This is a genomic window from Mesorhizobium sp. LSJC285A00 (genome assembly GCF_000503155.1).
Lineage (GTDB): Bacteria > Pseudomonadota > Alphaproteobacteria > Rhizobiales > Rhizobiaceae > Mesorhizobium.
The window spans coordinates 1-57671 of record NZ_AYVK01000001.1 but is presented as its reverse complement, the minus strand read 5'-3'; the positions used below and the strand labels follow the sequence as shown (position 1 = coordinate 57671).

The following is a 57671-nucleotide window of genomic DNA, read 5'->3' as shown; positions in this document are numbered from 1 at the left end:
CAGAAGAACGAAGGGTCGGAAGGCGCCTACACGTTGCGCCAGGTGCCGGAAGTGGAGGGCGGCCTGATCGCCATGGATCCACATACCGGCCGCGTGCTGGCCATGGTCGGCGGCTTCTCCTATGCGCAGTCGGAGTTCAACCGCGCCACGCAGGCGATGCGCCAGCCGGGATCGTCCTTCAAGCCGATCGTCTATTCGGCCGCGCTCGACAATGGCTATACGCCGGCCTCGGTGATCATGGACGGACCGATCACCATCCAGAGCGGCACCACGACCTGGACGCCGAAGAACTATGACGGCACGGTGGCCGGTCCCGCGACCTTGCGTTCCGGCATCGAAAAGTCGCGGAATTTGATGACGGTGCGGCTCGCCAACGACATGGGCATGAAGCTGGTGGTGGAATATGCCGAGAGGTTCGGCGTCTACGACCATCTGGCGCCGTATCTGCCGATGGCGCTGGGTTCCGGCGAGACGACGGTGATGCGCATGGTGTCGGCCTATTCGATCATGGCCAATGGCGGCAAGTCGATCAAACCCTCGCTCATCGACCGCATCCAGGACCGCTACGGCAAGACCGTGTTCAAGCAGGACGAGCGCGGCTGCGAAGGTTGCAATGCGCCCGAATGGAACAACCAGCCCGAACCGGAACTGGTCGACAATTCCGAGCAGGTGCTCGATCCGATGACCGCCTACCAGATCACCTCGATGATGGAAGGCGTCGTCCAGCGCGGCACCGGCGCCACCATCGCCGAGCTTGGCCGCCACATCGCCGGCAAGACCGGAACGACCAATGACGAGAAAGACGCCTGGTTCATCGGCTATACGCCGAACCTCGTCGTCGGCCTCTACATGGGTTACGACACGCCACGCGGTCTCGGCCATGGCGCCACCGGCGGTGGTCTGGCGGCGCCTATCTTCAAGGACTTCATGCGCGTTGCGCTGGACGGCACGCCCAATGTCGACTTCAAGGTGCCGGAAGGCATGAACCTGGTCGCGATCAACCGCAAGACCGGCATGCGTGCCGCGTCGGGCGATCCCGGCACCATCATCGAAGCCTTCAAGCCCGGCACCGGCCCAGCCGACAGCTATTGGGTGATCGGCATGGGCGCCGACGGGTCCAACGGCGCCGGCGGACCGCTATCGCCGCAGGCTACGGAAGCCATCCAGGCACCCGGCGGCGGACTCTACTGACGACCTGATTTTTTACGTCGAGTGGGCTGGCTTGTTGAGCCGGCCCATTTCGCTTTACAGGCAGCAATGCCGTGCCTATGTATCGCGCCGACCCAAGCGCCACTTCAAAAACAGGACAGAACAACCAGCCATGCGCGCGGAAACGCAGAATATTGTCGACGAGATCAGGCAGGCGATCACCCTGCTGAGGAGGCATCTTTGACTGGGATCAGGCTATAAAGCGGCTTGAATACCTGAACGTGCGCGCCGAGGATTCCAGCCTCTGGAATGATCCGCTGGAAGCGCAAAAGCTGATGCGCGAGCGCCAGGGCCTCGAAGACGGGATCGCCGGCGTCAAAAGCCTGACTCAGGCGCTGGAAGACAATATCGGCCTGATCGAACTGGGTGAGGAAGAGGGCGACCAGAGCGTGATCGCCGAGGCGGAAGCAGCCCTCCGCTCGATGCAGGGCGAGGCCAAGGCCCGCCAGGTCGAGACGCTGCTGTCGGGCGAGGCCGACGCCAACGACACCTATCTCGAAGTCCATGCCGGCGCCGGCGGCACCGAGAGCCAGGACTGGGCCTCGATGCTTCTGCGCATGTACACGCGCTGGGCCGAGCGTCGCCGTTTCAAGGTCGAAGTGCTGGAAGTCCATGACGGCGAAGAGGCCGGCATCAAGTCCGCCACGCTCCTGATCAAGGGCCACAATGCCTATGGCTGGCTGAAGACCGAGTCGGGCGTTCATCGCCTGGTCCGCATTTCACCCTATGACAGCAATGCGCGCCGCCACACGTCCTTCTCCAGCGTCTGGGTCTACCCGGTCGTCGATGACAGGATCGAGATCGACGTCTCGGAATCCGATGTACGCATCGACACCTACCGCTCATCCGGTTCGGGCGGCCAGCACGTCAACACCACGGACTCGGCGGTTCGCATCACCCATATCGCCACCGGCATCGCGGTTGCCTGCCAGGCCGAACGCTCGCAGCACAAGAACAAGGCGAAGGCCTGGGAAATGCTGCGCTCGCGCCTTTACGAGGAAGAGCTGAAGAAGCGCGAAGCGGTGGCCAATGCCACAGAAGCGTCGAAGAGCGACATCGGCTGGGGTCACCAGATTCGTTCCTATGTGCTGCAGCCCTACCAGTTGGTGAAGGACCTGCGCACCGGCGTCGAGAGCACCAGCCCGTCGAGCGTGCTCGACGGCGACCTCGACGACTTCATGGAAGCCTCGTTGTCGCAGCGCATCGAGGGCGGTGCCGGTGAAGCCGTGGCCGACCTCGACTAGGATATGTTCATATTCAGCTGAGGCCGGCCTGCGAATGGATGATACCTGCGCTTCCGCCACTTTCTTGAATAAGAACATCCCTTGGCGGGGGAGCGAAGGAGGAACCATGACTCGCAGGCTCACCGGCAAATGCTTTTGCGGCACGGTTCAGTATGAAGTGGCGGACGAGTTCGTCTATGCCGCGATCTGCCATTGTTCGAACTGCCGGCGCACCACAGGTTCCGCCTTCAAGCCCTTCGCCGGCATCGAGCGCGAGAAACTTGCCCTTGCCGAAGGGCATCACGGGCTCATCCATTTCGGCGATGACAGCGGCCACGATGCGCATTGCAGCCGCTGCGGCTCGTTGCTGTATTCGCTGGTCCGCGACGGCGCCTATGTCCATGTCGCCATGGGCACGCTGGTCGACGATCCGACGATCCGGCCGACCGCGCACATCTTCGTCGGCTCCAAAGCGCCATGGTTCACCATCGCCGACGACTTGCCGCAATATGAAGGGCATGTGGTCGCCGGTCCAGGCGAAGTATAGGCTGGAACCACATTCGGCCAATCCCGTTGTTTCGATGCCCGTCTGCCGGGAGTTGAGCCTGGCCTTGGATCTCGTCAGCGGTTGCAGATAGCGGCGTAGATGTGGCGGCCTCGCGCAGCAACTTCTTGCGCCAGCCTAGGAATCAGCCCAGCATCCGAGGGCTGGAAGAGAAAAAGCATTTATGGCCGGACGCGGCATATCTGCGACCTGACGATCCGGCCACTGGGAAGACACGTTCCGGGAACGGGCAAGCGAAACGCTTGATGCTCGTTTGAAAGGAACGCTTCCATGTCTGCTGCCACTCTCCGATCGGCCAGAGCCGTTCAACCGGCTGGCCGACTCCTATTTTCCTTGTTCGTGACCCCGATCTTTGCAATCGCGATGCTTGCTGCGGTGCTGACCGCACCCGCCTTCGCCCATGACGCCAAGCCTACGGCGGCGAAGCCGCAAGGCTGGAGTTATCCCTTCGCCTGCTGCGCAAACTACGACTGCCGTACCACCCATACCGGCGAGGTGCTGGAAAAGCCGGAGGGCTATGTCATCGCCGGAACGGGGGAGGTCGTGCCGATGAGCGACAAGCGGGTCAAGGACTCACCCGACGGCGATTTCCACTGGTGCGCGCACCAGGCCGGCCTCGACGCAGGCAAGACGATCTGCCTGTTCGTGCCACCGCGTTCCTACTGAGTTCTGTTGGCAGTTCTCATCGGAAGGCCGGCCTTGGTGCTGAAGGCGCTTGCGTCAGACGGAAGCAGCGAGTGCTGAGGCGAAGTCGCGATACGGCCGCAGTGGGCGACCCAGAAGTGCCGTCAGGCGCTCGACGTCGCCGGTCTCGGGCAGCATCCCGTCGGTAAAGAAACGCTCGCCCATCAGGCGCATGTCGTAGGCCATCCAGGCGGGCAGGAACTGCTTGAGATTTTGCTCAAAACCCTCCGTATTGTCGCCGCTGTAGCTGATCGGGCGGGCGAGTACGTCTGACCAGATTGCGGCAATGTCCGTCCCGGTCAGTGTCTGCGGACCGACGAGGTTGATCCTCTCGAACGCAAGCGGCTCCTTGGACCGTTCGCGACGCAGCAGCTCAAGAGCGGCGATCTCGGCGATATCGCGGGCATCGATCATGGCGAGACCCTTGGGGCCGATCGGCATTGGGTAGGTGCCGTAGCCGGTGATGACGTCTTCGACCGTCAGATCGTTCTGGATGAAGTAGGCCGGGCGCAAGATCGTAGCTTTGAAGTCCATCTGTTCGATCATTCGCTCCACGCCGAACTTGCCCGCGAAATGCGGCACGTTCACATAGACGTCAGCGTGGATCACCGAGAGATAGACGATCCGCTCGATGCCGGCCGATCGGGCGACATTCAAGGCGATCAAAGCCTGGGTGAATTCGTCCGGCACCACGGCGTTCAAGAGGAACAGCGTGGAAACGCCAGACATGGCTTTGCGCAGCGAATCGACATCGAGAAAGTCGCCTTGCACGACGGATACGCCTGCCGGAAAACTGGTTTTCGACGGATCGCGCACGAGAGCACGCACATCGGCGCCGCGCTTGGCGAGCTGTTCGACGACTTGGCGGCCGATATTGCCGGTGGCGCCGGTAACGAGAATGGTCATGGAATTTCTCCTGTTGGGTTGCTTGACAGCCCCAATATGTGTGGCTCACAAAGAGCCCAGTAGACGGCAATTTTAGACACGTCGTCTCACTGGTGGGACAGTCATGGATCTTTTAGCCCTTGCCGATTTTAACCTCGTGGCTCGCCATGGCGGCTTCGGCAAAGCGGCAAGGTCCACCGGCCGGCCCAAGGCAACATTGTCCCGGCGCGTTGGCGAATTGGAAAGCAGTCTCGATCTGCGTCTGTTCGAACGGGGTGCGCGTAACCTGAAGCTGACCGAAGAAGGACGGGCGCTCTTCGAGCGGACGGGGGCGTTGCTTGCCGAGCTGGACGAGACGGCATCGGCGATTGCCTCGGGCGGCCAGAGATCCAAGGGCAGATTGCGGATCAGCGCGCCTTTGCATTTTTCGCAGACTGCAATGGGGAGGATCGCCGCGGGATTTGCCCTGAGGTATCCTGAGGTGAGGCTTGAAGTGACCACCGAAGACCGGCATGTCGACATGATCGAGGAAGGCTACGATCTGGTAATCCGGGTCAATCCGGATCCCGATGAAAGCCTGGTCGGACGGGCGTTTCTCCGCGACCGCCTGGTCGTTGTGGCGAGCCCGGACCTTCCTCGCCCGGCCGATGGGCTCGCCGCTCCTGGCGTTGCGCGCGGGACAGGCGAGCGGCAAACATGGCAGGTGAAGACACCAGGTGGCCGGGCAACACTTAGAATCGAGCCGGTCCTCGCCTTGTCGACGCTGATCATGGTCCGCGATGCGGTGCGAGCCGGCGTCGGCGCAGGACGGCTTCCCATTTCGTTGGTGGCCCACGACCTGGCTGGCGGCACACTGGTGAATTGGGGGGATATTGACGGCCCCGAAATTTCTCTATGGACGCTCTACCCGTCGCGGCGGCTGCTCAGCGCGCGCGTGTCGGCGTTCCTGGATTTTCTGAAACAGGCTTTCCCAAACGGGACGCCGGACGAACTGGCCGCCTATATCGGCAGGTGACGACGATTGGGAGGTGACGACGGGTCCGCTTCGGCCAGAGCGCCGCTCGGCTCGATCGATCGGAGCCTGCTGACAGACAGTTGTCAGGAGCCTTCCTTTATGGTGCCTTGCCGCATAGGTGGCGGCAACGGAGAGGAAAGCTTTTCATGACCATCAAGGCCAGCTGTCATTGCAAGGCGACGACGTTCGAGGTTTCGCAGGCGCCCGAGACGGTAACACAATGCACCTGCTCGTTCTGCTCCAAGCGCGGTTCGCTGTGGGCTTACTACGTTCCGTCGCAATTCAAGCTCACCAGCTCGCCGGAAAACGTTTCCTTCTATCAATGGGGATCGAAGACCGTCAAACACGGGTTTTGCGCCATTTGCGGCTGCGGCACCTTCACCGAAACGCCGGACTGGTCAACCGGCAAACCGGACTTCGACAATCCCAAGATATCAGTCAATTCGCGGCTGTTCGACGATTTCGACCTCGACAAGGTCGAGGTGGTCGTCATTGACGGCAAGAACCTCTGGTAGGCCAGCACCAGCCACCGAAGCGGAAGAGTGGCGCGAGCGGGGAAAAGCCGCTTTCGCCGCTCGGTTTTTCGCCGCATTTCATGTTACAAGACCGGAGAAGGGCTTATATGCGCGAGCCGCAAAGGCCGCGCTTTGGAGAGGGACGATTCTATGAAAAAGACTGTGCTCGTCGCCGTTGCGACGGCTGTGCTGGTGAGCGCCTGCACCACGACCGATCCGTACACCGGCGAACAGAAGGTTTCGAACACCGCAGCCGGCGCCGGCCTTGGCGCCCTGGCGGGTGCGGGCCTCGGCCTGCTTGCCGGCGGCAATGACCGCCGCAACGCGCTGATCGGTGCCGGTATCGGCGCGCTGGCCGGCGGCGCCATCGGCGCGACCATGGACCAGAACGAGGCTGAACTGCGCCGCCAGCTCGAAGGCACCGGCGTCAGCGTCACCCGCACCGGCGACCAGATCATCCTCAACATGCCGTCCGACATTACTTTCAACGTCGACCAGGATGCGGTGAAGCCCGGCTTCTACCAGGTGCTGAACTCGGTTGCGCTGGTGCTGAAGAAGTTCAAGCAGACCACGGTCGACGTGTTCGGCCATACCGATTCGACCGGTGGCGACGAACACAATTTCGATCTGTCGCAGCGCCGCGCATTGGCGGTCGCCAACTATCTCTCAGGCCAAGGTGTCGATTCGCGCCGCTTCGCCGTCACCGGATTCGGCAAGACCCGTCCGATCGCGTCCAACGGAACGGCGGCCGGCCGTGCGCAGAACCGGCGCGTCGAGATCCAGCTTTCGCCGCTGACCTGAATTGTTCGGCATCGAAATGCGAAGGCGGCCCCCGCAAGGGGCCGCTTTCTTTTTGGGCTCCTGTGGTCCGTCAAAAGGTCTAACGCATTAGAGATTTCTAATAATTCCTTTCCGGAGGCCTTGGAAGGGATTAGCATTGGTGCGGTTCCAGAGGGGATGGGGCGATACAAACGGCCGCGCAGTCACTTAGTCGGCCCCGGTCCTGCACGGCCAGATAGGAAATCTGGGAGGAATGCATGACAAGAACAGCTCGTCTTGGGCGTTGCGGCGTCCTCATTTTGACAGGTCTGGTCTCTGCTTGGTGCGCAGCGGCCACGGCTCGAGCCGAGGACGCCAACAAAGCCGACATCGAAGCGTTGAAGAAATCGCTCGCCAAATATGAAGACTACACGGTCGCCGTCCGCGACCTTTATCTGTCGACTGTCGGGTGCGTCTATTACAGCGGGGACAGGATCGAGGGCGCAATGGACTATCCGAAGGGCGCTATGGGCATCCATTTCGTCAACGTCCCGAGTGTCGGTCAGAAACTCGATCCGATGCGCCCCAATGTGCTGATCTACGAGCCGACCAAGAAAGGCTTGAAATTGGTTGGCGTGGAATGGCTGATGCCCCTGACGCCAGACACCAAGGAACCTCCAAAACTATTTGGCCAGACCTTCATGGGACCGATGGAAGGGCACTATCCGCTCATTCCGAGGGAGTTCGTCCACTACGACCTTCATGCCTGGCTGTTCAGAGACAATCCGAACGGCATGTTCAGTCCGACCAACCCGAACGTGAAATGCAGCAAGGCAGAGTTTCCGATGCTGGAAAAACCGACCAAGATGATGCCCGGCCCGATGTGACGGACGGGCCAGGATAGAAGCTTGCCAAGGGTGCAAGCTGGCCGGCTGCATTTGAGAGCGCTCGGGATCAGGCTCGGACGACGATCGGCATGAGGGCCGGCGCGCATGAAGGCTGCCCGCATGATGTCGTCGCGGAAGCCGACAATGGCGCTGCGAGCCGTCAGTCGAAGGTAAAAGCGGCCCGCAAGGGCCGTTTTTTGTTTGGCATGTCGGACCCTGTAATAAGGCCTACGAGGTCGGCTGATCGACAATTGCCGCAACGATACGGCGCACGATCGGCAAGACCAGCAGCAGACTTGGAAAGCCCACTAGCCATGATGCTCCCCATGCATACGGCCAGGTCGCCACGAAACCGGTTGTCCAGCCCGCATTGATCAGCGTCGCTACCGCGGAAACAATGCACGACATCAGGATGGAAAGAACGAATGGCATCACCAGCGCATTGTAAGAGGCCGGTAGCTTTCTCGATTTCAAAACCTTGTGGGATGACGGTCGCATCTCCCATCTCCTTCTCGAAAAGTGAAAGTATGCGCGGCTGAGCGCAGTCAGGCGGCCTGCGCCATTTGCTGGGCCAGGTTCCGAATAAAGCCGCGCAACGAACGCGGTTCGCGGCCCAGGGCGGCGCGCAATGTCAGACTGTTTCCGCCAAGGCCATAGTGGGCATAGTGGGCGTATATTTTGGCCAGCACCTGCATTTGGCGGTCATTGTAGGGAAGGCGTGCCTCGGCCGCCCACTCGCCAAATGTCGGCTCACCAGAAGAGATGGGTCTGCCAAGTTCCTCACTCATCATCGCAACGATGTCTTCCCGGCGGTGCATACCGTCAGCGCACAGATCGAGGGTCGCGTAGGACAATCGCGCTTCGGTTAGGGCGATCGCCGCCACCTCAGCGACATCGCGGTAGTCGACGCGGGCCAGCTTCGCCGTCTTTGGAAACGGTTCCGAGAAAACACCATGTTCAACGACGGACGGCCAGGCCGCTGCGAGGTTCTGCATGAAATTGGCAGGGTGCAGAATCGTATATTCCATCGTTGTCGAGTAGAGAGCAGCCTCGACAGGCACCTTGCTGGCATGGTTCTTCAGTCGCGTATTGGTAGGCTGGATCACCGACGAGAAGACGAACTTTCGAACTCCTGCTCGCGTGGCGGCCTCAACCATGGCAACGCCCATGGCTGCTTCATCGGGAGCAAAAGCCGGCCCAATGTGAAAGACGCCGTCGACGCCCTCGACCGCCCTTTCGAGGCTCTGACGATTTCGCAAATCTCCTGTCGCTACCTCGGATGCCCCCAGCTTCCGGGCCTTTTCGGCATTCGCAGGGTCGCGAACGAGCGCTCGAACATTGGCATTGCGGCGGACAAGTTCAGGCACGACAAGTCCCGCAACTCGGCCTGTGGCACCAACAACCAGAACAGTTGGATTGGCTACTTGCATGACGATTCCCTTCCATCAAGCCTGTCCTCGCGGGACAACTTGCAGAGAGGTACGACGTCGCAATTGTTGTTACAATTACCCGTTTTTGCGATATATTATGTCGAAGATCGGGAGAATACATGAGCCGGATGGACGATTTCGAGGCTTTCATCGCGATCGTCGAGCATGGAAGTCTGACGACTGCCGCACATCGGCTGAACCGCTCGCTACAGTCAGTCAGCCGGTCCCTGGCAGCACTGGAGCAATCAGTCGGCGTCGAGCTGATCCACAGGACAACGCGTCGCTCGACACCGAGTGAAGTCGGAGCAGCCTTTTTCAACCGGATCAAACCCGCGGTCGACGAAATAAACGACGCAAGACTTCAGGCGATCAATCAACGATCGGAGCCGGCAGGCGTCCTGCGCATCGGGGCGCCGGTTCTGTTTGGCCCAAGCGTCCTGATGCCTGTCATCGCGGAATACATGCAGACATTTCCCCGGGTCGAGGTCGATCTTCAACTTTCCGATGGATTTGCCGATCTTGGCGCCGAAGGTCTCGACCTGGCAATACGCATCGGCGATTTGCCGGATTCCAACTTGAAAGCCAAACGCCTAGGGGCGTTGCGGCGCGTTGTGTTCGGCGCGCCTTCCTATTACGCGCGGTGCGGCCGGCCGGCCCATCCCTTCCAGCTGAGTGAGCACAGTTGCATCATCAGAACCGCTAACGAGCGTCCAGGTGAATGGACGTTTCAGATCGACGGGAAACCCCGGACCGTGAAGGTCGCAGGCGCTTTTCGCTCCAATCTGATGACCTCGGTCTATGCCGCCGCAATCCACGGACTGGGTTTGGGCTTCTCGCCTCTGTGGCAGATAAGACATTTGGTCGACGACGGTCTCGTCGAACTGGTTTTGACGGAATTCGAGCCGGCACCGGTGCCGATCCATGCCTTGTGGCAGGAAGGCCGGTCATCTTCGGCCAAGGTTCGGGCGTTTCTGGATTTATTGGCATCCCGCCTGGAACTCAAAAGCCTGTAGCATCGACGGGCTATTTAAGCCCTCCAGGCCGGAAGCGATCGGGTACATCGAGCCTGTTTTGCGGTTACCGCGCATGGCGCCGATCCTGGAGCGGGCTCCAGATCTCACATCCCCGTCGCGTCCAGGCAAGCCGCGCGTCCTCGGGACGCCGCGGCTCATGGGATCAGACCTTGGCGACGATCTTCATGAAGGCCGGCATGTCGTCGCCGAAGCCGACGGTGCCGTCATTGTCTTCACCGCGGTTGTTGCCGCGGGCAGGGCGGCTGTTGCTGGCGCGCTGCGGCCTTGTGTCGCCGCGTTCCGGGGCGCGGTTCTCGTTGTTGCGATCGGAGACCTTGCGGTCGCTGTTTTCGGAGCGAATCGCTTCCTTGCGCTGATGCCGTTCGCCGATGCCGGCGACCGCGGCCTCGGCTACCGCCGGCTGTTCCTCGCGTGCGGCATCTGCCGCCGGCGCGTCGTCGCTGCGCTTGGCATGGCGTTCGCGCGGCTTGCGCTCGCCACCGTCCTTGCGATCATGGACCTTGCGGTCCTCGTCCTTGCGGCCGGCGCGGCGCGGAGCGCCACGGCCACGGCGGGGCGCTTCGTCCTCGCCGCCTTCACTGGCGACCACGGTCGACAGGTCGCCGTCATGCCACTCTATCTTGTTGCCGATCAGCCGCTCGATGGCGTCGATGTATTTGGTGTCGGACTTGGTGGCGATGGTGAAGGATTTGCCCGAGCGGCCGGCGCGGCCGGTGCGGCCGATGCGGTGGACATAGTCTTCGGCGTGGATCGGCACGTCGTAGTTGAAGACGTGGCTGACGTCGGGAATGTCGAGGCCGCGCGCGGCGACGTCGGACGCCACGAGATAGCGCAATTTGCCATCGCGGAAATTGGCCAGCATCTGCATGCGGGCGCGCTGGTCCATGTCGCCATGCAGGGCGCCGGCGTCGAAGTCATACTTCAACAGCGAGCGGAACAGCTCCGCGACCTCGACCTTGCGGTTGCAGAAAATGATAGCGTTCTTCAGCTCGGCGTCTTCGGCCTTTATCAGATTGCGTAGCGTCTCGCGCTTGTCCCACGGCTTGGAGCCGGACTTGACCAGGCGCTGGATGATGTTGGTGGCAGCGGATGCCGCCTTGGACACCTCGACGCGCACCGGCGCATGCAGGAATTTCTCGGTGAGCTTGGTGATCTCCGGCGGCATGGTCGCTGAGAAGAACAGCGTCTGCCTGGTGAACGGGATCATCTCGCAGATGCGCTCGATGTCGGGGATGAAGCCCATGTCCAGCATGCGGTCGGCCTCGTCGATGACGAGGATCTCGACGCCGTTGAGCAACAGCTTGCCGCGCTCGCGGTGATCGAGCAGACGGCCGGGCGTGGCGATCAGCACGTCGGCGCCGCGCTCCAGCTTCTTGTCCTGCTCGTCGAAGGAGACGCCGCCGATCAGCAGCGCGATGTTGAGCTTGTGGTTCTTGCCGTATCTGATGAAATTCTCTTCGACCTGCGCGGCGAGCTCGCGCGTCGGCTCGAGGATCAGCGTGCGCGGCATGCGCGCGCGGGCCCGGCCTTTTTCGAGGCGGGTCAGCATCGGCAGCACGAAGGAGGCCGTCTTGCCGGTGCCGGTCTGTGCTATGCCCAGAATATCCTTGCCGAGCAAGGCATGCGGGATGGCGCCAGCCTGGATCGGCGTCGGCACGGTGTAGCCGGCATCGGTGACTGCGGAAAGGACCTTCGGCGACAGGCCGAGGTCTGAAAAGGTCAACGCTTCTGGAGCGGTCGTGGTGTCTGAGGACAAGAGTTGCTGTCTTTGGCTGGTTCGGGGAAGCGCAACGGCATCCGTCGCGGCAAGCACAGCGTGCCTGCAAGATTGGTATTGCGATTAGGCGCAAGCCCACGATTTGTCAACAGAAACGGGCGGGATTGGCACGATTGTGAAAACGTAAGCTTAATCGCGATGCTTAATTAGGTAGTCACTCTTTGCGCCGGCTCAATAGCGAAATTGCTCGGCGAGAATGCGTTCGTTCCACGAATGGTTGGGATCAAACAGCAGCGTCGCCGTCGCAGTCGGCGATTCCCGGACCGTCACGGAAGCCACCGCCTTGACCTCGGTATGGTCGGCGGCGGTGTTCACCGGGCGCTTTTCCGACTCCAGAATATCGAAACGTACGGTCGCCTTGTTGGACAACAGGGCACCCCGCCAACGGCGTGGCCGGAACGGGCTTACCGGGGTCAGCGCGAGCAGCGGCGCATCCAGCGGCAGGATCGGACCGTGCGCCGACAGATTGTAGGCAGTCGAGCCGGCCGGCGTCGCGATCATCACGCCGTCGCAGTTCAGTTCCTCGATTCGAACCTGCTCATCGACGGTGATGCGGATCTTTGCCGTCTGGTAGGACTGACGCCACAGCGCCACCTCGTTGATGGCGAGTGCCGAAACCGTCTCGCCCTCATGCGTCACCGCTAGCATCTCCAGCGGGCGGATCGTTTCGGCGACCGCGGCCGCGATGCGCTCGGTGAGGCCGCCGACGCGGTACTCGTTCATCAGGAAGCCGATGGTGCCACGGTTCATGCCGTAGACCTTCTTTCCCGTGCTCATCGTGTCGCGCAAGGTCTGCAGCAGGAAGCCGTCGCCACCCAGCGCCACCACCACCTGGGCGTCGTCGAAGGATGCCTGGCCATAGCGGGCCGACAGGCTCTCCATCGCCGCCTTGGCATCGGCAGTGTCGGAGGAGACGAAGGCGAGATTGGCTTTGCTCATGACATTCCGATGGCAGTCGGCCGATGGCGGTCGGCGGCGGTTGCGTGGGGTAGCATGGGCAAGCGCATCTGCAAAGGGAGGCATCGTCCGGCGCAGTTGCGGCCGCGGCGAAACGAAATCGGCGGCTCGCGCTTCATGTCGCCGGAACGGCGAATGTGATGGTTAAGTGCGAGCTTAAGCACTCGTAAAGCCTGATCGATCATGTTAGCCGACAGAGGATGGGTGGCTGGGGGGCTAGCCAGTCGAGACCTGTCTATTGCCGGTGACACGCCTGATTATCGTCTTCCTTGTGATGGGAAGTTTCGCCCTTCTCTTTGCGGAGCTTGTGCGGCAGTCCGAAGACATGAGCTCCAGGCCGATGGCCTCACGCTGCGGCGGCGCCGGCGTGCCATGCCCGCAAAACGCATTGTAGGCGAAGCCAATCCGCCAACGACGATCCGTCGCCTACTGCCCGACAATCCTCAGATTGGCGTTGCCGTAGAATGTGTAGGCGAGATAGGTCGGATCGCCGGTCCGGTAGAATTCTCTGCGGACATCCTGCAGGATCTCGGCCAGATAGACCGGCCCGTCCTTGATCCGCGTGCTGATGCCGCCATAGAAATCGGTCGAGAAGGCCGCTGCCGCGCGGTCGGTCAGTGGCCACATGCCGCCGATGAAGCCGGAAGCGCCGCCCGCCAGCACCGCCGGACCCCAGCCCTGCACGAAGCCGGCCGAGCATCTGGGAACGGCCTGTGTCGCAGGCGTTGAAGAAGTAGAACGGATTGCCCTTGCCATGCGCGGTGGCGACCAGCGCAGCCCATGTATCCGGGTCGAGCGACTGGTCGACGAGATCGATGGCAAAGACCGGCCGGCCACTGCTCGGCTGGTTGACCTCGCCATGACCGGAGAAATGAATGAAACCGGTCGAGACTTCACCGACCAGTTTCTCGAAAGAGGTGAAATCGCCATCGAAGCGGCGGTAGCCGTAAGGCTTGCTCAGCGCCGCGATCTCGTCCTGTTGGAAGCGCAGCGAGCGTTTGTCGACATAGGAGGGCGCGACAGCCGCGACGCCGGTGAAGGTCATGCGGTCGAGCGGGTTGTCGACCTGTGAGGCACTGCTGCGCGGAGCCCAGCGCGCCAGCCGGTAGCCCATGCCGAGAAAACCGTCGGCGATGGCGCCGTCGGCGCTGCGCGGGCGGATCAATTCCCAGGGCAGCGTCGGGCTGTTCGAGGTGATCTGGATCGAATGGAGTTCGCCTTTGCCGCGCAGCGACCAGAACACGTCCTTGAACGGTTTCGGCACATAGTCGCGGTAGAGCGCATCGCCAAAACCTTCGGCGGCGAGCGTGACAAAGCGCTTTTGCGCCCCCGTATCGCTGCTTGCGGCAGGCTGCTGCAGCGAAACGGCGCCGCGCAGGCTCAATCCGAGCTGCAGCAGGCGGCGGTATTCGGAGTCCAGCCATGCCGCCATCTCAGGTGGCGTCGAGAACGTATCGGTCACCGGACCGGCCAGATGCGGCGAATGGATGATGATCTGCCCCGAACCCAGCCCGCTCGGATCGTCATAGAGGATGGTCACGTCGAGATCGGGGACGTCATCGCCGGCTGCGCCGCCGAGCGTCACATTGCCAGTTACCGCCGGCTGCGGCGCCGCTGCGGCCAGCATCAGCATGGCAGGTGCTGCGGAGCGTTCGGCTGTGGCGCTCAGAGCGGCTGCCTCGACAGGCGCGGTGCGGCGAATGATAACCGACCGCGATGCCGATCCCAGGAACCTCCCGGCGCTGTAGATGCGCGCGATGAACTGGGCCGGCTTGCTGTCCTTGGCGATCGGCCGCGCCTTGACGTCGAAGCGGACGAAGTCGCTGTCGCCCTGGCGGTAGAGCGTCGTCCGTCGGCTCCATTTGCCGCCGTCAGCGAGATCGAAGCCGGAGGCGAACAGATCGATATCGATCGGCCATTGCTCGGTTCCCGCCGGCATCGCCATGGCCAGGGCGCCATCTTCCGTCACCGACGAGCCCGGCGCTGCCTTCACCTTCACTTCGGGCGTGAATTGCTCTTCGGTAAGGGCGATCGAAACGGTCACCGTCTCGCCGGCGACAATCTCATCCGGCGCATCGATGATTGGATGGCGCACCACCTCGACAGCGCCCGTCTCGGGTTGTGGAAGGGCGCCGCCGGAAGGAGGGCTTTGCGCCTGGTCGATGGGCGGCGGCGCTGGTTTCGGTGGCGCCTGCGCCTCCGGCGGACTTTCGGCGCCGGTCGCGGGTGGCGGGGCCGATGTCATGCCGTCCTCAGGGGGGATCCCTGCCTTATCGGGGGGCGGTTCGGCGCCGGTGGCTCCGCCATCCTGCGGATAGGTCCCGCCGAGATTGTTCTGGGCAGCGGCCGCAGCTGCGTCTTCAGGACGTTGCTTTTCCTCTTCGTATCGTTGCCGAGCCTGCTCTTCCTGCAATTGGCGCTGCTGTTCCTGGCGTTTGTATTCCTCGTAGAGCGCCGCCTCCTTGGCGCTGTCGCCCATCGCGGCATCGGGGCTGCCGGAGCCCGGTGCAACGTCCATGGGGTAGGGCTCCTGACCGCTGCCATCGGCGTAGTCGCTGCCATCAGGCTCCCAACCGCCACTCCCGGAGATGTAGCCGCCGCTCGCCATCGCCGGCGGTGCCGGTTCCGGCACAAGCGGCAGCGCCGGTGCCGCGCCGGCCACCTGGTCCGGCGTCAGCACAAAGGCAGCGTCTGCCGAGCGGCCATATGCCATCCATGGCCACTGGGCGCCTGACGTTTTGTCGATAGTGGTTTGCCTGACCGAGGCGAGGATGATGGCTATGTCCGCGCCGCGCTTGACCAGCGCAGCGGTGAGCGCATCGGCAAATACGGTGACGGGGCGGGCTTCGTCCAGTGCAACGGTTCCGGGTTTGGCCGACAGAGCGACGATGGCGTGGGTGAGGGGATCGACCGCCGCCAGACCCTGCATCACGCCGGAAGTAGGGTTGTGGCCATCGCCGGGATTGTCGAGCAGAACCACCTTCAATGTCGGGGTTGCCTCGAGCGCCTGCATGAACAGATCGAGGGGCAATGCCGTCTGGTCGACCGTTTCCTTTGAATCGATCCGGGTGCCGCGCGTCAGTAAATAGTTCCTGCCGTTGGCCTGCGCGGTGTGGCCGACATAGTAGAAGATGCCGACGGAGTCCGGATTGGCCAGGGATTGGGCGAAATCATGCATGGCGCGCGCGACATCGGCGCGGTCGCCATCCGACACCTGCCGGACGGTGAAGCCAAGCGATCGTAGTGTCGCTGCAACGAGTTCGGCACTGAGGTCGGCGTTGGCGATTGCCGGTGAGCCCTCAGAGGCCGGATTGGCGACAACCAGCGCTATCCGCTCTTCGCCGCGCGCAGCGGAGAAGAGCGCCATGGTCATCAGCAGCACGACCGCCAGAAAAAGGCGCATGACCGTGATCCAAGCCCTGCAGGCTGCGGCGCTCACGCCACGGCTTGCCCCAATTCATCAATGGCCCAACCTTGACCATATCATGTCGGCTTCGCCGGCGCACTGCCGGTGCCGATGATGCAGTTGTGTCGCTAAAAGATATTGACTGTATGTTTAGTAATTAATACCGTTGCCCGAGATACCGAGTTGGTCAGCCGGCATTCGCCGGTGAATGATCACCAGGACGAAGGGAACTTAGGGACTCGAGGCGCAATCCCGCCGGTCCCAACAATGGGAGACACAAGCATGCAGTTGAAATCGACCGCCACGGCGCTCGGCCTGTCGCTGCTGGCGATGACCGGCATAGCCCGCGCCGAGGGCGAACTCCAAATCTACAATTGGGGCAACTACACCAGCCCGGACCTGATCAAGAAGTTCGAGGAAAGCTACAAGGTCAAGGTTACCGTCACCGACTACGACTCCAACGATACGGCTCTGGCCAAGGTCCGCCAGGGCGCTTCCGGCTATGACATCGTCGTTCCATCGGCCAGCGTGATGCCGATCTGGATCAGCGAAGGCCTGCTCTTGGAAACCGATCCCAACACGATGGAGAACTTTAGAAACGTCGATCCGAGATGGGTCGACGTGCCGTTCGACCCCGGCCGCAAATATTCGGTGCCGTGGCAATGGGGCACGACCGGCATCTCGGTCAACAAATCGGTCTATGCGGGCGATCCGAACACCTCGGCGATTTTCCTCGATCCGCCGCCGGAACTCGTGGGCAAGATCAATGTCGTGCCCGAAATGGGAGACATCATGTTCCTCGCCATTGCCTATGAGGGCGGTAAGTACTGCACCGACGACAAGGTGCTTTTGAAGAAGGTGCATGACAAGCTCATCGAGGCGAAAGCGAAATGGCTGTCGCTCGACTATGCGGCCGTCGACGGTCTCGGCAGGGGCGACATTGCCGCCGGCGTCAACTGGAACGGCATATCGCTGCGCGAGCGGCTGGAGAACGACAAGATCGTCTACGGCTATCCCAAGGAGGGCTTTCCAATCTGGATGGACAATGTCGCGGTGCTCAAGGATGCCAAGAACGTCGAGAACGCCAAGCTCTTCCAGAATTTCATCATGGACCCCAGGAATGCAGCGATGATCTCGGCCTTCGCGCACTACGCCAATGGCATCAAGGGCTCCGAGCCCTTCCTGCCGGCCGATATGAAGGGCGCGCCCGAAGTGGATGTTCCGGCCGAATTTGCCGACAAGGGCCAATTCATGTCGGCCTGTCCCGCCGACGTCCAGGCGCTCTACACCAGGATCTGGACCGATCTGCAGAAATAGCAGCGCCGCCGGCCGAAGCTGACCAACATCGGGCCGCGCATCGCGGCTCGGCCATCCCCAATGCCAGATGCCGTAAAGCCGCCGCGGGAGATTTTTTATGTCCGATCTCGACCTTTGCTACATGCCGGCCAGCGAGGCGTTGCGGCTGTTCAAGGCGAAGAAGCTGTCGCCTCTGGAACTGATGCAGGCCACCATCCGCCGCGCCGAGGCAACCAAGGCGACGATCAACTGCCTCACCTTCACGCATTTCGACGAGGCGATGGATCTCGCCGGAAAAGCCGAGGCGAAATACGCCAGAGGCGCCAGGACCGGCGCGCTCGAGGGCCTGCCGATCGGCATCAAGGATGAGAGCTACATCAAGGGCAAGCCGACCTCGCATGGCTCGCTGCTGTCGAAGGATGCCATTGGCGGCCATACCTCGACGATGAACGAGCGTGTCATGAAGGCGGGTGGTATCGTGCACGCCCGCACCGCGACGCCCGAATTCAGCTGCGCCGGCTATACCTGGTCGAAGCGCTGGGGCGTCACGCGCAACCCCTGGAATCCGGATTTTACGCCGGGCGGCTCGTCGGGTGGTTCGGCGGCAACGCTGGCGTCGGGCACATCGTCGATCGCCACCGGCTCGGACATTGCAGGCTCAATCCGTATCCCTGCCTCGGCCTGCGGCCTCGTCGGCTTCAAGCCGCCTTACGGCCGCAATCCCGATGAGCCGCCGTTCAATCTCGATTTCTACTGCCACACCGGGCCGCTGGCCCGAAACGTCGGGGATGCGATCCTGCTGCAGAATGTCATGGCCGGACCGAGCCCGCTCGACATCGCCACGCTGCGCCCGAAACTGCGCCTGCCGCTCGACTACAAGCCGATCAAAGGCTGGAAGATCGCTTTCTCCATGGATCTCGGGTCCTTCGAGGTCGATGCGGACGTGCGCAAAAACACGCTCTCCGCCTGCGATGTGTTCCGCTCGCTCGGCGCCACTGTCGAGGAGGTGGACCTCGGCTGGGGCGACGAGGTGCTCAAGGCCGGCATGGCCTATCTCGAACATCTCTTCGGCGCCTCGCTGTCGCCGCTGCTCGCCAAGCACGGCAAGGACATGACCAGCTATGCCAGGCAGTTTGCGCAGGACGGCCAGAAGTCGAAGGCCACGGACTTTGTCGCAACTTTGGACGTGGCGGCCAGGATGTACCAGACGCTGGGGCCGTTGCTGGAAAAATACGATGTGCTGATCTGCCCGACCAATGCGCTTCCCGCAGTGCCGGCGGAATTCGATCAGACCAAAGGCAAGGTCGAGATCAATGGACGAGAGGTGAACCCGTCGCTGGGCTGGGTGATGACGACGCCGTTCAACATGCTGAGCCGATGCCCGGTTCTGTCCGTGCCGTCGGGCCGCGCCGCCAATGGCGTGCCCACCGGCATCCAGATTGTCGGCCGCACCTATAGCGACGCCGACGTGTTCCGGGCGGGTATGGCCTATGAGACGGCTCGGGGTCAGTGGTACACGAACGCCGGGACACGCCCAGCGCTGTGAGTCCACAGGGCTCCGGCATGCCAAAGCAGCGGCGGGACGTTTCGGCCGCCGGGGAAAGGCCTGACGACAATGGCGCAACGCAAAGCCACCGCGGATGCGGGAAGAAGCAAGACGGCCAAGGGTGCGGCAAACGACGCTGCGCCCAAGGACCGCCGGCGCGAGCGCGGCGAAGCGAGCGTCCAGCGCATCATCGACGCCACCATCGAGCTCATCGCGGAGGAGGGGCTGGCCAGCGTCACCATGCAGCGCATTGCCGGGCATGTCGGCTCGTCCAACGCACTGGTGGTCTTTCATTTTCGCAGCAAGGAGAACCTGTTCCGGGCCGTCCTGCAATATCTCAGCGACCAATATGACGCGCTGTGGCTGACGCTGGTGCGGGCGCCCGGCCTGTCGCCGGTCGAGCGGGTGTTGGGCGCGGTCGATTGCGCGCAGCGCTTTGCCCGGCAGCATCCGAAATGGGTCTCGGTCTTCGTCGTGTTTTCCAGCGACCGCAAGAGCATGCAGATCTACAATGAAATCGGCCTGCCGAGCGATCTCGCCTACACGGCCGAAGCGCGCGAGCTGCTGATCGAGATTTCACGCAGCGGCGGTTACACCGGCGTCGACATAGACACGCTGTCGGAGAGCCTGAACTATCTGGTGCATGGCGCCTGGTATTGGGACCATCTCAACCCGTCCAGCCGCGACACCGACGTGCTGCGCAAGACCATGCTGCTCCTGCTGCACCAGGCCTTTCCGCGGCATTTTGACTTGGGGTGAGATGCGCCCATTGCGAGCGACGAAAGCGTCCTCTGCAAACCTAAACCCGAAAATCTCTACGATGCCTTGATCTCTGTAAAAATGCTTGCACAATCCAGAGGTGCGAGCTAAACAACCCAGGGATGCATTCGAGGGTGGGTAAATGTGGCATTGGGCGATACTTCTGTTGCTGATTGGCGTGCCGGTTTTCTTCGCCTTCCGGTCGTCGCGCAAATCCTCACAGAGCCCAGATGACCTCGTGGGGTTCGGCGGCTGGCTGATCCTGCTGGCGATCAGCCTGTCCCTTTCGCCGTTGCGCACACTTGTCGATATGGCCAGTCTGGTCAAAACCTACCAACAGCTTGTTACAGTGCCCAACGGGGCCTTGGCCATCTATGGCGAGGCAGCCCTCAATCTGGCATTTCTGGTGCTTCAGCTGGTCGTGCTTGTTTCGATGCTGCGGCGAAGCCACCGCTTTCCGCAGCTGTTCATATGTCTGTGGTTCGCGATCCCTCTCTTATTCGTACTGGACACAGTTTGGATATCGACTGTGCTTGGTGTCCCGGTAAACCGTTTGCTTGCCGGAGGAGCTCTGGTTACACCTTTGGCATCCTTCATAGTCACAGGGATCTGGGCCGCTTATGTATACAGATCGGTCAGGGTGAGAAACACGTTCGGCGATACGGCGGCCATACAGGCTGCGACATTTTCCTAGAAGGTCCGACGGCTGCGAGTTGGCCTGATGTCGTGCTGCCAGCTCCGCCGAATAGAACCGTCGGCAGTCCTCCTTCGTCTAACGAGCTTTGGGTGGCCTGCCACCCGAAGCTCGAAGAGCGAAGGGGTGGTGCCCCCGGACGGAATCGAACCGCCGACCTTCGGTTTACAAAACCGCTGCTCTACCAGCTGAGCTACAAGGGCACGGCGCTCCGGTTAGCATATTTCGTGCGCCAGTAAAGACAAAACTCCGTTTTCGATCGCTAATGGACCCCGCCGAGGTGGGCGGGCCGCCATGCTGAAAACCGCCAATGCGATCCCTACATATCTCTCAGGTGCAAACGCATCGAACGGGGTGTCGCATGATCAGACTTGTCATCATCCTGCCGCTTGTCGTCATTGCCTGGCTGCTTGCGGTAAAGCTCATCAGGGACGTGAAGAGCGCCAATGTCGACTGGACCGGCATCGCCGCCATCGTCGGTTTTATCGCGATGGCGTTTTGGCTGCGGCATGTGACTGGGATGGGGATGAATGGTGAATGGTGAATGGGCGAACGCCTTTCGGACCATTGACTACTCACTACTCGCTCAAAACCTCGAACATTTCACCACGTCACCGCAACTGATCTCCAGAGGCGAATGGTCGCCTCGATCAAGGAGATCATCATGTTGAAGCGCAGTCTTACTTCGGGCCTGGTCGCCATCTTCGTCGCCACCGGCGCGCTCGCCGGTACCGTGCAGTCGTCCTCCGCTCACAGCCATCATCACCACCATCATCACAAGCACCACGACAAGCCCTGGTGGTGGTGGAACCATCAACACAAGCACCATCACCACAAGCATCATCATCACCACGGCAAGGTGATCATCTTCCTTTGAGCGAGACGACCTGCCTCGCGGAAGGGCGGCTTCGGCCGCCCTTTTTTGCGTTGAGCGCTCGATCGATCAGATCTTGGTTTCCATCGGCTGATTTCCGGCCTTCAAGAAAAACCCAAATTCTTTCGAACCTTTTTCCGCGCCGAAACGACAGATGATCAAGAGGCGGATGGATCGCCTCTCGCAACGAAACAAGGAGATCGTCATGTTCACGCGCAAAATCGCTTCTGCCCTCATCGCCAGCACCGTCGCCGCCACCTCGCTGGTCGGCACCGTCCAGCCGTCGGCCGCCCACAGCCATCACCACAACCGCGAAATCGGCATCGGCATCGCCGCCGGCGTCGGCGGGTTCGTGCTCGGCAGCCTGCTCAACCAGCAGCCCCGCACCGTCTATGTCGACGACGAGGGTGGCTCCTGGCACGTCCGCCGCTGCGCCAACCGCTACGCCAGTTACGATCCGTACTCCGACACCTATGTCGGCTATGACGGCTACCGCCACTATTGCCGCCTTTAGGAGGAGGCACCCCCACACGGAAAGGAGGGGCTGTACGCAGCCCCTCCTTCCTGATTCGAGCGCGCCGCGGTGCGGGCTACGGTTCGGAGATCGGCAATCCCGCTGCACGGCAGATGCGGGCAACACTCGCATTCTGCGATTGATCGCCCATGGCGATGAGTTCGAAGCTGCTTCCTTCATCCGGATAGATCTTAGCGGCGAACGGTTGGTCTGTTGTATGACCACCGGACGACGTCTTTGCAGCGACATGGCCGCAGACCAGGATTTCGCGGCGCCGTCGAGCGTTCGCTCGCCGGCACGCATCGTCCCGAATTTGGCGGATACAGGATCATGTAAATGCTGGCGAACGCCGATCGTGATTGTCTCCTCCAAAGCGAGCGAGATCGGAATCTCGCTGACTTGCTGGGAGACAGGGGCGGGCTTGGGCGCCGTCGCCACGCATCCGCACAGTGAAGCGGCGAGCAAAAGCTGAAGCGTTTTCCTCATTATGATCGGAACCCGCCGATCATCCTCGTCACCTCAGCAGCGGCGTCGCGCACCAGCGGCCCGATCTCGTCCAGCCGCTCCATCGTCACCCGCACCGTCGGGCCGGAGACCGAGACACCGCCGATCGGCTCGCCGAACTCGTTGAAAATGGCGGCGGCCACGCAGCGCATGCCGGGATGCCGCTCCTCGTCGTCGACCGACCAGCCGCGGTGCTTGATGACGGCCAGGTCATGGGCCAGCGCCGAAATGTCCGACAGCGTCTTGTCGGTGAAGCGCTGCAGGCCCGACTTGCGCAGGATGGCGGCAACGCGTTCCGGCTCGAGCTGCGCCAGCACCGCCTTGCCGATGCCCGAGGCATGGAAGGAGCTGCGCGTGCCCGGGCGGAAGAAGGCGCGGATCGCCTGATGGGTCTCGACCTGGCTGACGAAAACGACGCAATCGTCCTCGGCGACGCCGAGATTGGCGGTTTCACCGGTCTTCTCCATCAATTCCTGCATGACCACGCGGGCCCGGTCGACAAGCTTGCGGCGGCGCAGGAAGGCGGCACCCATGCGGTAGGTCTCGACGCCGATCGACCACAGCTGGTCCGATGTATCGAACTCGACCATGCCGTGGTTCTGCAGCGTCGTCAGCATGCGGTAGGCGGTGGACGCCGCGAGCTCGCTACGCGCCGAAATCTCGCTCAGCGACAGGCCACTGCCTTCAGCGACGATGGCCAGGATGCGCAAGGCCCGGTCCAGCGACTGTACAGAACCGGCCTCGGACGGACCGTTGAAAGCGCGCGGCCGGCCGCGCTGGCGTTTTTCGCTGGTTTCCATGGCGGCATTGTCGCCGGTTTCGCCGAAATCGCAATGAAAAACTTTTTCATCGATTTTGATGGCCGGATTTATGGAAAACGAAAAAGCCAGGCGAATCAGTGTATAGAAGCGGTTTTCTCGAAATGAAAAATTATTCTGAAAAAATTGAAAAATGAAAACGACACTGGCATTGTCAACCAACCAACAATCTTGAGGAGGCTGGACATGGCCAGGATGCGCGCTGTCGATGCAGCGGTTCTCGTTCTCGAAAAGGAAGGCGTTTCCTGCGGCTTCGGCGTGCCGGGCGCGGCGATCAATCCGTTCTATTCGGCGCTGAAGGCGAGGGGCTCGATCCGCCACATCCTGGCGCGCCATGTCGAGGCGGCCTCGCATATGGCCGAAGGCTACACGAGAGCCAAATCAGGCAATATCGGGCTGTGCATCGGCACGTCGGGCCCGGCCGGCACCGACATGGTCACCGGGCTCTATTCGGCGGCGGCGGACTCCATCCCGATCCTGTGCATCACTGGTCAGGCGCCGCGGGCACGGCTCAACAAGGAGGATTTCCAGGCGGTCGATATCGCCGCCATAGCCGCACCCGTCGCCAAATTGGCGGTCACGGTCATGGAGCCCTATCTCGTGCCGATGGCGCTGCAGAAGGCATTTCACCTGATGCGCTCGTCGCGACCGGGCCCGGTGCTCATCGACCTGCCGGTCGACGTGCAAGTGGCCGAGATCGAATTCGATATCGATGCCTATGAACCGCTGGTCCCGTTCAAGCCGGCAATGTCGCGCGCCCAGGCCGAAAAGGCCTTGGCGATGCTCAATGCCGCGGAAAAGCCGCTGATCGTCGCCGGCGGCGGCATCATCAACGCCGATGCGTCGGATCTGTTGATCGAATTCGCCGAGATAACGGGCGTGCCGGTCATCCCGACGCTAATGGGCTGGGGCGCGATCCCCGACGACCACCGGCTGATGGCCGGCATGTGCGGGCTGCAGACCTCGCACCGCTACGGCAATGCGACCATGCTGGAAGCCGACTTCGTTTTCGGCATCGGCAACCGCTGGGCCAACCGTCACACCGGTTCGGTCGACGTCTATACCAAGGGCAAGAAATTCATTCATGTCGATATCGAGCCAACGCAGATCGGCCGCGTGTTCGCGCCGGATCTCGGCGTCGTCTCGGACGCCGGTGCGGCACTGAAGATGCTGCTCGACGTCGCCACCGAATGGAAGACGGCAGGAAAGCTGCGCGACTGGTCGGGCTGGGCGAAGGAATGCCAGGCCCNGCCAGGCCCGCAAGAAGGCGATGAAGCGCAAGACGCATTTCGAGCAGGTGCCGCTGAAGCCGCAGCGCGTCTATGAGGAGATGAACAAGGCGTTCGGCCGTGACACCACCTACGTCACCACGATCGGCCTCTCGCAGATCGCCGGGGCGCAGTTCCTGCATGTCTACAAGCCGCGCAACTGGATCAATTGCGGCCAGGCCGGCCCGCTCGGCTGGACGCTGCCGGCAGCGCTTGGCGTGCGCGCCGCCGATCCGGATCGCACCATCGTGGCGCTGTCGGGCGACTATGATTTTCAGTTCATGATCGAGGAACTGGCGGCCGGCGCACAGCACAAACTGCCGTATATCCACGTCGTCGTGAACAACGCCTATCTCGGCCTGATCCGCCAGGCGCAGCGCGGTTTTGCGATGGATTTCGAGGTCAGCCTCGCCTTCGAGAACGTCAACCGCTCCAACGATCCGGAGGCCGGCTACGGCGTCGACCATGTCGCGGTCGCCGAAGCCATGGGCTGCAAGGCGGTGCGGGTGCGCAAGCCGGAAGAGTTCGCCGGCGCGTTCAAGGAAGCGCAGCGGCTGATGAAGGAATACCAGGTGCCGGTGGTGCTCGAATTCATCCTCGAACGCGTCACCAACATTTCCATGGGCACGGAAATCGACAAGATCACCGAATTCGAGGACCTTGCCGAAAGCCATGAGGATGCGCCGACGGCGATTGTGTTGCTCGATTAGGCGCGCCGATATTCAGGTGAGGCAGGCCTGCAAACGGCGCCTTCCTGCGCTTCCGGTGCTCACGTACAGAAAGTACGTTCCGCTCCGGTTCTCGAAAGTCACCGTTTTCGACTCTGCCTGACCTGAATCTCAACACGCCTAGGGCCAAGCAGAAGAAGGAGAAAAAGAATGCCGCGTTTTTCAGCCAATCTGTCGATGCTCTTTGGCGAGCATGAGTTCCTCGATCGCTTCGATGCCGCAGCCCGCGTCGGCTTCAAGGGCGTCGAATATATCGGCCCCTATGATCATGCGCCCGAGATCGTTGCGGCGCGGCTGAAGAAGAACGGCCTGAACCAGGTGCTTTTCAACCTGCCGGCCGGCGACTGGGGCAAGGGCGAGCGCGGCATCGCGGTGCTACCCGACCGCGTGCCGGAATTCCGGCAAGGCATCGCCAAGGCGATCAGCTATGCCCATGCGCTGGGCTGCGAGCAGGTCAATTGCCTCGCCGGCATCGCGCCGCAGGGCGTGGATCGTTCGGTGCTGGAAAATACCTTTGCCGAAAACCTGGCGTTTGCGGCCGAGAAACTGGAGCAGGCCGGCATCCGGCTTTTGATCGAGCCGATCAACACGCGCGACATACCGGGTTTTTTCCTGAACTATTCGGAGCAGGCGCTGGCGCTGATCGAGCGCGTCGGTTCGAAGAACCTGTTCCTGCAATACGACATCTATCACATGCAGATCATGGAGGGGGATCTCGCCCGTACCATCGAGGCCAACCTCGGCCGCATCGCGCATATCCAGCTTGCGGACAATCCCGGCCGTCACGAGCCGGGGACGGGCGAGATCAATCATCCCTTCCTCTACGAGCATATCGACAGGATCGGCTATTCCGGCTGGGTCGGAGCGGAATACAAACCGAAGGCGGGGACGGAGGCTGGGCTGGGGTGGTTTCGGGAGCTTAACGGGCAGGGGAGTGCCGCGGCTTAGCTGTTACGATTGAAGTCGCGTTCCTTCGCGCCCCCCTCTGGCCTGCCGGCCATCTCCCCCACAGGTGGGGAGATCGGACGTCATCCCGGCTTTTCGCCAATCCCCAACATTGCAGGGTGAGCGAGGCGCCGAAACTGCCAATCTCCCCACAAGTGGGGGAGATGGCCGGCAGGCCAGAGGGGGCGCGAAGGAACTCAGCCTCAACAAAGGAGAAAACAATGGAAACCATCGGCTTCATCGGCCTTGGCATCATGGGCGCGCCGATGGCGGGGCATTTGCTGGATGCCGGCTACACCGTCATCGCCAGCGACCACCGCTCGAAGCCGCCGGCCGATCTCGTCGCCAAGGGCTTGAGAAGCATCACCGGCCACGCGGCAGTGGCCAAGGCCGCGGATATCGTCATCACAATGGTCCCAGACACGCCGCAGGTAGCCGAGGTGCTGTTCGGCGAGAACGGTGTCGCTTCCGGCCTGAGCAAGGGCAAGCTGGTCATCGACATGAGCTCGATCTCGCCGATCGAGACCAAGGTTTTCGCCAAGAAAATGAACGATCTCGGCTGCGACTATCTTGACGCGCCGGTGTCGGGCGGCGAGGTCGGCGCCAAGTCGGCGTCGCTGACCATCATGGTCGGCGGCGAGGACAAGGCGTTCGAGCGCGCCAAGCCCGTGTTCGAAAAGATGGGCAAGAACGTCACGCTTGTCGGCCCGAACGGCGTCGGCCAGACCACCAAGGTTGCCAACCAGATCGTCGTAGCCCTGACCATCGAGGCGGTCGCCGAGGCGCTGGTCTTTGCCGCAAAAGCCGGCGCCGACCCCGCCAAGGTCCGGCAGGCGCTGATGGGCGGGCTGGCGGCATCGCGCATCCTCGAGGTGCATGGCGAGCGCATGATAAAGCGCACCTTCGCGCCGGGCTTCCGCATCGAACTGCACCAGAAGGATCTCAGCCTGGCGCTGGAAGGCGCCAAGGCGCTCGGCGTCTCATTGCCCAACACCTCGACGACGCAGCAGCTGTTCAACTCGTGCGCGGCGAATGGCGGGGCGAAAGAGGATCATTCGGCGCTGGTGCGGGCGCTGGAGCGGATGGCGGGGCATGAAGTGCGGTGAATGGTGAATGGTAAGAACGCTTCCATTCACCATTCACTATTTCACCATTCACTTTCCAAGGAATTTCCGTGCCGCATAAAGGCTCACCGCCGCGGCGTTCGACACGTTGAGCGAGCGGATGGCGCCGGGCATGTCGAGGCGGGCGAGTGTCGTCACCGTCTCGCGCGTCTTCTGGCGCAGGCCCTTGCCTTCGGCGCCGAGCACCAGGGCTATCTTTTCGCCTGAAAAACTCGTTTCGAGTTCGGCCGGCCCGTCCGAATCGAGGCCGATGGTCTGGAAGCCGGCTTCGTGCAGCTGTTCCAGCGCGTCGGCGAGGTTCTTCACCTCGACCTGGTCGATATGTTCCAGCGCGCCGGAGGCGGATTTGGCCAGCACGCCGGATTCCTGCGGGCTGTGGCGGGCCGTGGTGATCAGCGCACCGGCGCCGAAGGCGACCGCCGAGCGCAGGATGGCGCCGACATTGTGCGGGTCGGTGACCTGGTCGAGCACCAGCACCAGTTTGGTATCGCCGAGCGCGTCAAGGCGCTTGGGCTTCAGCGGCTCGGCCTCGATCAGCACGCCCTGGTGGACGGCGTCCGAACCGGTGATCTTGTCGATGTCCTTCGGCTCGACCAGTTCGGCCTTGAACGGCAAAGCGGCGAGGTCGGCGATCGCCAGCCGCTCGGCGGCATTGCGCGTCACCAACATCTTTCTGATCCGCCGGCGCGGATTGTCGAGCGCGGCGCGCACCGTGTGCAGGCCATAAAGCCGCACCAGCCCGTCGGCGGCGTTCTCGCCCGGCGGCACCGGCTGGCGCGGCCGGAAGGCGGGCGCGCCGCCGGCCTTCTCGTCGCGATGGGCGCGGCGCAGCTTGGCGTAATGGGTGTCTTTGGCGGTCTTGGGCGTGTTGTCATTGCTCATGGCCGGCTTCTATAGCCGCGTCGCCGGGCTGTGGATACAGGCAGAAAGCCGGCTTGCCGGGCAGGCTGTCAAATTCAGCGCATTTTGCCTTGCGGTGCGGTTGACACCCACTGGCCTTGCCGCCATAAGGCGCTTCGCTGATTTCGGACAAAACCCTGGTTTCGACCTGATCGGCGAGAATGCCTCGTTGCAAGGCTTCGACGGCAGGCTGGAGAGGTGCCCGAGTGGTTAAAGGGGACGGACTGTAAATCCGTTAGCTTAGCTTACGTTGGTTCGAATCCAACCCTCTCCACCACTGCCAGCCCGCGAACCTTGAGGACGATGCGGGTATAGCTCAGTGGTAGAGCAGCAGCCTTCCAAGCTGAATATGCGGGTTCGATTCCCGCTACCCGCTCCAAACACTCATCAGATCTCTGCGAATATCTCGACAACGTTGCCATCCGGATCGCGGAAGAACACTGTCCTGTGGCCCCATTCCTGGTCGGTGAGCGGCAGGACCGGCTGCACGCCCTTGGCCTGAAGCGCCTCGGCGCAAGCAGCGACCATCTCCGGCGCCACCCGGAATGCCAGCTGAAGCGACAGCGCATCCCGCTGCTGCGGCGTGTCGTTGAACATCATGCCGAGGCTGGTCAAGGCCAGCGTGTTCGGGCCGACCCGATATTCGATCCACCTGTCGCCGAGTTCGCGCTGCAGATCAAATTCCATCACATCCCCGTAGAAGTGCCGCATGGCGGCCATGTGGCGGGCGAAGATGACGGTGTAGTCGATCTGACGGATTTCATTGAGCGCGTTCATTGGTGGTGTCCTTTGGGTTGCGTTGTGGGCCTCGATGGCCCACGCCTTTCCGGACACGACGCAAGTGACGGCGAGCGGAAACAGCCAGCGTCGGGTGAGGTGCATGGGCGATCCTTTCAGGCGATCGCCCGCAATCTAGCTTGCCTTTAAAGGGGTACAAGACTACCGCTTATACTGGTATTGACGGTGACAGAATGACGTATGACGGCCCACGGCGCGACGAGCTTGCCCGCTTCCTGCGCGAGCGGCGGGACCGCTTGCCGCGGATCGATGGCGCCAATGGCCGCCGCCGGGCACCGGGCCTCAGGCGCGAAGAGGTCGCCGCCGAGGCGGGGATCAGCACCACCTGGTACACCTGGCTCGAGCAGGGACGGGAGGTGAACGCGTCGCCGCAGGTGCTTCGCTCGCTGGCGCGGGTGCTGAAGCTGAGCCGGTCCGAGCAGGCCTATCTGTTCCAATTGGCGCGGCCCGATCTCGACTGGCGAAACCGGCTCGGCGAGCAAGGCCTGCCCAGCGCGCCGTTGCTCAGCCTGCTCGACGGGCTGGCGCCGCACCCGGCATATGTCGTCAATCGCTATTGGCAGGTCGTCGCCTGGAACCACCCCGCGGCGGTGCTGCTCGGGGATTTCGAGACGGATGATGAGTGGTCCGGCAGCCTGCTCGCCCGGCTGTTTCTCGACCTGGAATGGCGGCAGCGCTTTGTCGACTGGCCGGAGGTTTCGCGCTCGGCGGTCGCGCAGTTCCGGCTTGCCACTGTTGCCATGACTCGCGATCCGGTGCTGGCCGCCCTGGTTTCGTCACTGGAAGCGGCAAGCGAAGCGTTCGCCACGTGCTGGAACAGCCGCGACATCGCCGAGCCACCGATCTGGCGGAAATCCATTCGGCACCCTGTCGCCGGCGCGATGTCGTTCGATTTCGCCACGCTGCAGCCGGGTGGCCGCGACAGTGATTTCTCGGTTTCCCTCTACACGCCGGTCGATGCGTCGACTGCCAGACGGTTCGCGGCGCTGGTCGCAGCAACGCCCGACAGCCGCAAGGCGGTGCCGGGCGTGTTTGCGCGTGATGCAGGCGCAGAAGTCTAGCTGTTGAAGGCGGACGCGACCTGGTGTTGCTGCGGCACCTGTCCGTTCGGCGTCAGTCTGTCGACAATGCCTGGCAGGGCTGTGGACAATTGCTTGAGCAACTCCTGCTCGTCCAGCCCGGTCCTTTGCGCGATCTCTCGAATGACCTGCGGGCCGATCGCCTTGCCGAGATCATTGGCGTTGATCGGCTGGTTCTGCCCGGTGCCGACCCAGGAGTCAGCAACATTGCCTTGGCCGGCATTCTTGAGCTTGTCGAGCAGTCCGCCCAGTCCGCCAAGCAGGCCGCCGTCGCCTGAGGCCGTGGTTCCGGTGGGGGCTGGCGTTTGAGGCTGGGCGGGCTCGCCCGTCTCTTCGGCACTCGTCTGTTCGGCGCTTCTGCCGCTCAGCATCTTTCCCACCAGCAGCGCGCCGAGCGCGATCATCAGCGGTTTGGTGATGTTGCCGCCGGGTACGGCGTTGTCAAAGAGTCCCATAGGTCAATCCTCCATAACGACCAAGCCCGTCCCGCCGGCTACAATGGACCATGCGGGCGGAATTTCAAGTTGGCTTGAGCTTTTGACAATCATGTGACCATGATCGGCGGGCGGGGAATGGAGAGGAAAAATGGGCATTATCAGCTGGATCATCCTCGGCGTCATCGCCGGCTTTATCGGCAGCAAGATCGTCAACAAGACCGGCCAGGGCTTGATCATGGATATCGTGCTCGGCATTGTCGGCGCCATCGTCGGAGGGCTGATCTTCAGCGCCTTTGGCGCCACGGGCGTGACCGGCCTCAACATCTGGAGCCTGATCGTCGCCGTTATCGGCGCGGTCGTCGTGCTGTGGGCCTATCACCAGTTCTCCGGCAAGCGAACGCTTTAGGCACCAGTCTGCCGACTGGCTGACCGCAGGACGGCCAAACCTGCTTCGACGCGTTGACTTAAAGGTCAGGCGACGACGGTCAGCCTGCGTTTGCGTTCATCAAGCGAGACGATGGTCAGCCCGCTCGCGACCACCAGCAGGATGNACCAGCACGCCTGAGATGACCGCCCAGACGGTGAAGCAGTAGTAGAACGGCGCCACGACGCCGGTCGGACCGACGCGATAGGCCATGAAGATGAAGAAATGGCCGAAGATCAGGAAGAATCCGGCGCCGGCCATGAGCAGCAGGTGCCGGGCTTCCGGCATCACCCAGCGCTCGGAAACGAGATGCGCGGCGCCCGCGCCGATCAGCACCACCACGACGGCGGAAATGGCGACGATCATGCCCGGCACCTCGGCCGCGACCCGCCTGCCGGCAAGATCGCGCGCCGCCGCCAATGCCGCGTTGCCGAGCGCCAGCAACGCATAGACCGAGATGCCCTGCATAGTCGGCTGGGCCACCATGAGCGCACCGACGAAACCGAGCCCGATCAGCGCCATGCGCACGCCGCCGATCCGTTCGCCGAACAGGATGGAGGAGCCGACCAGCATCAAAAGCGGGGTGATCTGCCCGAGCGCGGTCGAATCGGCGATCTGCATGTTGGCCAGCGCCACGACGTAACAGAGGATGGCCGCGAGCTCGAGCAGGTTGCGGCGCAGCACGCGTTTGTCGAAGATCAAAGGGATCTGCCTGCCATAGCCCAGCAGGAACAGCAGCGGCATGCCCCATAGCGTGGCCGCGACCCCGCGCAGGAACAGCACTTCATAGGACGGCAAGCCCGCGGTCGCGAGTTTCATCATCGTGTCGTTGACGAGGTACGACCCCGTCGAAACGATCATGAACAGCGGGCCGCGTATGGAGGTCGGTATGAATTGCATGGGGCAACCAAATCAGACCGCCGCCGTAGCGGCAATGGGCCAGGCGCCGGCTGCACATCCGGCAGGCAAAGGCCAGGACATGGGCGGGACAGGACATGGGCGGGAATAGCAAACAGGTGCTGGAGCCCGCAGCCCCCATTTCATTTCCGCTCGCGCGTTCCTATATCAGCGCCACATCCCCGCAATCGGATCATCGGTTGAGACCGAGTGGACAGCGCACCCGGCCACAAGGCACTTGTGTTTTTCGGCCGTAGTCGCTAATCGCCCCGCATTCGACTGAACTGAAGGTCAAGGCCGTCCAAGGAAAGAGACTATGGCAAAAGGTAAATTCGAGCGTAACAAGCCTCATGTGAACATTGGCACGATTGGCCACGTCGATCATGGCAAGACGTCGCTGACGGCGGCGATCACGAAGTATTTTGGCGAATACAAGCGCTACGACCAGATCGATGCGGCGCCCGAAGAGAAGGCCCGCGGCATCACGATTTCGACGGCGCACGTCGAATACGAGACGGCTGCGCGCCACTACGCCCATGTCGACTGCCCCGGCCACGCCGACTATGTGAAGAACATGATCACGGGTGCTGCGCAGATGGACGGCGCGATCCTGGTCGTGTCGGCCGCCGACGGCCCGATGCCGCAGACCCGCGAGCACATCCTGCTTGCCCGTCAGGTCGGCGTNTACATCCCGACGCCTGTTCGTCCGCTGGACAAGCCGTTCCTGATGCCGATCGAAGACGTGTTCTCGATCTCGGGCCGTGGCACGGTCGTCACCGGCCGCGTCGAGCGCGGCATCGTCAAGGTCGGCGAGGAACTGGAAATCATCGGCATCCGCCCGACGACCAAGACGACCTGCACGGGCGTCGAGATGTTCCGCAAGCTGCTCGATCAGGGCCAGGCCGGCGACAACATCGGCGCGCTGCTGCGCGGCGTTGATCGTGAAGGCGTCGAGCGCGGCCAGGTTCTGGCCAAGCCCGGTACGGTGAAGCCGCACAAGAAGTTCGTGGCCGAAGCCTACATCCTGACCAAGGACGAAGGTGGCCGTCACACGCCGTTCTTCACCAACTACCGTCCGCAGTTCTACTTCCGCACGACCGACGTGACCGGCATCGTGTCGCTGCCGGAAGGCACGGAAATGGTTATGCCCGGCGACAACATCACGGTCGATGTCGAGCTGATCGTGCCGATCGCCATGGAAGAGAAGCTGCGCTTCGCCATCCGTGAAGGCGGCCGTACCGTCGGTGCCGGCATCGTCGTCACCATCAAAGAGTAATCGAGCCCGGCATCGCCGGATCGAAACGGATAGGGGCGGCCCTCGGGCCGCCCTTTTTCGTTGGCCAGATGTGCCTGTTTGGGGTCCCAATCTCTGTTGCAAGTCTGTGAGCCTCTACAGTATAGATTGGGTTGAGGGCTTGGTCGGATGGTTCCACAGCACCGTTTGCATAGTCGGCCATGGTTGGCACTGGGGCTGATCTGCCTGGTGTCGATGCTTGCCGTGGGCAGCGCCGCCTTCGCGGCCGGGACAAAAAATTCAGAGCCGGATCCGGATCCGCCGATGCGGTTCGTCGTCGTGCGTAGCGACGCGGCGGGCTGTGAGCCGACCTGTCCGGAATGGATATCGGCCGAGGGTGCGATATCGGCCAAGTCGCCGGCGCTGCTCAAGGCTGCCCTGAAAACGCTCGGCGGCCGCAAATTGCCGATCGTCATCAACTCTCCGGGCGGCGATGTCGATGCGGCCATCGCCATGGGCCGGATGATACGCAAGAACAAGCTCGACATCGCGGTCGGCAGGACGTGGTTCGTCGGCTGCGAGCCGGGGATGAAAAACTGCAAGGAGAACGACGCCAGAGGCGCGCACTATATCGGCAGCCCCTATGTGCTCGGCAGCTATTGCGCGTCCGCTTGTCCAATGATGCTGGCCGGCGGCACCAGGCGCCTGGTCGGGCCGCTGGCCTATCTCGGCGTCCACCAGATCACGACCACGATCGTGCAGATGAACGTGCAGTATCAGGTCCGCTACCGGATCGTGAAAGGCAAGAAGCGGGTCATCAGCAAGAAGGTCGTCAGCCGCAAGAACACCGGCAGCTACAAGACCTACGAGATGAGCAAGGGGGTGGAGCGCAAGCTGTCCGCCTATTTCAAGGAGATGGGTGTCGACCTCAGCATCATCGAGACGATGAAGAGCACGCCGGCCAGCGACATCCAGCAGATCGACCTCAGCGACATGCTGACAATGAAGCTGGTCACCAGCGACGACGCTGCAGATTTGCTGACCAGCGCAAGCCTGTGCAGGCTGAACCTTCCGGCTCCGAATTGCCGGGAGATACCGGAGAACAAGCCAGCCGGCGGCCTGCCGGACGTGGCAAAGGCTGCGCCGCTGCCGGTGAAGCCGGAGAGCGCGCCGCACGATGACGGCATGCGCTTTGTCGTGGTTCGCGGCAGCAACCCGCTCTGCAATCCCGACTGCCCGGAATGGATTGCAGCGCAAGGCGCAATTACGCCCCAGACGCCGCAGAAACTCAGCCAATTGCTCGCCACGCTTGGCAACCGGCGGCTGCCGGTGGTGATCAGCTCGCGAGGCGGAGACCTCTCCGGCGCCCTGGCGGCGGGCCGGATCATCCATGAAAAGAAGCTCGACGTTGCCGTTGCCCGCACCGATTTCGTCGGCTGCGACCCGGCAGAGTGGAATTGCCTGGCCAAGGACGGCGCCTATGCCGGGCTGAGCGTCGATGGCGACGGCGAGTGCGATTCGGCCTGCGCGCTCATGCTGGCCGGTGGCGCCAGGCGGCTTGTCGGTTCCCAGGCGCGGCTCAGCCTCTATCTGATGGGGCAGAAGCAGGCGGTCAAATCCTACCTCGACGAGATGGCGATCAGCCCCGCTTTGTTCCGGGCGCTCCAGGGCAGTTCGGTCGAGCGTCAGCTCGAACCCGACATGATGCTGGAGGTCGGCCTGACGACCGGGCGCCAGTCGGTGGATGCGCTGACGGGGTCCAGCATCTGCAGATCGGCGCCGAAACCTGAGAATTGCCGCGTGGTGCCGTCGTCCAATGGCTGATCGCGCCTATCGTCATGGAAGAGAAGCCTTGCTTCGCCTTCCGTGAAGGCGGCCGCACCGTCGTGCCGGCGTCGTCATCACCATCGAGAAATAGTCGAGCCGGTGTCAGCCGGATGGACCAGGAAAAGGGCGGTCTTTGGGGCTGCCTTTTTGTTTCCGGCGTTGCGCGGCACAAGTATTGCACGATTGTTTCAAAGCTATTGCAAGCACCGTCGCCGCAACTATTATGGATTGCATTGAGGGGTTTGCCGGGCGTGGTTTGGGGACAACGTTCAGACACTACTGCAAGGTGGCGGCGCGGGCTGGTTCGGCTGGCGACGGTGGCCGCGATGGCGATGGCTGCCTTCGCCGCGAAGGCCGAGGATGCCGCCCCCGGGACATGGCAGACATTGCTCCCTCTGCAGGGAGTGCCCTATCCGACGAATGATCCGACGATATGGTCCGAGGATCGCTCGGAGATGAAGTTTGTCGTCGCGCGCAGCAACGCACCGGGCTGCGAGCCCAATTGTCCGGAGTGGATCTCCGCCGAAGGCGACATCGCAGCCGGCACGCCAGCCCTGCTCAAGCGCACCTTGAAGAAGCTAGGCGGTCGCAAACTGCCGATTATCGTCAATTCCTTTGGCGGCAACGTCAATGCAGCGCTCGAACTTGGCCGGATAATCCGCAAGAACAAGCTCGATATCGCCGTAGGCAAGACCGAGTTTTCCGACTGTTGGCCCGGGACGGATGGTTGTGGTTTTAGTTACGGCAAAGGTTCCGCCTATCTCGGCCGGGCGTCTGATGGCGCCAGCTGCAACTCCGCCTGTCCGCTGATGTTTGCCGGTGGCGTCCGCCGCGTGGCCGGCGGCTGGAACTATCTGGGTGTTCACCAGATCACGACCACCTGGTTCCCCTCCACCACGCACTACCGGACCACATATCGCGTCAAACGGGGCAAAAAATATCGGGTCACCACGCAAACGGTCACTCAAGGTGAAAGCTACAAGACCTATGAGATGAGCAAGGGGTACGCGAGAAAGATCTCGGCCTATCTCCGAGAGATGGGTATCGGGCAGGGCGTGCTGGACTTGATGAAGGCGACGCCGGCGAGCGACATCAGGCAGATCGGCCTCCACGATATGCTGACGATGAAACTGGCGACCAGCACGGACACTCTTGAGCTGTTTACCAGAGCAAGTTTGTGCATGTTCGACCCGCCGGCTCCGAACTGCCGGGAAATACCGGGAAACAAGCCAGCCGGCGGACAAACGCCCGTGGCCAAGCCGGCCGTGGTGGCTGCGATCAAGGCAAAGACCGGCCCCCCACTTTCTCAGGCGGCCAAGGCTCCAGCTCCCAAGCCGTTGCAGGCAGCGCCAGGGAATTCGACGCCAGATATGCGCTTCGTTGTCGTTCGCGGCAGAGACTCGCTCTGCAATCCCGATTGCCCGGAATGGATCTCGGCGGAAGGCGCGATGACGCCTCAGACCCCGCAAAAGTTGCGCCAGTTGCTCGACACCCTTGGCAACCGGCGGCTGCCGGTGGTGATCAGCTCACAGGGGGGCAGCCTGTTCAGCGCTCTGGCCGCGGGAAGGCTTATCCATGAACGGAAGCTCGACGTCGCCGTCGCTCGCACCACTATCGTCGGCTGCGACCCGCCCGAGGCAGGCTGCTTGGCCGATAACGGTGCCTATGTCGGGCTGATTAGCGATTTTGGAGTGGAGTGCGATTCGGCCTGCGCGCTCATGCTTGCCGCCGGCGCCAAAAGGCTGGTCGATCCCAAGGCGAGGCTCAGCATGTCCTCGAGGGGACAGACGCAGTTGGTTAAAGCCTACCTGGAGGAGATGGAGATGGACCCAGCTCTGTTCGCCGCGATAGGCTCGGTCGAGCGTCAGCTCGAGCCCGACATGATGCTCAAAGTCGGGCTGACAACCGGGCCGGAGTCGGTGGAGGCGCTAACTGGCCCCGCTATTTGCAAAACCTCACCCAAGCCCGACAACTGTTTGCTTCCGCCGACAGCCAAGGCCGAGTCGCCCGCCAAACTGTAGGCATCGCAGAAACTGGCCATCGAGCCAGGTTGAGCCATGCCCGATTTCTCCGCTATCGTCGTGGCAGGCGTCGCCCGGGGGAGGATCGAGAATGAGCCAGGATATCCCGACACTCTACGAATGGGCCGGCGGCATCGAAGCCCTCAACCGGCTGACGGAAACCTTTTACGACAAGGTGTCGCGCGACCCGGTGGTCGGCCCGGTGTTCAAACACATGTCGCCGGATCATCCCGCGCATGTCGCGGCCTTCATCGGCGAGGTTTTTGGCGGACCCAAGACCTACAGCGAACAGCATGGCGGCCATCGCGAGATGGTCATGCATCACTTGGGCAAGCATCTGACGGAGGAACAGCGCCGCCGCTGGATCAGCTTGCTTGCCGATGCCGCCGATGCGGTCGGGCTGCCGGACGATCCCGAATTCCGTTCCGCCTTCATGGGCTATGTCGAATGGGGGTCACGGCTTGCCAAGATGAATTCCACCCTCGGCGAGACCTGCGACCCCCAGACCGAACCGATGCCGGCCTGGGGCTGGGGCGTACCGGGCGGGCCGTACAAGCCGCCGGCCGGGGATTGAGCGCCGGCATGCGGCTTCAGGCAGGCGAAAAATCGAGATCGGCAGGGACGGGCTGGTCATCACCTATTCGGATTTCCGGCAAAGGATCTGAAAGCGCGTCAGACAACTCTTTACAGCGCGCCCGGAAGCTTTTAGGAAGCGCCTGCGCTGAAACGCGCGTACGGGCATAGCTCAGTTGGTAGAGCGGCGGTCTCCAAAACCGCAGGTCGTAGGTTCGAGCCCTGCTGCCCGTGCCATTTTCCTCGTTGGAATCCGGCATTTTAGAAACGCCTTGTTTTGGCTCCTCGTTTGGTTGGGCTGAAGCCGCGTACTCGACGAGCGACGTTCCGAAGGCATGCGCAGAGCGAGAGCGCTGATGCGCAATGCCGAAGTCGGCGTATTTCCACGAACCAATTTCCTTGATTCAACTGCCATTGGCGAGCCAATTGCCATTTGCGTTCACAATTCAGAATAGGCCTATTTTGCTGCCGCCAGCTGCTTTTCAGCGGCTGCGAATTATTGGAAGCGGGATGCTGGCCTGGCTACTGGAATTTTTTTGAACAGGGCTCTTGAACCGGTTTTCAGCCCTTCCTAATTCGTTTCCCGCCGAGGCCGATTGGCTTGGCAAAAGGCGGCGCTGCTGGGCGGCGCCCTTGTACCCATGTTGCTTCAAGGAGGATGTGGCTATGAGAACCTTTGACTCTCTCTATCGCAGCACCGTCGGTTTTGACCGTCTTTTCGACATGCCCGACAATGGTACGCGGCCCGACTGGCCACCCTATAACATCGAGAAGGTCGACGAGAACGATTACCGTATCTCGATGGCCATCGCGGGCTTCAGCCAGGATGAGGTTGAGCTGACCCAGCATGGACCCGAACTGGTCGTGGCAGGCCAGAAGGCTGATGACCAGAGCGGACGCCAGCTGCTGCACCAGGGCATCGCCTACCGCAGTTTCAGGCAGACGTTCAAGCTTGCCGACCACATGAAGATCAAGGCAGCAAACCTTGAGAACGGTCTCCTGACCATCGACATCGTCCGTGAGATTCCCGAAGAGCTGAAGCCGCGCCGCATTAGCATCGGGGCCGGCGACGCCCAGGTGGGCAAGCAGATCGCCCAGGATACGGAACGCACCCGCAAAGCGGCCTGATCGTATCGATTCAGTTATCCCTGCGGTCCGCCTCCCGGCTTCGGCCGGGAGGCCCAGATTGCGGAGAATGGAGATGGACAACTTCTACGAGACACCGACACTTTCTGCGGCACGCTCGGGCAAAATTGAAACTTCTTTGTGCCTGCTCGACAATCCAGACAACGTCATCAACCATCCACGCCTCAGCAGTGGAGAAAAGCGGGCACTGCTTTCCTCGTGGGCGTCCGATGCCTGCGCGGTGGAAAACCAGCCTGCCTTGCGCCGCCTGGACAACGGCACGGTAATCCCTGTCGACCAGATTCTGAGTGCGTTGAAGGCTCTGGATGAGAAACCCACGCTGGGGAAAGAGACTTCAGGCCGGGTGCTGCCTTGGCGACCCTCCTCGCGCCGCAGCGTTCTCAAGGCTTGGCGGCGTCGGGGCCGTTCTTTCGGCCCCGACGATGACGACGACCCGCCCCCGTGCCCGGCAGTGATCGCGCCGCGCCCACGCCCACCATGCGGAATCGGCGCAGTGGCCGGGGTCGAACTCGCCTGTGCCTAACTAACCCTGGGTTGATCCAGCTGCCTCGGCATGGGCAGCTGGATTCCAATCTTGCGTGCGCTTCATTTGGTTTCCAAAACAGCAGGTCGCAGGTTCGTCCGCAACGCCATTTCCTCGAACTTGTAATCGCGTGCCTGATTTCCGGATCCACCTCCTGGAATTGGGGTCCGGCATTGAAAAAGGGCAGGTGGCTTGCCATATTGGGCGAACTGAGGCATAAGGCCTCGATAGCCGGGACGGGACGACTGGATGGTTCCGAGGCGGCGTTTGGTCATAAAGCGGACACTTGCCACTTGCGTGGATCAAGAATCGGTTTTATGTAGACACAACAGACACGCGACGCGTGGAGCTGGGAAGCCGGCTTTACGCGTCCGATTTGCATGGGCGAAATGGCGCTGATTCGGCGTCGACTTGAACCCAGGCGGCACGTCCCGGCCAGCGGGATCATCCAGGAGACCCGGCCAACGGGTCTTGAAGACAGAGCGGCATATGGCTTCGAAAACCACAAATCCTTTCGTCTTTCTCCAGCAGGTCCGCGCGGAAACTGCCAAGGTGACTTGGCCGTCGCGCCGGGAGACGATGATCTCGACGGTGATGGTGCTCGTATTCGCGGTCATCGCGATGATCTTTTTCTTCACCGCCGACGTGGCCATGGGCTACGCGATCGAGCGGTTACTGAGCCTCGGCCATTAAGTCCGGCGATTACGGAGAAGTCTTGAAATGACCGCGCGCTGGTACATCGTCCACGCCTATTCGAACTTCGAAAAGAAGGTCGCCGAGGACATTGAGAACAAGGCCAAGCAGAAGGGCCTGTCCGCCGATATCGAGCAGATCGTGGTGCCGACCGAGAAGGTCGTCGAAATCCGCCGCGGCCGCAAGGTCGATGCCGAGCGCAAGTTCTTTCCGGGCTATGTGCTGCTCAAGGCCAATCTGACCGATGCGGTGTTCTCGCTGGTCAAGAACACGCCGAAGGTCACCGGCTTCCTCGGTGACTCCAAGCCGGTGCCGATCACCGAAGCCGAGGCGCAGCGCATCCTGAACCAGGTTCAGGAAGGCGTCGAGCGGCCGAAGCCCTCGGTCACTTTCGAGATCGGCGAGGCGATCCGCGTTTCGGATGGTCCGTTCGCCTCGTTCAACGGTTTCGTCCAGGAAGTGGACGAGGAGCGGGCGCGGCTCAAGGTGGAAGTTTCGATCTTCGGGCGCGCCGTGCCGGTCGATCTGGAATTCGGACAGGTCGAAAAGGGCTGATCCGAAAACCCTGCGCCGGTTCGCCGGCAAGGGGAGGCGGCGCGGAAAGCGCGCGGCCATGAACGGGTGGGAGGCGAATGCGGCTTTAGCCGGCCGCGCGGACCGCACCACCAGACTGCAACCGCCGGTGTTCCCGATACTGGGGCCGGCATGAGATAAAGGCAGGAAAGAGATGGCTAAGAAAATTGCAGGCCAGCTCAAGCTCCAGGTCAAAGCGGGATCGGCTACGCCGTCTCCGCCGATCGGCCCGGCACTTGGTCAGCGCGGCATCAACATCATGGAATTCTGCAAGGCGTTCAACGCGCAGACCCAGGAAATGGAAAAGGGATCGCCGATCCCGGTCGTCATCACCTATTACCAGGACAAGTCCTTCACCTTCGTCATGAAGACGCCGCCGGTGAGCTACTTCCTGAAAAAGGCGGCGAACTTGACTTCGGGTTCGAAAGAGCCGGGCAAGATCAAGGCCGGCACGATCGGTCGCGACAAGGTGCGCGCCATCGCCGAACAGAAGATGAAGGATCTGAACGCAAACGACGTCGAGGCGGCCATGCGCATGGTCGAGGGCTCCGCCCGCTCGATGGGTCTGGAAGTGGTGGGCTGAGATCATGGCAAAGATTGCAAAGCGTGTATCGAAGTCCCGCGACGGCATCGACCCCAACAAGGCCTATGCCCTTGGTGAGGCGCTGAAGCTGCTCAAGGACCGTTCGACGGTGAAGTTCGACGAGACCATCGAAGTTGCGATGAACCTCGGCGTCGACCCGCGCCATGCCGACCAGATGGTCCGCGGCGTGGTCAACCTGCCGAACGGCACCGGCCGCTCTGTCCGCGTCGCCGTGTTCGCACGTGGCGGCAAGGCCGATGAGGCTCGCGCCGCCGGCGCCGACATCGTCGGTGCCGAGGATCTGGTCGACATCGTCCAGAAGGGCACGATCGACTTCGATCGCTGCATCGCCACGCCGGACATGATGCCGCTGGTCGGCCGTCTGGGCAAGGTGCTGGGCCCGCGCGGCATGATGCCGAACCCGAAGGTCGGCACCGTCACCACCGACGTCGCCGCCGCCGTCAAGGCATCGAAGGGCGGCGCTGTCGAGTTCCGCGTCGAGAAGGCCGGCATCGTTCATGCCGGCGTCGGCAAGGTCTCGTTCGACGTCAAGGCGCTGGAAGAAAACGTCCGCGCCTTCGCCGATGCCGTGACCAAGGCAAAGCCGGCTGGCGCCAAGGGCAACTACGTCAAGAAGGTGTCGGTCACCTCGACGATGGGCCCGGGCCTCAAGCTCGACGTCTCGACGCTCGCAGCGTCTTGATACGAACATCTGGATCGGCTGCCAAGGCGCTGATCCGCAAGTGAATTCCGGGCCTCCGACTTGTCGGCGGCCCGGTACCGGAAGTCGAGAGGCTTCCGGACATCCTGTCCGAGATTGCAGGCGGCCCAGAAGCCTTAATTGAACTAGGCCTGCATGAGACGGGTGAAAACCGGACAACGGAGCGACAAGCTCCAATGAAAGGTTCGAACCGTGTTTGCCTTTTGTCTGCGCATCTCCGGCTTGCCGTCGATGTGGCGAAAGGGGGCAGGATCCTCGAGCGTCGTTCGGGAGATCTGTAATGGATGGCCCGGCCGGCAAAAAGGCAACCCGACGCCTGTCCCACTAGCGGGGCAGGGGTCAACTGGAGATAGGCAGTGGACAGAGCGGAAAAACGCGAACTCGTCACGGGCCTGAATGGTGCCTTTGCAGGCGCTGGTTCAGTCGTCGTGGCCCACTACGCCGGTATCACCGTCGCGCAAATGAACGACCTTCGGTCGAAAATGCGCGCTGCCGGTGGCACCGTCAAAGTCGCGAAGAACCGTCTCGCCAAAATCGCTCTTCAGGGCACGGACTCCGCATCGATCATCGACCTGTTCAAGGGACAGACGCTGATCGCTTATTCGGAGGATCCGATTGCGGCGCCGAAGGTCGCGTCCGATTTCGCCAAGGGAAATGACAAGTTGGTCATTCTCGGCGGCGCAATGGGCACCACCTCGCTCAACGCCGACGGTGTGAAGGCACTCGCCACACTTCCGTCGCTCGATGAGTTGCGCGCCAGGCTGGTTGGCATGATCGCCACGCCGGCAACCCGGATCGCCCAGATCGTCAATGCGCCAGCGGCTTCGGTCGCGCGCGTCATCGGCGCTTACGCCCGGAAGGACGAGGCGGCATGAGGCCGTTCCTCGCTATCACAAACACACGTTCGAACCTGATGAAGGAATACAACAATGGCTGATCTGGCAAAGATCGTAGACGACCTTTCGAAGCTGACCGTCCTCGAGGCGGCCGAGTTGTCGAAGCTTCTGGAAGAAAAGTGGGGCGTTTCGGCTGCTGCTCCGGTGGCGGTTGCCGCTGCCGGCGGCGCTGCCGCTGCTGCTGCTCCGGCTGAGGAAAAGACGGAATTCGACGTCGTCCTCACCGAGGCAGGCGCTCAGAAGATCAACGTCATCAAGGAAGTCCGCGCCATCACCGGCCTGGGCCTCAAGGAAGCCAAGGATCTGGTCGAAGCAGCTCCGAAGCCGGTCAAGGAAGCCGTTTCCAAGGCTGACGCTGAGAAGTTCAAGGCCCAGCTGGAAGCAGCCGGCGCCAAGGTCGACCTGAAGTAAGCGTAAAAGCGGCGGGCGGCCTCGCGCCGTCCGCCACTCCCTTCACCAGAGGGGAGGATGCGTAGCGCGAGATGTACGAGAACCTCTTTCCTGAGGGCCGAAACCGGCCTTCAGGAAACGGGTTTTCTCCCGTTTTAGCCGTCGCCGCCAGGCGGCGGGAAACAGATCAGGGGCCGCCGCCGAGGTGGCCGCGCATGCAAGGTGAGCCGCGGCGAGGCTCGCCCCGAGTTTATAGCTAAGGAGCGACGATGGCCCAGACCCAGACTTTCAATGGCCGCAGACGCGTACGCAAGTTCTTCGGAAAGATTCCGGAAGTTGCGGAGATGCCGAACCTGATCGAGGTTCAAAAAGCATCCTATGACCAGTTCCTGATGGTGGCGGAGCCCAAGGGTGGGCGTCCGGACGAGGGACTGCAGGCCGTTTTCAAGTCGGTTTTCCCGATCTCCGATTTCTCCGGCTCCTCGATGCTGGAGTTCGTGAAGTACGAGTTCGAAGGACCGAAATTCGACGTTGACGAATGCCGTCAGCGCGACCTGACCTATGCCGCGCCACTCAAGGTGACGCTGCGCCTCATCGTGTTCGATATCGACGAGGATACCGGCGCAAAGTCGATCAAGGACATCAAGGAGCAGGACGTCTATATGGGCGACATGCCGCTCATGACGCTCAACGGCACCTTCATCGTCAATGGCACGGAGCGCGTCATCGTCTCGCAGATGCACCGTTCGCCGGGCGTCTTCTTCGACCATGACAAGGGCAAGTCGCACTCCTCGGGCAAGCTTTTGTTTGCGGCGCGCGTCATTCCCTATCGCGGTTCGTGGCTCGACATCGAGTTCGATTCCAAGGACGTCGTGCACGCCCGTATCGACCGCCGCCGCAAGATTCCGGTGACGTCGCTCTTGATGGCGCTCGGCATGGACGGCGAAGAGATCCTGTCGACCTTCTACAACAAGATCACCTACAAGCGCGCCGGCGACCACTGGCGCATCCCGTTCAACGTCGAGCGTTTCCGCGGCCTGAAGGCCGTTGGCGACCTCGTCGATGCCGACACCGGCGAAGTTGTCGTCGAGGCCGGCAAGAAGATCACCGCCCGCCAGGCAAGGGCGCTTGGCGAAAAGGGTCTGAAGGCGATCAAGGCGACCGACGAGGATCTGCTCGGCAACTACCTGGCCGAGGACATCGTCAACTACGGCACCGGCGAGATTTTCCTCGAAGCCGGCGACGAGATCGACGAAAAGACGCTGAAGGTGCTGCTCGGCACGGGCGAAAGCGAGATCAAGGTTCTCGACATCGACCACGTCAATGTCGGCGCCTACATCCGCAATACGCTCAACGTCGACAAGAACGAGAGCCGCCAGGACGCACTGTTCGACATCTACCGTGTCATGCGCCCGGGCGAGCCGCCGACGCTTGAAACCGCCGAAGCCATGTTCAACTCGCTGTTCTTCGACTCGGAGCGCTACGACCTGTCGGCCGTCGGCCGCGTCAAGATGAACATGCGCCTCGAGCTCAAGGCTGAGGATACCGTGCGTGTGCTGCGCAAGGACGACATCCTGGCCGTGGTCAAGACGCTGGTCGAGCTGCGCGACGGCAAGGGCGAGATCGACGACATCGACAATCTCGGCAACCGCCGCGTGCGTTCTGTCGGCGAGCTGATGGAGAACCAGTACCGCGTCGGCCTGCTGCGCATGGAGCGCGCGATCAAGGAACGTATGTCCTCGATCGAGATCGATACGGTGATGCCGCAGGACCTGATCAACGCCAAGCCGGCGGCTGCCGCCGTGCGCGAGTTCTTCGGTTCCTCGCAGCTGTCGCAGTTCATGGATCAGACCAACCCGCTGTCGGAGATCACCCACAAGCGCCGCCTGTCGGCACTTGGCCCGGGCGGTCTGACCCGCGAGCGCGCCGGCTTCGAAGTGCGCGACGTGCACCCGACGCATTACGGCCGCATCTGCCCGATCGAGACGCCGGAAGGCCCGAATATCGGTCTGATCAACTCGCTGGCGACCTTCGCGCGCGTCAACAAGTACGGCTTCATCGAAAGCCCGTACCGCAAGATCGTCAACGGCAAGCTGACCAATGAGGTCGTCTATCTCTCCGCTATGGAAGAGTCCAAGCACCACGTTGCGCAGGCCAATGCCGAGCTCGACAAGAATGGTGGTTTCGTCGACGAATTCGTCATTTGCCGCAGCGCCGGCGAAGTGATGATGGCGCCGCGCGAAAACGTCGATCTGATGGACGTGTCGCCCAAGCAGATGGTGTCCGTGGCCGCGGCGCTGATCCCGTTCCTCGAGAACGACGACGCCAACCGCGCGCTGATGGGCTCCAACATGCAGCGTCAGGCCGTGCCGCTGGTGCGCGCCGAAGCGCCGTTCGTCGGCACCGGCATGGAGCCGATCGTTGCCCGTGACTCGGGCGCCGCCATCGGCGCCCGCCGCGGCGGCATCGTCGACCAGGTGGACGCGACGCGTATCGTCATCCGCGCCACGGAAGATCTCGATCCCGGCAAGTCGGGCGTCGACATCTACCGGCTGATGAAGTTCCAGCGTTCGAACCAGAACACCTGCATCAACCAGCGTCCGCTGGTGCGCATGGGCGACCGCGTCAACAAGGGCGACATCATCGCCGACGGTCCCTCGACCGAGCTCGGCGATCTGGCGCTCGGCCGCAACGTGCTGGTCGCGTTCATGCCGTGGAACGGCTACAACTACGAGGACTCGATCCTGCTCTCCGAGCGCATCGTGGCCGACGACGTCTTCACCTCGATCCACATCGAGGAATTCGAGGTCATGGCCCGCGACACCAAGCTTGGACCGGAGGAAATCACGCGCGACATTCCGAACGTTTCGGAAGAAGCGCTGAAGAACCTCGACGAAGCCGGCATCGTCTATATCGGCGCGGAAGTGCAGCCGGGCGACATCCTGGTCGGCAAGATCACGCCGAAGGGCGAAAGCCCGATGACGCCGGAAGAAAAGCTCCTGCGCGCCATCTTCGGTGAAAAGGCGTCCGACGTTCGCGACACCTCGATGCGCATGCCTCCGGGCACCTTCGGCACCGTCGTCGAAGTGCGCGTCTTCAACCGCCACGGCGTCGAGAAGGACGAGCGCGCCATGGCGATCGAACGCGAGGAGATCGAACGCCTCGCCAAGGACCGCGACGACGAGCAGGCGATCCTCGACCGCAACGTCTATTCACGCCTTTCCGACGTTCTCGTCGGCAAGGAAGCGATTGCCGGGCCGAAGGGCTTCAAGAAGGGCTCGAAGCTGTCGAAGGACACGCTGGACGAGTATCCGCGTTCGCAGTGGTGGCAGTTTGCGGTGGAGAACGAAAAGCTCCAGAGCGAACTGGAAGCCCTGCGTGGCCAGTACGACGATTCCAAGAAGGCGCTCGAGCAGCGCTTCATGGACAAGGTCGAGAAGGTCCAGCGCGGCGACGAAATGCCTCCGGGCGTCATGAAGATGGTCAAGGTCTTCGTGGCCGTGAAGCGCAAGATGCAGCCGGGCGACAAGATGGCCGGACGTCACGGCAACAAGGGTGTCGTGTCGCGGATCGTTCCGATCGAGGACATGCCTTTCCTCGAGGACGGCACGCATGCCGATATCGTGCTCAACCCGCTGGGTGTGCCGAGCCGCATGAATGTCGGCCAGATCCTGGAAACCCATCTGGGCTGGGCATGCGCGGGCATGGGCAAGAAGATCGGCGAGCTGATCGACGCGTACAAGACGGCTGGAGACATCAAGCCGTTGCGCAAGACGCTCGAGAGCTTCATCCCGGCCAATGACCGCAACGAGCCGGTCCGCGAATATGACGACGAGAGCATCGTTCGCCTGAGCGAGCAGATGCGCCGCGGCGTCTCCATCGCGACACCGGTGTTCGACGGCGCGCATGAAGTCGACATCAACATCATGCTGGAGCAGGCGGGCCTGCACACCAGCGGTCAGTCGCAGCTCTATGACGGACGCACAGGCGAGCCGTTCGATCGCAAGGTGACGATGGGCTATATCTATATGCTCAAGCTTCACCACCTGGTAGACGACAAGATCCACGCGCGTTCGATCGGTCCCTACTCGCTCGTTACCCAGCAGCCGCTGGGCGGCAAGGCGCAGTTCGGTGGCCAGCGCTTCGGCGAAATGGAGGTCTGGGCGCTGGAAGCCTATGGCGCCGCCTACACGCTGCAGGAAATGCTGACGGTGAAGTCGGACGACGTCGCCGGCCGCACCAAGGTCTACGAGGCGATCGTGCGCGGCGACGACACGTTCGAGGCCGGCATTCCCGAGAGCTTCAACGTGCTCGTCAAGGAAATGCGGTCTCTCGGCCTCAATGTCGAGCTGGAGAATACCAAGCTCGACGACAACCCTGTCCGGCTGCCAGATGCTGCCGAATAGGGGCGCGGCCGAGTAAACAAGACATCCGGTCGCGGAACGCCGCGACCGGATGCAACAAATTCTACGGCCAGTGGGCCGACCACTCAGCGGGCATTTGGCCCGCGTTAGATGCAAGGGGTTTTCGAGGACCCCGAAAAGGAGAACGGCATGAACCAAGAGGTCATGAATCTCTTCAATCCGCAGGCGCCGGCGCAGGTGTTCGATTCCATCCGGATATCGCTCGCCAGCCCTGAGAAGATTCTGTCCTGGTCGTTCGGCGAGATCAAGAAGCCGGAGACCATCAACTACCGCACCTTCAAGCCGGAGCGTGACGGTCTGTTCTGCGCGCGCATTTTTGGCCCGATCAAGGACTATGAATGCCTGTGCGGCAAGTACAAGCGCATGAAGTACAAGGGCGTCATCTGCGAAAAGTGCGGCGTCGAAGTCACGCTGTCGCGCGTTCGCCGCGAGCGCATGGGCCACATCGAGCTGGCGGCACCTGTCGCTCACATCTGGTTCCTGAAGTCGCTGCCGTCGCGCATCGGCACGCTGCTCGACATGACCCTGAAGGACATCGAGCGCGTCCTCTACTTCGAGAACTACATCGTTACCGAGCCTGGCCTCACCGCGCTGAAGGAGCACCAGCTGCTCAGCGAGGAAGAGTACATGATCGCCGTCGACGAGTATGGCGAGGATTCGTTCACCGCCATGATCGGCGCCGAGGCCATTCATGACCTTCTGGCCGGCATGGACCTGGAGAAGATCGCCGGCGACCTGCGTTCGGAACTGGCTTCGACCACGTCCGAGCTGAAGCAGAAGAAGTATCTGAAGCGGCTCAAGGTCGTCGAGAACTTCATGGAGTCCGGCAACCGTCCGGAATGGATGATCATGAAGGTGGTTCCGGTGATCCCGCCGGACCTGCGCCCGCTGGTTCCTCTGGATGGCGGCCGTTTCGCGACGTCCGACCTGAACGATCTCTATCGCCGCGTCATCAACCGCAACAACCGCCTGAAGCGGCTGATCGAGCTGCGCGCGCCCGGCATCATCGTGCGCAATGAAAAGCGCATGCTGCAGGAAGCCGTCGATGCGCTGTTCGACAACGGCCGTCGCGGCCGCGTCATCACCGGCGCCAACAAGCGTCCGCTGAAGTCGCTGTCCGACATGTTGAAGGGCAAGCAGGGCCGGTTCCGCCAGAACCTGCTCGGCAAGCGCGTCGACTATTCGGGCCGTTCGGTCATCGTCACCGGTCCGGAGCTCAAGCTGCACCAATGCGGCCTGCCGAAGAAGATGGCGCTCGAACTGTTCAAGCCGTTCATCTACGCCCGCCTCGACGCCAAGGGGTTCTCCTCGACCGTCAAGCAGGCCAAGAAGCTGGTCGAGAAGGAGCGTCCGGAAGTCTGGGATATCCTCGACGAGGTCATTCGCGAGCATCCGGTGCTGCTGAACCGTGCACCGACGCTGCACCGCCTCGGCATCCAGGCGTTCGAGCCGATCCTGATCGAAGGCAAGGCGATCCAGCTGCATCCGCTGGTCTGCACGGCCTTCAACGCCGACTTCGACGGCGACCAGATGGCCGTTCACGTGCCGCTGTCGCTGGAAGCGCAGCTTGAAGCCCGCGTGCTGATGATGTCGACCAACAACATCCTGCACCCGGCTTCCGGCGCGCCGATCATCGTGCCGTCGCAGGACATGGTTCTGGGTCTCTACTATCTCTCGATCGTCAATCAGAACGAGCCGGGCGAAGGCATGGTGTTTGCCGACATGGGCGAACTCCAGCATGCGCTCGAGACCAAGGCGGTGACGCTGCACTCCAAGATCAAGGGTCGCTTCCGCACGGTCGACGCCGAAGGCAAGGTCGTGTCGAAAATCTACGACACCACGCCTGGCCGCATGATCATCGGCGAGCTGCTGCCGAAGAACGTCAATGTGCCTTACGAGACGGCCAACCAGGAGATGACCAAGAAGAACATCTCCAAGATGATCGACACCGTCTACCGCCACTGCGGTCAGAAGGAGACGGTCATTTTCTGCGACCGCATCATGGCCCTCGGCTTCAGCCACGCCTGCCGCGCCGGCATTTCGTTCGGCAAGGACGACATGCTGATCCCGGACGCCAAGATCAAGCTGGTTTCCGACACCGAAGCTTTGGCCAAGGAATACGAGCAGCAGTACAATGACGGCCTGATCACGCAGGGCGAGAAGTACAACAAGGTCGTCGACGCCTGGGCCAAGTGCTCGGAAAAGGTCGCCGACGAGATGATGGCCCGCATCAAGGCCGTCGAGTTCGAGGACAGTGGCCGTCAAAAGCCAATGAACTCGATCTACATGATGTCGCATTCGGGTGCGCGTGGTTCGCCCACCCAGATGCGTCAGCTCGCCGGCATGCGCGGCCTGATGGCAAAGCCCTCGGGTGAAATCATCGAGACGCCGATCATCTCGAACTTCAAGGAAGGCCTGACCGTGCTCGAGTACTTCAACTCGACCCACGGCGCCCGCAAGGGTCTGGCCGACACCGCCTTGAAGACGGCGAACTCGGGTTACCTCACCCGTCGTCTGGTCGACGTGGCGCAGGACTGCATCGTCAACTCCGTGGATTGCGGCACCGACAAGGGCCTCACCATGCAGCCGATCGTCGATGCCGGTCAGGTCGTTGCTTCGGTCGGTCAGCGCGTGCTGGGCCGCACCTCGCTCGACGACATCACGCATCCGGTTTCGGGCGAAGTTCTGGTCAAGGCCGGAACGCTGATGGACGAACGTGACGTGGAAAAGATCGAAAAGGCCGGCGTGCAGTCGGTCCGCATTCGCTCGGCACTGACCTGCGAGGTCAGGATCGGCGTGTGCGCGGTCTGCTACGGACGCGATCTTGCCCGCGGCACCCCGGTCAACCAGGGCGAAGCCGTCGGCGTCATCGCGGCGCAGTCGATCGGCGAGCCGGGCACCCAGCTCACCATGCGTACCTTCCACATGGGCGGTACGGCGCAGGTGGTGGACAGCTCGTTCCTTGAAGCCTCGTATGAGGGCAAGGTCGAGATCCGCAACCGCAACGTGGTGCGCAACTCGGACGGCCAGCAGATGGTCATGGGCCGCAACATGGCGGTGCTGATCCTCGACGAAGCCGGCAAGGAGCGTGCCTCGCATCGCCTTACCTATGGTTCGCGCATCTTCGTGGACGATGGCGACAAGGTGAAGCGGGGCCAGCGTATCGCCGAATGGGATCCCTATACCCGCCCTGTCCTTACCGAAATCGAAGGCAAGGTGTCGTACGAGGATCTGGTCGACGGCATTTCCGTTCAGGAAACGGCCGACGAATCGACCGGCATCACCAAGCGCGAGGTCATCGACTGGCGCTCGACGCCACGCGGCAACGACCTCAAGCCGGCGATCGCCATCCTTGACCCCAAGGGCAAGGTCGGCAAGCTGTCGAAGGGCGGCGACGCCCGCTTCCTGCTCTCGGTCGAGGCCATTCTTTCGGTCGAGCCGGGTTCGCAGGTTCGTCCCGGCGACGTTTTGGCGCGTATCCCGATGGAAAGCGCGAAGACCAAGGACATCACCGGCGGTCTGCCGCGTGTTGCCGAGCTGTTCGAGGCACGTCGTCCGAAGGATCACGCCATCATCGCCGAGATCGATGGCACGATCCGCTTCGGCCGCGACTACAAGAACAAGCGCCGCATCATCATCGAGCCGCATGACTCGACGCTTGAGCCGGTCGAATACCTGATCCCGAAGGGCAAGCCGTTCCATCTCCAGGACGGCGACGTCATCGAGAAGGGCGACTACATCCTCGACGGCAATCCGGCGCCGCACGACATCCTGGCGATCAAGGGCGTGGAAGCACTTGCTTCCTACCTCGTGAACGAAATCCAGGAAGTCTACCGTCTGCAGGGCGTGTCGATCAACGACAAGCACATCGAGGTGATCGTTCGCCAGATGCTGCAGAAGGTTGAGATCACGGTACAGGGCGACTCGACCTACATTCCGGGCGACCACGTCGACGTGATCGAACTGGAAGAGGTCAACGAGCGCCTGGTCGAGGACGGCAAGAAGCCGGCCGAAGGCCAGCCGGTGCTGCTGGGCATAACCAAGGCCTCGCTGCAGACGCCTTCCTTCATCTCGGCCGCCTCCTTCCAGGAGACGACCAGGGTGCTGACCGAAGCTGCGGTTGCCGGCAAGACCGACATGCTGCAGGGCCTGAAGGAAAACGTCATCGTCGGCCGGCTGATCCCGGCCGGTACCGGCGGCACGATGAGCCAGATCCGGCGCATCGCCACCTCGCGCGACGAACTGATCATCGACGAGCGCCGCAAGGCGTCCGGTGTCGAGGTCGCCGAGCCGATGCTGACCGACATGGTCAACGCCGCGCAGTAAGCGCGGTAGGACGAGAAGAAGGAAGGGGGCCCCAGTGGCCCCTTTTCGCGTTTTGACCCCCAATCGAATCGAGGAAAACATGAGCAAGAAGGTTTGGACTGACGTCGACGACTACATCGTTTCCTCTCTCTTCGAGGCAGATCCCATCCTCGAAGCGGTGCTTGCGGCCAACCGCGACCAGGGCCTGCCGGCCATCGACGTATCGCCGGCGCAGGGCAAGCTGCTGTCGCTGCTGGTCCGCATCAGCGGCGCCAGGAAGGTGCTGGAGATCGGCACGCTTGGCGGCTACTCGACCATCTGGATGGCAAGGGGATTGCCCGTCGGCGGCAAGATCGTGACGCTCGAACTCGAGCCGCATCATGCAAAAGTCGCGCACTCGAATCTCGAGCGGGCAGGGGTGCCGGACAAGGTCGAGCTCAGGATCGGCCCCGCGCTTCAGTCGCTTGAGACGCTGGCTGCCGAAAATGCCGGTCCGTTCGATCTGATCTTCATCGACGCGGACAAGCCGAACAACCCGAATTATCTGTCATGGGCCATGCGCCTGTCGCGGCCGGGGACGGTCATCATCTGCGACAACGTCATCCGCGACGGCACCGTGCTCAACGACGATGGCCGTGACGCGTATGTCGAAGGCGCACGCGGTGCGTTTTCCTTCATCGGCGGCGACAAGCGCCTGGACGGCACCGCCATCCAGACCGTCGGCGCCAAAGGCTATGACGGCTTTGCGATTGCGATCGTCGAGTAAGGCTGCATGGTGAGTGTCCGGACTGCGGTCCGGCAGAACTCATCGTTCAATCGAAGAACGCTCCCACCACATTGCGCTTGCCGAGCATGAAGGCGTCGGCCACGTGCTGCAGGGGTGCCAAATCGACATCGGAGACGCCGGCGCGTACGATTTCAGCGAAGCGCCGGTAAAGCTGGGGATATTCGGCCTCCGGCTCGTCGTGAACCACCTTGCCGTCGATGGCGAGCTTGGTGCCGCCGCCGGACAGCACCATCTTGCCCTTGTCGGTGTCGGCCAGGATGTCCCAGCTCTGTGGTCCCGTCTGCAGCCAGTCGAGCTCCATGGTCACCGGCAACCCATCCGAGGTACGGAAGGTCACGTGGGCCGCCACAGGCGAGGCGCGGTTTTCCGGGAAGTCGAGGACGGCCGAGGTGATGAACATCGCCGGCAGGATGTGGGTTGCGATCGACAGTGCGTTTATGCCGGGATCGAAGACGCCGAAACCGCCCGGCGCCCAGATCCAATCCTGGTTCGGATGCCAGCGGCGGACATCTTCCTTCCAGGCGATGGCAGCCGAGTTGACCTTGGCCGACGCTAGGAAGGCGCGCGCGGCCTCCACTGCCGGCGCGTAGCGCGAATGCCAGCTGGCGAACAGTGAAACGCCATTGGCTGCCGCCAGCTGCTTCAGGTCCTCGACCTCACTGACCGTAGCGCCCGGCGGCTTCTCCAGGAAAACATGCTTCTTCGCCATCAGCGCGGTGCGTGCCGCGTCGTAGCGGAACTGCGGCGGCATGCACAGCGAGACGGCCTCGAGGTCGGGCACCGCGTCGAGCATCGCCTCAATGGTCGGAAAATTCGGGATGCCGTCCACCTTGCCGTGCCGGCTGGCAGCGGCGATGAGGCGGTAGTCCGCATCCTTGGCCACTGCCGGCAGATGCTGGTCGCGCACGATCTTGCCGACGCCGACGATGCCGAGCTTGATGGGACCATTGTTCGAGGGCATGGGAACTCCGCGGATTCGAATTTGGCTGGTTAAGTCGCCCGGTTCTTAGCAGAGAACCGGTGCCGGGCAAGCCGGCGCGGTGACAGGCGCAAGCAGCCGGCGACGCTCAGAGCGGAACCTCGAACGTAACGATCGACACTTCGCCTTCGAGCGCGCCCTGGAAGGCCGACAGATGCGGCTCCTCGTCGGGTTCGCCGTCCATATCGCCGATCTGGTCGAGCTCGACCTCGGCATAGCCTTCGGCCGCAAGCGATTCGAGCACCCGGCGCACGGCCGAATCGTCGTCGGGCGCGACCAGCATCACATGCACGCCTTCCAGCTTGCCGCCCTTCTTTTTCCAGACGCGGCCGGTGACGATGGTGACCGGGCGCTCCTCATTGTCGTTCACGGGCTGATTCCTTTTGAGACGGGTGCGGGCGAGGGGTTTTGGGCTGTCCATGGCGCCTTTTGCCATGAAGAACCCGCGCATGACAGCCAAAAGCCGGTCACTTTCTTGTCTGCCCCGGTCACTTTCTTCCTCTGCCTTGCAAAACGAAGAAAGAAAATTACATGCGTTTTTCGCATGGCTGCCAAGCCGTCGTCAGCGCGCAATATTTGGCGTGCCGGGGTTGACGGTTCACGGTCTTACGAGTAGAAGCCGCCCAGTCAGAACCGATGTGAGGCTCTCCCTTCCGAAGCGACACGCTTTGGAGTTTGCCTCAAACAGGGTTCGTTTTACGAGCGAAAAGACATTTCCGGCGCGCATGAAGCGGTTCCCGCTTCCTCTGCATTTTGTTCGGGCAGGACCGCGAGGCGCGGTTTATGGCCCGAATTTGCGTATGGAATTGGCGCTTTGAGCGGCCCTGACCGGGCGAGACACGGAATTGAGAGACAAGAGGGTTTAATGCCTACCGTCAACCAGCTGATCCGCAAGCCGCGCATTGCGCCGGTGAAGCGCAACAAGGTCCCGGCCATGCAGCAGAACCCGCAGAAGCGGGGCGTCTGCACGCGCGTCTATACAACGACGCCGAAGAAGCCGAACTCGGCACTGCGCAAGGTGGCCAAGATCCGCCTGACCAACGGCTTTGAAGTGATCGGCTACATCCCCGGCGAAGGCCACAACCTTCAGGAACACTCCGTGGTCATGATCCGCGGCGGCCGCGTCAAGGATCTTCCGGGCGTGCGCTACCACATCATCCGCGGCGTGCTCGACACGCAGGGCGTGAAGAACCGCAAGCAGCGCCGTTCGAAGTACGGCGCCAAGCGTCCGAAGTAAGGGGCGTCCGAAGTAAGATTTTCCGGCCCTGGCGCTGCTTGAATGCGTCGGGCTACGAGATTGAGAGACAAAAGCCATGTCGCGTCGTCACAGTGCAGAAAAGCGTGAGATCAATCCGGACCCGAAGTTCGGCGATCTGATCGTCACCAAGTTCATGAACGCCGTCATGTATGACGGCAAGAAGTCGGTTGCCGAGACCATCGTCTACGGTGCGCTCGACCAGGTTCAGTCGAAGACCAAGCAGGAGCCGGTCACCGTCTTCCATCAGGCGCTCGACAATGTCGCGCCGCATGTGGAAGTCCGGTCGCGCCGCGTCGGCGGCGCTACCTACCAGGTTCCGGTCGATGTGCGCCCCGAGCGCCGCCAGGCCCTGGCGATCCGCTGGCTGATTGCAGCTGCGCGCAACCGCAACGAGACCACCATGGTCGACCGCCTCTCCGGCGAGCTGATGGACGCGGCTAACAACCGCGGCACCGCCGTGAAGAAGCGTGAAGACACCCACAAGATGGCTGAAGCCAACCGCGCTTTCGCGCACTACCGCTGGTAAAGCGCGAACGAGACTGAGAAGGCATCCAAGATGGCCCGCGAATACAAAATCGAAGACTACCGCAATTTCGGTATCATGGCGCATATTGACGCCGGCAAGACGACGACCACCGAGCGCGTCCTCTATTACACGGGCAAGTCGCACAAGATCGGCGAAGTCCACGACGGCGCTGCCACCATGGATTGGATGGAGCAGGAGCAGGAGCGCGGCATCACCATCACGTCCGCCGCCACCACGACCTTCTGGAAGGGTCGCAGCGGCAAGATGTACCGCTTCAACATCATCGACACTCCCGGACACGTCGACTTCACCATCGAAGTCGAGCGTTCGCTGCGCGTGCTCGACGGCGCCATTGCGCTGCTCGATGCCAATGCCGGTGTCGAGCCGCAGACGGAAACCGTCTGGCGCCAGGCCGACAAGTATAAAGTTCCGCGGATGATCTTCTGCAACAAGATGGACAAGATCGGCGCCGACTTCTACCGCTCGGTCGAGATGATCGGCTCGCGTCTTGGTGCGCATGCCGTCGTCATGCAGTTGCCGATCGGCGCCGAGACCGAGTTCAAGGGTGTCGTCGATCTCGTCGAGATGAACGCGCTGGTCTGGCGCGACGAGACGCTGGGCGCTGCCTGGGACGTCGTCGAGATCCCGGCCGACCTGCAGGCTCGCGCCGAAGAATACCGCGAGAAGATGATCGAAGCCGCTGTCGAAATGGACGAGACGGCACTCGAGAATTACCTCGAAGGCAAGATGCCGTCGAATGACGAGATCCGCGCGCTGATCCGCAAGGGCACCATCGCGGTCAAGTTCTACCCGATGTTCTGTGGCTCGGCCTTCAAGAACAAGGGCGTGCAGCCGCTGCTCGACGCCGTCGTCGAATACCTGCCGTCGCCGGCCGATGTTCCCGCCATCAAGGGCGTCGACGCCAAGACCGACGCCGAGATCGAGCGTCATGCCGACGACAACGAGCCGCTGTCGATGCTGGCCTTCAAGATCATGAACGACCCGTTTGTCGGTTCGCTGACCTTTGCCCGCATCTATTCGGGCAAGCTGACCAAGGGCATCTCGGTCGATAACACCGTCAAGGGCAAGAAAGAGCGCATCGGCCGCATGCTGCAGATGCATGCGAATTCGCGCGCCGACGTCGAAGAAGCCTTTGCCGGCGACATCGTCGCTCTGGCTGGCCTCAAGGACACGACCACCGGCGACACGCTCAGCGATCCGCTGCACCCGGTCATCCTCGAGCGCATGGAATTCCCCGATCCGGTCATCCAGATCGCCATCGAGCCGAAGACCAAGAACGACCAGGAAAAGATGGGCCTCGCCCTTCACCGCCTGGCCGCCGAGGATCCGTCCTTCCGCGTCAAGACCGACGAGGAAAGCGGCCAGACCATCATTTCGGGCATGGGCGAGCTTCACCTCGACATCATCGTCGACCGCATGCGCCGCGAGTTCAAGGTCGAGGCCAATGTCGGCGCGCCGCAGGTGGCTTACCGCGAGACGATCACCCGCAGGCACGAGCAGGACTACACCCACAAGAAGCAGACCGGCGGTACCGGTCAGTTCGCCCGCGTCAAGATCGTGTTCGAACCGAACCCGGAAAGCTCGGAGTTCGAGTTCGAGACCAAGATCGTCGGCGGTGCGGTTCCCAAGGAATACATCCCGGGTGTCGAAAAGGGCATCAACAGCGTCATGTCGTCGGGTCCGTTCGCGGGCTTCCCGATGATCGGCGTCAAGGCGACGCTTATCGACGGCGCTTACCACGATGTGGACTCCAGCGTTCTGGCCTTCGAAATCGCCGGCCGCGCCTGCTTCCGTGAAGCCGCACCCAAGCTTGGCGTGCAGCTGCTCGAGCCGATCATGAAGGTCGAAGTCGTGACGCCGGAAGACTATGTCGGCAGCGTCATCGGCGACCTGAACGGCCGTCGCGGCCAGATCCAGGGCCAGGAAGCGCGTGGCGTGGCTGTCGTCATCAACGCGATGGTGCCGCTGGCCAACATGTTCAAGTACGTCGACAACCTGCGCTCGATGAGCCAGGGCCGCGCGGCCTACACGATGCAGTTCGATCACTATGAGCCTGTGCCGACCGCGGTCGCCCAGGAAGTCCAGAAGAAATACGCGTAACCTGAACGGGTTGCATCGGTAACTTAATTCAAGGCCCGTACGGGCGAGCAGATTGGAGACATCACATGGCAAAAGGTAAATTCGAGCGTAACAAGCCTCATGTGAACATTGGCACGATTGGCCACGTCGATCATGGCAAG

Annotated in this window: 52 protein-coding genes, 4 tRNA genes and 1 pseudogene (1 of these 57 running past the window's edge); 43 read left to right on the top strand and 14 right to left on the bottom strand. The window is 62.2% G+C overall.

Features of this window, described 5'->3' with window-relative positions:
* The 4 genes from X726_RS166290 to X726_RS166305 all read left to right on the top strand — a co-directional run.
* A protein-coding gene (locus tag X726_RS166290; protein WP_023667477.1) for a penicillin-binding protein 1A crosses the window boundary here: on the top strand, positions 1-1191 show its 3' portion. The gene continues 1266 nt to the left of window position 1, outside the view; only the last 1191 of its 2457 coding nucleotides appear in the window; the start codon falls outside the window, past its left edge; the stop codon is at positions 1189-1191.
* Between the two features lie 130 nt (positions 1192-1321).
* Positions 1322-2453, top strand: a protein-coding gene (gene prfB / locus X726_RS166295) for a peptide chain release factor 2 (RefSeq protein WP_155922402.1) whose coding sequence is annotated in 2 segments (ribosomal slippage) — positions 1322-1387 and positions 1389-2453 — 1131 coding nt in all. Because the reading frame shifts where the segments join, the coding sequence is not laid out codon by codon here.
* A gap of 106 nt (positions 2454-2559) precedes the next feature.
* Entirely contained in the window at positions 2560-2979 is a 420-nt protein-coding gene (locus X726_RS166300) for a GFA family protein (protein ID WP_023667475.1), read from the top strand.
* A 288-nt stretch (positions 2980-3267) separates the two neighbouring features.
* Positions 3268-3663 (top strand): hypothetical protein, encoded by a 396-nt coding sequence (locus tag X726_RS166305; RefSeq protein WP_023667474.1) that lies wholly within the window; start codon positions 3268-3270, stop codon positions 3661-3663.
* Between the two features lie 54 nt (positions 3664-3717).
* On the opposite strand, the gene X726_RS166310 is transcribed toward X726_RS166305, so the two are convergent.
* Positions 3718-4587: an NmrA/HSCARG family protein gene (locus tag X726_RS166310; protein WP_023667473.1), complete on the bottom strand. Its 870-nt coding sequence runs from the start codon at positions 4585-4587 to the stop codon at positions 3718-3720.
* A 103-nt stretch (positions 4588-4690) separates the two neighbouring features.
* Here X726_RS166310 and X726_RS166315 point away from each other — a divergent pair, with 103 nt between their 5' ends.
* The 4 genes from X726_RS166315 to X726_RS166330 all read left to right on the top strand — a co-directional run bounded on the left by X726_RS166315 (position 4691) and on the right by X726_RS166330 (position 7742).
* Positions 4691-5581, top strand: a complete 891-nt coding sequence (locus X726_RS166315; RefSeq protein WP_023667472.1) for a LysR family transcriptional regulator — start codon at positions 4691-4693, stop codon at positions 5579-5581.
* Between the two features lie 146 nt (positions 5582-5727).
* Positions 5728-6096 (top strand): GFA family protein, encoded by a 369-nt coding sequence (locus X726_RS166320; RefSeq protein WP_023667471.1) that lies wholly within the window; start codon positions 5728-5730, stop codon positions 6094-6096.
* Between the two features lie 150 nt (positions 6097-6246).
* Positions 6247-6897: an OmpA family lipoprotein gene (locus X726_RS166325; protein WP_023667470.1), complete on the top strand. Its 651-nt coding sequence runs from the start codon at positions 6247-6249 to the stop codon at positions 6895-6897.
* A gap of 236 nt (positions 6898-7133) precedes the next feature.
* On the top strand, positions 7134-7742 hold the full coding sequence (locus tag X726_RS166330; protein WP_023667469.1) for a hypothetical protein: 609 nt from the start codon (positions 7134-7136) through the stop codon (positions 7740-7742).
* Positions 7743-7970: 228 nt separating this feature from the next.
* Here the strand turns inward: X726_RS166330 and X726_RS166335 are convergent, their stop codons facing one another.
* Together X726_RS166335 and X726_RS166340 are read right to left on the bottom strand one after the other, a co-directional pair.
* Positions 7971-8240, bottom strand: coding sequence for a DUF2798 domain-containing protein (locus tag X726_RS166335; protein ID WP_023667468.1), 270 nt, complete (start codon positions 8238-8240; stop codon positions 7971-7973).
* A gap of 47 nt (positions 8241-8287) precedes the next feature.
* Complete coding sequence (locus X726_RS166340) at positions 8288-9172, bottom strand: NmrA/HSCARG family protein (protein ID WP_023667467.1); 885 nt, start codon at positions 9170-9172, stop codon at positions 8288-8290.
* A 119-nt stretch (positions 9173-9291) separates the two neighbouring features.
* Here X726_RS166340 and X726_RS166345 point away from each other — a divergent pair, with 119 nt between their 5' ends.
* Positions 9292-10185, top strand: a complete 894-nt coding sequence (locus X726_RS166345) for a LysR family transcriptional regulator (RefSeq protein WP_023667466.1) — start codon at positions 9292-9294, stop codon at positions 10183-10185.
* Positions 10186-10348: 163 nt separating this feature from the next.
* On the opposite strand, the gene X726_RS166350 is transcribed toward X726_RS166345, so the two are convergent.
* From X726_RS166350 to X726_RS166360, 3 genes are all read right to left on the bottom strand, one after another.
* The gene (locus X726_RS166350; RefSeq protein ID WP_031214496.1) at positions 10349-11962 is read right to left on the bottom strand and encodes a DEAD/DEAH box helicase; all 1614 of its coding nucleotides are present in this window, start codon (positions 11960-11962) and stop codon (positions 10349-10351) included.
* 192 nt (positions 11963-12154) lie between these two features.
* A complete protein-coding gene (locus X726_RS166355; protein ID WP_023667464.1) occupies positions 12155-12922 on the bottom strand; it encodes an NAD kinase in 768 nt (255 codons plus the stop codon).
* 364 nt (positions 12923-13286) lie between these two features.
* Positions 13287-16343 (bottom strand): caspase family protein, encoded by a 3057-nt coding sequence (locus tag X726_RS166360; protein WP_023667463.1) that lies wholly within the window; start codon positions 16341-16343, stop codon positions 13287-13289.
* 285 nt (positions 16344-16628) lie between these two features.
* Here X726_RS166360 and X726_RS166365 point away from each other — a divergent pair, with 285 nt between their 5' ends.
* The 4 genes from X726_RS166365 to X726_RS166380 all read left to right on the top strand — a co-directional run bounded on the left by X726_RS166365 (position 16629) and on the right by X726_RS166380 (position 20641).
* On the top strand, positions 16629-17663 hold the full coding sequence (locus tag X726_RS166365) for an extracellular solute-binding protein (protein ID WP_023667462.1): 1035 nt from the start codon (positions 16629-16631) through the stop codon (positions 17661-17663).
* 97 nt (positions 17664-17760) lie between these two features.
* On the top strand, positions 17761-19188 hold the full coding sequence (locus X726_RS166370) for an amidase (RefSeq protein ID WP_023667461.1): 1428 nt from the start codon (positions 17761-17763) through the stop codon (positions 19186-19188).
* A 69-nt stretch (positions 19189-19257) separates the two neighbouring features.
* Entirely contained in the window at positions 19258-19947 is a 690-nt protein-coding gene (locus X726_RS166375; RefSeq protein ID WP_023667460.1) for a TetR/AcrR family transcriptional regulator, read from the top strand.
* Between the two features lie 166 nt (positions 19948-20113).
* Entirely contained in the window at positions 20114-20641 is a 528-nt protein-coding gene (locus X726_RS166380) for a DUF2569 family protein (protein WP_245272014.1), read from the top strand.
* Between the two features lie 127 nt (positions 20642-20768).
* On the opposite strand, the gene X726_RS166385 is transcribed toward X726_RS166380, so the two are convergent.
* Positions 20769-20844: transfer RNA gene (locus X726_RS166385), tRNA-Thr, on the bottom strand.
* Positions 20845-21002: 158 nt separating this feature from the next.
* On the opposite strand from X726_RS166385, the gene X726_RS166390 reads away from it, so the two are divergent.
* The 3 genes from X726_RS166390 to X726_RS166400 all read left to right on the top strand — a co-directional run bounded on the left by X726_RS166390 (position 21003) and on the right by X726_RS166400 (position 22029).
* On the top strand, positions 21003-21185 hold the full coding sequence (locus tag X726_RS166390) for a hypothetical protein (RefSeq protein ID WP_023667458.1): 183 nt from the start codon (positions 21003-21005) through the stop codon (positions 21183-21185).
* A gap of 120 nt (positions 21186-21305) precedes the next feature.
* Positions 21306-21518 carry a hypothetical protein gene (locus X726_RS166395; protein WP_023667457.1) on the top strand — a complete coding sequence of 71 codons (213 nt, stop codon included), beginning with the start codon at positions 21306-21308 and terminating at the stop codon, positions 21516-21518.
* A gap of 202 nt (positions 21519-21720) precedes the next feature.
* On the top strand, positions 21721-22029 hold the full coding sequence (locus X726_RS166400; RefSeq protein WP_023667455.1) for a BA14K family protein: 309 nt from the start codon (positions 21721-21723) through the stop codon (positions 22027-22029).
* Positions 22030-22514: 485 nt separating this feature from the next.
* Here the strand turns inward: X726_RS166400 and bhcR are convergent, their stop codons facing one another.
* A complete protein-coding gene (gene bhcR / locus X726_RS166405; RefSeq protein ID WP_023667454.1) occupies positions 22515-23333 on the bottom strand; it encodes an HTH-type transcriptional regulator BhcR in 819 nt (272 codons plus the stop codon).
* 204 nt (positions 23334-23537) lie between these two features.
* On the opposite strand from bhcR, the pseudogene gcl reads away from it, so the two are divergent.
* From gcl to X726_RS166415, 3 genes and pseudogenes are all read left to right on the top strand, one after another.
* A pseudogene (gene gcl, locus X726_RS01000000166560) lies at positions 23538-25329 on the top strand (glyoxylate carboligase).
* Positions 25330-25497: 168 nt separating this feature from the next.
* Positions 25498-26295, top strand: coding sequence for a hydroxypyruvate isomerase (gene hyi / locus X726_RS166410; RefSeq protein ID WP_023667453.1), 798 nt, complete (start codon positions 25498-25500; stop codon positions 26293-26295).
* A gap of 218 nt (positions 26296-26513) precedes the next feature.
* The gene (locus tag X726_RS166415; RefSeq protein ID WP_023667452.1) at positions 26514-27398 is read left to right on the top strand and encodes a 2-hydroxy-3-oxopropionate reductase; all 885 of its coding nucleotides are present in this window, start codon (positions 26514-26516) and stop codon (positions 27396-27398) included.
* Positions 27399-27446: 48 nt separating this feature from the next.
* On the opposite strand, the gene rlmB is transcribed toward X726_RS166415, so the two are convergent.
* On the bottom strand, positions 27447-28298 hold the full coding sequence (gene rlmB, locus X726_RS166420) for a 23S rRNA (guanosine(2251)-2'-O)-methyltransferase RlmB (protein ID WP_023667451.1): 852 nt from the start codon (positions 28296-28298) through the stop codon (positions 27447-27449).
* Between rlmB and X726_RS1000000168350 the strand changes: the two genes are divergently transcribed.
* The 3 genes from X726_RS1000000168350 (at position 28297) to X726_RS166430 (ending at position 28695) form a co-directional block, all read left to right on the top strand.
* Positions 28297-28530, top strand: a complete 234-nt coding sequence (locus X726_RS1000000168350) for a hypothetical protein (protein ID WP_023667450.1) — start codon at positions 28297-28299, stop codon at positions 28528-28530. The genes rlmB and X726_RS1000000168350 overlap by 2 nt on opposite strands.
* Positions 28509-28593 (top strand) — tRNA-Tyr (locus tag X726_RS166425). The genes X726_RS1000000168350 and X726_RS166425 overlap by 22 nt, the downstream gene beginning before the upstream one ends.
* Positions 28594-28621: 28 nt before the next feature.
* Positions 28622-28695, top strand: a tRNA-Gly gene (locus X726_RS166430).
* An 8-nt stretch (positions 28696-28703) separates the two neighbouring features.
* Here X726_RS166430 and X726_RS166435 read toward each other — a convergent pair.
* Positions 28704-29093 carry a VOC family protein gene (locus tag X726_RS166435; RefSeq protein ID WP_023667449.1) on the bottom strand — a complete coding sequence of 130 codons (390 nt, stop codon included), beginning with the start codon at positions 29091-29093 and terminating at the stop codon, positions 28704-28706.
* Positions 29094-29287: 194 nt separating this feature from the next.
* Between X726_RS166435 and X726_RS166440 the strand changes: the two genes are divergently transcribed.
* The gene (locus X726_RS166440; protein WP_023667448.1) at positions 29288-30175 is read left to right on the top strand and encodes a helix-turn-helix transcriptional regulator; all 888 of its coding nucleotides are present in this window, start codon (positions 29288-29290) and stop codon (positions 30173-30175) included.
* Here the strand turns inward: X726_RS166440 and X726_RS166445 are convergent.
* A complete protein-coding gene (locus X726_RS166445) occupies positions 30172-30648 on the bottom strand; it encodes a YidB family protein (RefSeq protein WP_023667447.1) in 477 nt (158 codons plus the stop codon). The two genes, X726_RS166440 and X726_RS166445, sit on opposite strands and share 4 nt — an antisense overlap.
* 130 nt (positions 30649-30778) lie before the next feature.
* Between X726_RS166445 and X726_RS166450 the strand changes: the two genes are divergently transcribed.
* Positions 30779-31036: a GlsB/YeaQ/YmgE family stress response membrane protein gene (locus X726_RS166450; protein WP_023667446.1), complete on the top strand. Its 258-nt coding sequence runs from the start codon at positions 30779-30781 to the stop codon at positions 31034-31036.
* Positions 31037-31135: 99 nt separating this feature from the next.
* On the opposite strand, the gene X726_RS01000000166555 is transcribed toward X726_RS166450, so the two are convergent.
* Positions 31136-31954, bottom strand: coding sequence for a DMT family transporter (locus X726_RS01000000166555; RefSeq protein ID WP_245272013.1), 819 nt, complete (start codon positions 31952-31954; stop codon positions 31136-31138).
* A gap of 313 nt (positions 31955-32267) precedes the next feature.
* Between X726_RS01000000166555 and X726_RS166455 the strand changes: the two genes are divergently transcribed.
* From X726_RS166455 to X726_RS166525, 16 genes are all read left to right on the top strand, one after another.
* On the top strand, positions 32268-33227 hold the full coding sequence (locus X726_RS166455; RefSeq protein ID WP_023667445.1) for an elongation factor Tu: 960 nt from the start codon (positions 32268-32270) through the stop codon (positions 33225-33227).
* 282 nt (positions 33228-33509) lie between these two features.
* Positions 33510-35009: a hypothetical protein gene (locus X726_RS166460; protein ID WP_245272012.1), complete on the top strand. Its 1500-nt coding sequence runs from the start codon at positions 33510-33512 to the stop codon at positions 35007-35009.
* Positions 35010-35023: 14 nt separating this feature from the next.
* Complete coding sequence (locus X726_RS166465; RefSeq protein WP_348626742.1) at positions 35024-37033, top strand: hypothetical protein; 2010 nt, start codon at positions 35024-35026, stop codon at positions 37031-37033.
* A 91-nt stretch (positions 37034-37124) separates the two neighbouring features.
* The gene (locus X726_RS166470; RefSeq protein WP_023667442.1) at positions 37125-37607 is read left to right on the top strand and encodes a group II truncated hemoglobin; all 483 of its coding nucleotides are present in this window, start codon (positions 37125-37127) and stop codon (positions 37605-37607) included.
* Between the two features lie 160 nt (positions 37608-37767).
* A tRNA-Trp gene (locus X726_RS166475) sits at positions 37768-37843 on the top strand.
* A gap of 429 nt (positions 37844-38272) precedes the next feature.
* The gene (locus X726_RS166480) at positions 38273-38734 is read left to right on the top strand and encodes an Hsp20 family protein (protein ID WP_023667441.1); all 462 of its coding nucleotides are present in this window, start codon (positions 38273-38275) and stop codon (positions 38732-38734) included.
* A 73-nt stretch (positions 38735-38807) separates the two neighbouring features.
* Positions 38808-39275: a hypothetical protein gene (locus X726_RS1000000170310; protein WP_023731757.1), complete on the top strand. Its 468-nt coding sequence runs from the start codon at positions 38808-38810 to the stop codon at positions 39273-39275.
* Positions 39276-39764: 489 nt separating this feature from the next.
* Positions 39765-39968, top strand: coding sequence for a preprotein translocase subunit SecE (gene secE / locus X726_RS166485; RefSeq protein ID WP_023667439.1), 204 nt, complete (start codon positions 39765-39767; stop codon positions 39966-39968).
* A gap of 27 nt (positions 39969-39995) precedes the next feature.
* Positions 39996-40523, top strand: a complete 528-nt coding sequence (gene nusG, locus X726_RS166490) for a transcription termination/antitermination protein NusG (protein WP_006333333.1) — start codon at positions 39996-39998, stop codon at positions 40521-40523.
* 172 nt (positions 40524-40695) lie between these two features.
* Positions 40696-41124, top strand: a complete 429-nt coding sequence (rplK, locus tag X726_RS166495) for a 50S ribosomal protein L11 (RefSeq protein ID WP_006333334.1) — start codon at positions 40696-40698, stop codon at positions 41122-41124.
* A 4-nt stretch (positions 41125-41128) separates the two neighbouring features.
* Complete coding sequence (gene rplA / locus X726_RS166500; protein ID WP_023667438.1) at positions 41129-41827, top strand: 50S ribosomal protein L1; 699 nt, start codon at positions 41129-41131, stop codon at positions 41825-41827.
* 374 nt (positions 41828-42201) lie between these two features.
* Positions 42202-42720, top strand: a complete 519-nt coding sequence (gene rplJ, locus X726_RS166505) for a 50S ribosomal protein L10 (protein ID WP_023667437.1) — start codon at positions 42202-42204, stop codon at positions 42718-42720.
* 54 nt (positions 42721-42774) lie between these two features.
* On the top strand, positions 42775-43152 hold the full coding sequence (gene rplL, locus X726_RS166510; protein ID WP_023667436.1) for a 50S ribosomal protein L7/L12: 378 nt from the start codon (positions 42775-42777) through the stop codon (positions 43150-43152).
* A 248-nt stretch (positions 43153-43400) separates the two neighbouring features.
* Positions 43401-47537 (top strand): DNA-directed RNA polymerase subunit beta, encoded by a 4137-nt coding sequence (gene rpoB, locus X726_RS166515; protein WP_023667435.1) that lies wholly within the window; start codon positions 43401-43403, stop codon positions 47535-47537.
* A gap of 147 nt (positions 47538-47684) precedes the next feature.
* Positions 47685-51881, top strand: coding sequence for a DNA-directed RNA polymerase subunit beta' (rpoC, locus tag X726_RS166520; protein WP_023667434.1), 4197 nt, complete (start codon positions 47685-47687; stop codon positions 51879-51881).
* A gap of 79 nt (positions 51882-51960) precedes the next feature.
* Positions 51961-52626, top strand: a complete 666-nt coding sequence (locus X726_RS166525) for an O-methyltransferase (protein WP_023667433.1) — start codon at positions 51961-51963, stop codon at positions 52624-52626.
* Positions 52627-52672: 46 nt separating this feature from the next.
* Here X726_RS166525 and X726_RS166530 read toward each other — a convergent pair whose 3' ends face one another.
* Both X726_RS166530 and X726_RS166535 read right to left on the bottom strand, forming a co-directional pair.
* Positions 52673-53608, bottom strand: coding sequence for a Gfo/Idh/MocA family oxidoreductase (locus X726_RS166530; protein ID WP_023667432.1), 936 nt, complete (start codon positions 53606-53608; stop codon positions 52673-52675).
* Positions 53609-53714: 106 nt separating this feature from the next.
* Entirely contained in the window at positions 53715-53996 is a 282-nt protein-coding gene (locus X726_RS166535) for a hypothetical protein (protein ID WP_023667431.1), read from the bottom strand.
* Positions 53997-54491: 495 nt separating this feature from the next.
* Here X726_RS166535 and rpsL point away from each other — a divergent pair, with 495 nt between their 5' ends.
* The 3 genes from rpsL to fusA all read left to right on the top strand — a co-directional run bounded on the left by rpsL (position 54492) and on the right by fusA (position 57531).
* Positions 54492-54863, top strand: coding sequence for a 30S ribosomal protein S12 (rpsL, locus tag X726_RS166540; RefSeq protein WP_006333356.1), 372 nt, complete (start codon positions 54492-54494; stop codon positions 54861-54863).
* A gap of 76 nt (positions 54864-54939) precedes the next feature.
* A complete protein-coding gene (gene rpsG, locus X726_RS166545) occupies positions 54940-55410 on the top strand; it encodes a 30S ribosomal protein S7 (RefSeq protein ID WP_008875664.1) in 471 nt (156 codons plus the stop codon).
* A gap of 30 nt (positions 55411-55440) precedes the next feature.
* Positions 55441-57531 (top strand): elongation factor G, encoded by a 2091-nt coding sequence (gene fusA / locus X726_RS166550; protein ID WP_023667430.1) that lies wholly within the window; start codon positions 55441-55443, stop codon positions 57529-57531.
* The last annotated feature ends 140 nt before the right edge of the window (positions 57532-57671 follow it).

Bases quoted from the DNA above. Each gene is read 5' to 3' on its own strand.
- secE (WP_023667439.1), top strand. From the start codon at position 39,765: ATGGCTTCGAAAACCACAAATCCTTTCGTCTTTCTCCAGCAGGTCCGC.
- X726_RS166530 (WP_023667432.1), bottom strand. From the start codon at position 53,608: ATGCCCTCGAACAATGGTCCCATCAAGCTCGGCATCGTCGGCGTCGGC.
- X726_RS166440 (WP_023667448.1), top strand. From the start codon at position 29,288: ATGACGTATGACGGCCCACGGCGCGACGAGCTTGCCCGCTTCCTGCGC.
- X726_RS166310 (WP_023667473.1), bottom strand. From the start codon at position 4,587: ATGACCATTCTCGTTACCGGCGCCACCGGCAATATCGGCCGCCAAGTC.
- X726_RS166345 (WP_023667466.1), top strand. From the start codon at position 9,292: ATGAGCCGGATGGACGATTTCGAGGCTTTCATCGCGATCGTCGAGCAT.
- bhcR (WP_023667454.1), bottom strand. From the start codon at position 23,333: ATGGAAACCAGCGAAAAACGCCAGCGCGGCCGGCCGCGCGCTTTCAAC.
- X726_RS166400 (WP_023667455.1), top strand. From the start codon at position 21,721: ATGTTCACGCGCAAAATCGCTTCTGCCCTCATCGCCAGCACCGTCGCC.
- rplK (WP_006333334.1), top strand. From the start codon at position 40,696: ATGGCTAAGAAAATTGCAGGCCAGCTCAAGCTCCAGGTCAAAGCGGGA.
- X726_RS166355 (WP_023667464.1), bottom strand. From the start codon at position 12,922: ATGAGCAAAGCCAATCTCGCCTTCGTCTCCTCCGACACTGCCGATGCC.
- nusG (WP_006333333.1), top strand. From the start codon at position 39,996: ATGACCGCGCGCTGGTACATCGTCCACGCCTATTCGAACTTCGAAAAG.
- X726_RS166470 (WP_023667442.1), top strand. From the start codon at position 37,125: ATGAGCCAGGATATCCCGACACTCTACGAATGGGCCGGCGGCATCGAA.
- X726_RS166445 (WP_023667447.1), bottom strand. From the start codon at position 30,648: ATGGGACTCTTTGACAACGCCGTACCCGGCGGCAACATCACCAAACCG.
- X726_RS166435 (WP_023667449.1), bottom strand. From the start codon at position 29,093: ATGAACGCGCTCAATGAAATCCGTCAGATCGACTACACCGTCATCTTC.
- rpsG (WP_008875664.1), top strand. From the start codon at position 54,940: ATGTCGCGTCGTCACAGTGCAGAAAAGCGTGAGATCAATCCGGACCCG.
- X726_RS166305 (WP_023667474.1), top strand. From the start codon at position 3,268: ATGTCTGCTGCCACTCTCCGATCGGCCAGAGCCGTTCAACCGGCTGGC.
- rplA (WP_023667438.1), top strand. From the start codon at position 41,129: ATGGCAAAGATTGCAAAGCGTGTATCGAAGTCCCGCGACGGCATCGAC.
- X726_RS166460 (WP_245272012.1), top strand. From the start codon at position 33,510: ATGCGGTTCGTCGTCGTGCGTAGCGACGCGGCGGGCTGTGAGCCGACC.
- hyi (WP_023667453.1), top strand. From the start codon at position 25,498: ATGCCGCGTTTTTCAGCCAATCTGTCGATGCTCTTTGGCGAGCATGAG.
- X726_RS166395 (WP_023667457.1), top strand. From the start codon at position 21,306: ATGTTGAAGCGCAGTCTTACTTCGGGCCTGGTCGCCATCTTCGTCGCC.
- X726_RS166450 (WP_023667446.1), top strand. From the start codon at position 30,779: ATGGGCATTATCAGCTGGATCATCCTCGGCGTCATCGCCGGCTTTATC.
- X726_RS166480 (WP_023667441.1), top strand. From the start codon at position 38,273: ATGAGAACCTTTGACTCTCTCTATCGCAGCACCGTCGGTTTTGACCGT.
- X726_RS166330 (WP_023667469.1), top strand. From the start codon at position 7,134: ATGACAAGAACAGCTCGTCTTGGGCGTTGCGGCGTCCTCATTTTGACA.
- X726_RS166320 (WP_023667471.1), top strand. From the start codon at position 5,728: ATGACCATCAAGGCCAGCTGTCATTGCAAGGCGACGACGTTCGAGGTT.
- X726_RS166340 (WP_023667467.1), bottom strand. From the start codon at position 9,172: ATGCAAGTAGCCAATCCAACTGTTCTGGTTGTTGGTGCCACAGGCCGA.
- X726_RS166390 (WP_023667458.1), top strand. From the start codon at position 21,003: ATGATCAGACTTGTCATCATCCTGCCGCTTGTCGTCATTGCCTGGCTG.
- X726_RS166370 (WP_023667461.1), top strand. From the start codon at position 17,761: ATGTCCGATCTCGACCTTTGCTACATGCCGGCCAGCGAGGCGTTGCGG.
- X726_RS166360 (WP_023667463.1), bottom strand. From the start codon at position 16,343: ATGCGCCTTTTTCTGGCGGTCGTGCTGCTGATGACCATGGCGCTCTTC.
- X726_RS1000000170310 (WP_023731757.1), top strand. From the start codon at position 38,808: ATGGACAACTTCTACGAGACACCGACACTTTCTGCGGCACGCTCGGGC.
- X726_RS166325 (WP_023667470.1), top strand. From the start codon at position 6,247: ATGAAAAAGACTGTGCTCGTCGCCGTTGCGACGGCTGTGCTGGTGAGC.
- X726_RS166465 (WP_348626742.1), top strand. From the start codon at position 35,024: ATGGAAGAGAAGCCTTGCTTCGCCTTCCGTGAAGGCGGCCGCACCGTC.
- X726_RS166365 (WP_023667462.1), top strand. From the start codon at position 16,629: ATGCAGTTGAAATCGACCGCCACGGCGCTCGGCCTGTCGCTGCTGGCG.
- X726_RS1000000168350 (WP_023667450.1), top strand. From the start codon at position 28,297: ATGGCCGGCTTCTATAGCCGCGTCGCCGGGCTGTGGATACAGGCAGAA.
- rlmB (WP_023667451.1), bottom strand. From the start codon at position 28,298: ATGAGCAATGACAACACGCCCAAGACCGCCAAAGACACCCATTACGCC.
- X726_RS166525 (WP_023667433.1), top strand. From the start codon at position 51,961: ATGAGCAAGAAGGTTTGGACTGACGTCGACGACTACATCGTTTCCTCT.
- rpoB (WP_023667435.1), top strand. From the start codon at position 43,401: ATGGCCCAGACCCAGACTTTCAATGGCCGCAGACGCGTACGCAAGTTC.
- rpoC (WP_023667434.1), top strand. From the start codon at position 47,685: ATGAACCAAGAGGTCATGAATCTCTTCAATCCGCAGGCGCCGGCGCAG.
- rplL (WP_023667436.1), top strand. From the start codon at position 42,775: ATGGCTGATCTGGCAAAGATCGTAGACGACCTTTCGAAGCTGACCGTC.
- X726_RS166300 (WP_023667475.1), top strand. From the start codon at position 2,560: ATGACTCGCAGGCTCACCGGCAAATGCTTTTGCGGCACGGTTCAGTAT.
- X726_RS166335 (WP_023667468.1), bottom strand. From the start codon at position 8,240: ATGCGACCGTCATCCCACAAGGTTTTGAAATCGAGAAAGCTACCGGCC.
- rpsL (WP_006333356.1), top strand. From the start codon at position 54,492: ATGCCTACCGTCAACCAGCTGATCCGCAAGCCGCGCATTGCGCCGGTG.
- fusA (WP_023667430.1), top strand. From the start codon at position 55,441: ATGGCCCGCGAATACAAAATCGAAGACTACCGCAATTTCGGTATCATG.
- X726_RS166375 (WP_023667460.1), top strand. From the start codon at position 19,258: ATGGCGCAACGCAAAGCCACCGCGGATGCGGGAAGAAGCAAGACGGCC.
- X726_RS166315 (WP_023667472.1), top strand. From the start codon at position 4,691: ATGGATCTTTTAGCCCTTGCCGATTTTAACCTCGTGGCTCGCCATGGC.
- X726_RS166415 (WP_023667452.1), top strand. From the start codon at position 26,514: ATGGAAACCATCGGCTTCATCGGCCTTGGCATCATGGGCGCGCCGATG.